General features: G+C 65.0%; 41 protein-coding genes (2 of these 41 cut by a window edge). 19 read left to right on the forward strand and 22 right to left on the reverse strand.

The window, feature by feature from the left end; genetic code table 11:
• Window positions 1-2,169 carry the 5' portion of a maltotransferase domain-containing protein gene (locus VEC01_RS11260; RefSeq protein ID WP_324900915.1) on the reverse strand. The gene continues 1,065 nt to the left of window position 1, outside the view, so the window shows 2,169 of its 3,234 coding nt (coding positions 1-2,169); it begins with the start codon at window positions 2,167-2,169; its stop codon lies beyond the left edge, outside the window.
• A gap of 36 nt (window positions 2,170-2,205) precedes the next feature.
• On the opposite strand from VEC01_RS11260, the gene VEC01_RS11265 reads away from it, so the two are divergent.
• Together VEC01_RS11265 and VEC01_RS11270 are read left to right on the forward strand one after the other, a co-directional pair.
• The gene (locus VEC01_RS11265) at window positions 2,206-2,445 is read left to right on the forward strand and encodes a hypothetical protein (protein WP_324900916.1); all 240 of its coding nucleotides are present in this window, start codon (window positions 2,206-2,208) and stop codon (window positions 2,443-2,445) included.
• Window positions 2,446-2,485: 40 nt separating this feature from the next.
• A complete protein-coding gene (locus VEC01_RS11270) occupies window positions 2,486-4,036 on the forward strand; it encodes an alpha-amylase family glycosyl hydrolase (RefSeq protein ID WP_324900917.1) in 1,551 nt (516 codons plus the stop codon).
• Between the two features lie 17 nt (window positions 4,037-4,053).
• Here the strand turns inward: VEC01_RS11270 and glgX are convergent, their stop codons facing one another.
• Window positions 4,054-6,162: a glycogen debranching protein GlgX gene (glgX, locus tag VEC01_RS11275; protein ID WP_324900918.1), complete on the reverse strand. Its 2,109-nt coding sequence runs from the start codon at window positions 6,160-6,162 to the stop codon at window positions 4,054-4,056.
• 120 nt (window positions 6,163-6,282) lie between these two features.
• The gene (glgA, locus tag VEC01_RS11280) at window positions 6,283-7,830 is read right to left on the reverse strand and encodes a glycogen synthase GlgA (protein WP_324900919.1); all 1,548 of its coding nucleotides are present in this window, start codon (window positions 7,828-7,830) and stop codon (window positions 6,283-6,285) included.
• Between the two features lie 270 nt (window positions 7,831-8,100).
• Between glgA and VEC01_RS11285 the strand changes: the two genes are divergently transcribed.
• A complete protein-coding gene (locus VEC01_RS11285) occupies window positions 8,101-8,448 on the forward strand; it encodes a copper-binding protein (RefSeq protein WP_324900920.1) in 348 nt (115 codons plus the stop codon).
• Window positions 8,449-8,560: 112 nt separating this feature from the next.
• Here the strand turns inward: VEC01_RS11285 and VEC01_RS11290 are convergent, their stop codons facing one another.
• The 10 genes from VEC01_RS11290 to VEC01_RS11335 all read right to left on the reverse strand — a co-directional run bounded on the left by VEC01_RS11290 (window position 8,561) and on the right by VEC01_RS11335 (window position 25,995).
• Window positions 8,561-10,237: an ATP-binding protein gene (locus VEC01_RS11290; protein WP_324900921.1), complete on the reverse strand. Its 1,677-nt coding sequence runs from the start codon at window positions 10,235-10,237 to the stop codon at window positions 8,561-8,563.
• 138 nt (window positions 10,238-10,375) lie between these two features.
• Window positions 10,376-11,557 (reverse strand): amino acid ABC transporter substrate-binding protein, encoded by a 1,182-nt coding sequence (locus tag VEC01_RS11295; protein ID WP_324900922.1) that lies wholly within the window; start codon window positions 11,555-11,557, stop codon window positions 10,376-10,378.
• A 116-nt stretch (window positions 11,558-11,673) separates the two neighbouring features.
• Window positions 11,674-12,870: an amino acid ABC transporter substrate-binding protein gene (locus tag VEC01_RS11300; RefSeq protein WP_324900923.1), complete on the reverse strand. Its 1,197-nt coding sequence runs from the start codon at window positions 12,868-12,870 to the stop codon at window positions 11,674-11,676.
• Between the two features lie 33 nt (window positions 12,871-12,903).
• A complete protein-coding gene (locus tag VEC01_RS11305) occupies window positions 12,904-14,577 on the reverse strand; it encodes an ATP-binding cassette domain-containing protein (protein WP_324900924.1) in 1,674 nt (557 codons plus the stop codon).
• Between the two features lie 6 nt (window positions 14,578-14,583).
• Window positions 14,584-15,552, reverse strand: a complete 969-nt coding sequence (locus VEC01_RS11310) for a branched-chain amino acid ABC transporter permease (RefSeq protein ID WP_324900925.1) — start codon at window positions 15,550-15,552, stop codon at window positions 14,584-14,586.
• 70 nt (window positions 15,553-15,622) lie between these two features.
• Entirely contained in the window at window positions 15,623-16,498 is an 876-nt protein-coding gene (locus tag VEC01_RS11315) for a branched-chain amino acid ABC transporter permease (protein WP_324900926.1), read from the reverse strand.
• 34 nt (window positions 16,499-16,532) lie between these two features.
• Window positions 16,533-17,735 carry an amino acid ABC transporter substrate-binding protein gene (locus VEC01_RS11320; RefSeq protein WP_324900927.1) on the reverse strand — a complete coding sequence of 401 codons (1,203 nt, stop codon included), beginning with the start codon at window positions 17,733-17,735 and terminating at the stop codon, window positions 16,533-16,535.
• A gap of 115 nt (window positions 17,736-17,850) precedes the next feature.
• The gene (locus VEC01_RS11325; protein ID WP_324900928.1) at window positions 17,851-19,218 is read right to left on the reverse strand and encodes an outer membrane beta-barrel protein; all 1,368 of its coding nucleotides are present in this window, start codon (window positions 19,216-19,218) and stop codon (window positions 17,851-17,853) included.
• 91 nt (window positions 19,219-19,309) lie between these two features.
• A complete protein-coding gene (locus VEC01_RS11330) occupies window positions 19,310-20,737 on the reverse strand; it encodes an ATP-binding protein (RefSeq protein ID WP_324900929.1) in 1,428 nt (475 codons plus the stop codon).
• The gene (locus VEC01_RS11335; RefSeq protein WP_324900930.1) at window positions 20,731-25,995 is read right to left on the reverse strand and encodes a trifunctional serine/threonine-protein kinase/ATP-binding protein/sensor histidine kinase; all 5,265 of its coding nucleotides are present in this window, start codon (window positions 25,993-25,995) and stop codon (window positions 20,731-20,733) included. The genes VEC01_RS11330 and VEC01_RS11335 overlap by 7 nt, the downstream gene beginning before the upstream one ends.
• Window positions 25,996-26,341: 346 nt before the next feature.
• On the opposite strand from VEC01_RS11335, the gene VEC01_RS11340 reads away from it, so the two are divergent.
• From VEC01_RS11340 to VEC01_RS11360, 5 genes are all read left to right on the forward strand, one after another.
• Window positions 26,342-28,099: an EAL domain-containing protein gene (locus VEC01_RS11340; protein ID WP_324900931.1), complete on the forward strand. Its 1,758-nt coding sequence runs from the start codon at window positions 26,342-26,344 to the stop codon at window positions 28,097-28,099.
• Window positions 28,096-28,425 (forward strand): hypothetical protein, encoded by a 330-nt coding sequence (locus VEC01_RS11345; RefSeq protein ID WP_324900932.1) that lies wholly within the window; start codon window positions 28,096-28,098, stop codon window positions 28,423-28,425. Before VEC01_RS11340 ends, VEC01_RS11345 begins: the two co-directional genes overlap by 4 nt.
• Window positions 28,422-29,276, forward strand: coding sequence for an HDOD domain-containing protein (locus VEC01_RS11350; RefSeq protein ID WP_324900933.1), 855 nt, complete (start codon window positions 28,422-28,424; stop codon window positions 29,274-29,276). Before VEC01_RS11345 ends, VEC01_RS11350 begins: the two co-directional genes overlap by 4 nt.
• Window positions 29,277-29,457: 181 nt before the next feature.
• Window positions 29,458-30,795, forward strand: coding sequence for an HD domain-containing phosphohydrolase (locus VEC01_RS11355; RefSeq protein ID WP_324900934.1), 1,338 nt, complete (start codon window positions 29,458-29,460; stop codon window positions 30,793-30,795).
• Window positions 30,792-31,325 carry a response regulator gene (locus VEC01_RS11360; RefSeq protein WP_324900935.1) on the forward strand — a complete coding sequence of 178 codons (534 nt, stop codon included), beginning with the start codon at window positions 30,792-30,794 and terminating at the stop codon, window positions 31,323-31,325. Before VEC01_RS11355 ends, VEC01_RS11360 begins: the two co-directional genes overlap by 4 nt.
• A gap of 185 nt (window positions 31,326-31,510) precedes the next feature.
• On the opposite strand, the gene VEC01_RS11365 is transcribed toward VEC01_RS11360, so the two are convergent.
• The 6 genes from VEC01_RS11365 to VEC01_RS11390 form a co-directional block, all read right to left on the reverse strand.
• Window positions 31,511-32,830 carry an ATP-binding protein gene (locus VEC01_RS11365; protein WP_324900936.1) on the reverse strand — a complete coding sequence of 440 codons (1,320 nt, stop codon included), beginning with the start codon at window positions 32,828-32,830 and terminating at the stop codon, window positions 31,511-31,513.
• 176 nt (window positions 32,831-33,006) lie between these two features.
• The gene (locus tag VEC01_RS11370) at window positions 33,007-36,144 is read right to left on the reverse strand and encodes an efflux RND transporter permease subunit (protein WP_324900937.1); all 3,138 of its coding nucleotides are present in this window, start codon (window positions 36,142-36,144) and stop codon (window positions 33,007-33,009) included.
• Window positions 36,145-36,156: 12 nt separating this feature from the next.
• Complete coding sequence (locus VEC01_RS11375) at window positions 36,157-37,791, reverse strand: efflux RND transporter periplasmic adaptor subunit (RefSeq protein ID WP_324900938.1); 1,635 nt, start codon at window positions 37,789-37,791, stop codon at window positions 36,157-36,159.
• Window positions 37,788-39,119 (reverse strand): TolC family protein, encoded by a 1,332-nt coding sequence (locus tag VEC01_RS11380; RefSeq protein WP_324900939.1) that lies wholly within the window; start codon window positions 39,117-39,119, stop codon window positions 37,788-37,790. Before VEC01_RS11380 ends, VEC01_RS11375 begins: the two co-directional genes overlap by 4 nt.
• Before the next feature lie 74 nt (window positions 39,120-39,193).
• A complete protein-coding gene (locus VEC01_RS11385) occupies window positions 39,194-39,625 on the reverse strand; it encodes a hypothetical protein (protein ID WP_324900940.1) in 432 nt (143 codons plus the stop codon).
• Between the two features lie 205 nt (window positions 39,626-39,830).
• Window positions 39,831-40,055 (reverse strand): hypothetical protein, encoded by a 225-nt coding sequence (locus tag VEC01_RS11390; protein WP_324900941.1) that lies wholly within the window; start codon window positions 40,053-40,055, stop codon window positions 39,831-39,833.
• Between the two features lie 337 nt (window positions 40,056-40,392).
• On the opposite strand from VEC01_RS11390, the gene VEC01_RS11395 reads away from it, so the two are divergent.
• Window positions 40,393-40,809, forward strand: coding sequence for a hypothetical protein (locus VEC01_RS11395; protein WP_324900942.1), 417 nt, complete (start codon window positions 40,393-40,395; stop codon window positions 40,807-40,809).
• Between the two features lie 6 nt (window positions 40,810-40,815).
• Here the strand turns inward: VEC01_RS11395 and VEC01_RS11400 are convergent, their stop codons facing one another.
• On the reverse strand, window positions 40,816-41,862 hold the full coding sequence (locus VEC01_RS11400) for an AraC family transcriptional regulator (RefSeq protein WP_324900943.1): 1,047 nt from the start codon (window positions 41,860-41,862) through the stop codon (window positions 40,816-40,818).
• Between the two features lie 124 nt (window positions 41,863-41,986).
• On the opposite strand from VEC01_RS11400, the gene VEC01_RS11405 reads away from it, so the two are divergent.
• The 5 genes from VEC01_RS11405 to VEC01_RS11425 all read left to right on the forward strand — a co-directional run bounded on the left by VEC01_RS11405 (window position 41,987) and on the right by VEC01_RS11425 (window position 47,927).
• The gene (locus tag VEC01_RS11405; RefSeq protein WP_324900968.1) at window positions 41,987-43,627 is read left to right on the forward strand and encodes an FAD-binding oxidoreductase; all 1,641 of its coding nucleotides are present in this window, start codon (window positions 41,987-41,989) and stop codon (window positions 43,625-43,627) included.
• Window positions 43,605-45,233 carry a glycerol-3-phosphate dehydrogenase/oxidase gene (locus VEC01_RS11410; protein WP_324900944.1) on the forward strand — a complete coding sequence of 543 codons (1,629 nt, stop codon included), beginning with the start codon at window positions 43,605-43,607 and terminating at the stop codon, window positions 45,231-45,233. Before VEC01_RS11405 ends, VEC01_RS11410 begins: the two co-directional genes overlap by 23 nt.
• A gap of 10 nt (window positions 45,234-45,243) precedes the next feature.
• Window positions 45,244-46,806: an FGGY-family carbohydrate kinase gene (locus tag VEC01_RS11415; protein ID WP_324900945.1), complete on the forward strand. Its 1,563-nt coding sequence runs from the start codon at window positions 45,244-45,246 to the stop codon at window positions 46,804-46,806.
• 132 nt (window positions 46,807-46,938) lie between these two features.
• Complete coding sequence (locus VEC01_RS11420) at window positions 46,939-47,472, forward strand: MarR family winged helix-turn-helix transcriptional regulator (RefSeq protein WP_324900946.1); 534 nt, start codon at window positions 46,939-46,941, stop codon at window positions 47,470-47,472.
• Window positions 47,473-47,474: 2 nt separating this feature from the next.
• Entirely contained in the window at window positions 47,475-47,927 is a 453-nt protein-coding gene (locus tag VEC01_RS11425; protein ID WP_324900947.1) for a hypothetical protein, read from the forward strand.
• Between the two features lie 41 nt (window positions 47,928-47,968).
• Here VEC01_RS11425 and VEC01_RS11430 read toward each other — a convergent pair whose 3' ends face one another.
• Both VEC01_RS11430 and VEC01_RS11435 read right to left on the reverse strand, forming a co-directional pair.
• Window positions 47,969-49,606, reverse strand: a complete 1,638-nt coding sequence (locus VEC01_RS11430; protein ID WP_324900948.1) for an acyl-CoA synthetase — start codon at window positions 49,604-49,606, stop codon at window positions 47,969-47,971.
• Between the two features lie 106 nt (window positions 49,607-49,712).
• Window positions 49,713-52,190: a penicillin-binding protein 1A gene (locus VEC01_RS11435; RefSeq protein ID WP_414691444.1), complete on the reverse strand. Its 2,478-nt coding sequence runs from the start codon at window positions 52,188-52,190 to the stop codon at window positions 49,713-49,715.
• Between the two features lie 519 nt (window positions 52,191-52,709).
• On the opposite strand from VEC01_RS11435, the gene VEC01_RS11440 reads away from it, so the two are divergent.
• The 5 genes from VEC01_RS11440 to VEC01_RS11460 form a co-directional block, all read left to right on the forward strand.
• Complete coding sequence (locus VEC01_RS11440) at window positions 52,710-53,888, forward strand: CBS domain-containing protein (RefSeq protein WP_324900950.1); 1,179 nt, start codon at window positions 52,710-52,712, stop codon at window positions 53,886-53,888.
• Window positions 53,889-53,894: 6 nt separating this feature from the next.
• Entirely contained in the window at window positions 53,895-55,127 is a 1,233-nt protein-coding gene (locus VEC01_RS11445; RefSeq protein WP_324900951.1) for an MFS transporter, read from the forward strand.
• Window positions 55,114-56,034: an aldo/keto reductase gene (locus VEC01_RS11450; RefSeq protein WP_414691445.1), complete on the forward strand. Its 921-nt coding sequence runs from the start codon at window positions 55,114-55,116 to the stop codon at window positions 56,032-56,034. Before VEC01_RS11445 ends, VEC01_RS11450 begins: the two co-directional genes overlap by 14 nt.
• 67 nt (window positions 56,035-56,101) lie before the next feature.
• A complete protein-coding gene (locus tag VEC01_RS11455) occupies window positions 56,102-56,713 on the forward strand; it encodes a hemerythrin domain-containing protein (protein WP_324900953.1) in 612 nt (203 codons plus the stop codon).
• 112 nt (window positions 56,714-56,825) lie between these two features.
• A protein-coding gene (locus tag VEC01_RS11460; protein ID WP_324900954.1) for a YihY/virulence factor BrkB family protein crosses the window boundary here: on the forward strand, window positions 56,826-57,671 show its 5' portion. Its footprint extends 21 nt past the window's final position; 846 of the gene's 867 nt are visible here — the first part of the coding sequence; the start codon lies at window positions 56,826-56,828; its stop codon lies beyond the right edge, outside the window.

A 57,671-nucleotide genomic window follows, 5' to 3' on the forward strand; every position in this document is an offset into this window, starting at 1 on the left:
CGCCAGTTCCAGCCCGTGCCTGGCCGCCTCGTCACGCAGGCGGCGGAAGTCGTCCAGCGTGCCGAGCTGCGGATGGATCGCATCATGTCCGCCCTCTTCCGAACCGATCGCGTAGGGGCTGCCGGGATCGTCCGGGCCCGGCGTCAGGCTGTTGTTGCGCCCCTTGCGGTGCTTGCGCCCGATCGGATGGATCGGCGGGAAGTACAGGGTATCGAAGCCCATCGCCTCGATCGCCGGCAGCCGCTTCTCCACGTCGGCGAAGCTGCCGTGCCGCTGCGGATCGCCGCTCTGCGAGCGCGGGAACAGTTCATACCAGCTCGAAAAACGTGCGGCGCGGCGCTCCACGTCGACGCGCATCACCGGTTCGCTGCGCACCGCGAACGGCCGGGCGTCGGCGGCGCGCATCGCTTCCAGCATCGGTTCGGACAGCAGCGCAGCGACCCGCTCGGCATCGCGCGCCGGTGCCTTCGCCTTGTCGCGCGTGGCTTTCAGGTTTTTCGCCAGCGACTTCAAGGTCGCCGCCTGCGGGATGTCGTGGTCGAGCGCATGCTGCAGCGCCGCTTCCACCAGCAGCCGCCCTTCTTCCAGTTCGACCGCCACATTCAGGCCGGCGCCGGTCTTCTTTTCCAGTTCGTCGCGGTAAGTGGAAAACACGTCCTTCCACGCCTCGATCACGAACAGGTAGCGGCCGAGGCGCGTGACCGGCAGCGCCGCCGCCCAGCGGTCGTTTTCCACCAGGTGCATGCGGACCTCGTGCCACTGCGCCTCATCCGCCGTGCGCCACAGGCAGGCGACCGCGATCTTGTCATGGCCGTCGGTAAACACGTCGGCCTCGATGCGCACGCATTCGCCCACCGTGCGCTTGACCGGGAACCGGCCGCCGTCCACGGAAGGCGACACCGCCTCGATCGCAATGCGCGGCGCCTTGGCAGCCGCCGTCACCGCCTGCTTGCCGCGCGCCGGCGGCAGCAGCACAGGCGGCAGGCGGCGCGCGGTATATAGCTGCAGCTCGGCCGGACCCAGCGCAAGCGCTCCCGCTGCCGCCGTTTCCTCGCCGCCGGGCCAGATCCGCTCATGCCGGATGAAACCGTCGGCGCGCTCCTGCAACTGGCTTTCACCCACCTGCGCGCCGTGCAGGACGTCGGCGTTCACCGCCGCCAGCAAAGCCTGGCGGGACGGCCCAGCGGTCTCGCGCAGCAGCACCGCGACCGGCGCATCGGCGCCGGAGAGCAGCCGGAACGGCCTGGCGTAACACGACGCGCCGAGGCTGCCGATAAACCCGTTGACGGCTGCGATCTCCTCCGACAGGTCGAACGGCGCCTCGCGCCGCACCGCATCCCAGTCCGGGTCGCCGCGCAGGCCGGCCGCGCCGTGCTCGAATCCCATCGGCACCAGGATTCCGTTGCCGCAGGCGGCGGCCAGCCGCAACGCGCGCAGGTAGATCTGGCGCCGCGCGGCCGCCTCTTCATTGCCGCTCATGCGCGCGACCACCGCTTCGTCGGTGCTCTCCGGGAAGGCGATCGGCGGCGCGACACGGAACAGCCAGTCCTGCTCTTCGGCGAACCAGCGCGACTTGTAGTCCCACCACGCGCCGGAGGAAAACGTCGCATCGAAGCCGCATGGCGCGAGCGCTTCGATCTGCGGCGCCGTGCTGCCCGGCGTCCATGCGAGAAAGCGCAGCGCGCCGTGCGCAGTCTTTACCCGCGAAATCAGCGCTTCCCAGAACGCCGGCGGCGCATCGCCCAGCCCCAGGCAGCGCACGCCGGCAACGCCTTCCGCGGCCAGCTCGACGATCCGCTGCGCGAGATGGCCGGCGACCGCCGCGGCGATGTCGGGATCGTCATGCCGCAATGCCCGCACCCCCTCCGGCCGCAGCGTGCGGCGCGGATCGGGCAGGTCGTCGTCGCGGCTTCGGCCGTGGAACCATTCCGGATGGCTTTCCACCAGCGAAGGCTCGGCGCCGACGCTGCGCACATCGAAATCGAGCAGCAGCTGCACGCCGTGCCGCGCACAGGCCTTCGCCAGCTGCCGCAGATCCGCCTGCGGCCGCTCCGGCAACAGCACATGATCGAAACCGAGTGCGGCACTGCGCGCCAGATGCTGTTCGAGTTCGGTGGAGTCCGGGGCCAGGCAATAGATCCTGGGCAGGTAAGGCGTTGTTGTTCGCATTGTGTTGAACCGGATACCTGGAAAGCTGGAAAGAAAATGTCGCCGGCCAACGCCGGCAAATCATTTTCAATAGAGCACCGATTCTCGAGTTTGTTCGCGAAAAGACATTCAGAAATCGCAAGCCTGCATCGCGAGCGATGCCAGCCTCGCCATTTTTTTGCACCGGAATGCGACAACCAGTTGCAGGAAGAAAACAAAAAGCCCGGTTCTTGTCGCCCCGATATTGCGAAATTCCCTTGGGCAACAGATATTGCCTATGGGCGTCGCGCTGCATGACGTTGCGGTTGCACGCGGCGCCGGGTTTTGTGAGGCAGTCATGATTATTTATCAGGTGTACCCGCGCAGTTTCAGCGATGCCAATGACGACGGCATCGGCGACCTGGCCGGGATCGAGCGCAAGCTCCCGTATATCAAGAGTCTCGGCGTCGACGCAGTCTGGATCAGCCCGTTCTTCAAGTCGCCGATGAAGGATTTCGGCTATGACGTGTCGGACTACCGCGCGGTCGATCCCATCTTCGGCACCATGGACGATTTCAGGAGCCTGATGCGGCGCGCGAAGTCGCTCGGCCTCGGCATCATCGTCGACATGGTGATCTCGCACACCTCCGAAGAACATGCGTGGTTCAAGCAGAGCCGCGCGCGCCAGGACGACAAGTCGGACTGGTACCTGTGGGCCGATCCGAAGCCGGACGGCAGCCCGCCCAACAACTGGGTGTCGGTGTTCGGCGGACCGGCCTGGCGCTGGGATGCGGAACGCCGCCAATACTATTTCCACTCCTTCCTCTCCAGCCAGCCCGACCTGAACATGCACAACCCCGCGGTGCAGGACGCGGTGCTGGCCGAAATGGATTACTGGCTCGACATGGGCGTGGCCGGTTTCCGCTTCGATGCCTGCAACCATATCTTCCAGGACCTGCAGTTGCGCAATAACCCGCCGCGCGAACATACCGGCGACGCGCTGCACCCCTACGGCTTCCAGGTCCACTTGTACGACCAGGGACGGCCGGAGATGCTGCCCTTCCTGGAAAGGATACGGAAACTGCTGGATGCCTACGGCGCGTTCAGCCTGGCCGAGGTCGGCGGCGTCGATCCGCTCAAGCTGATGGGCCAGTACACCCAGCCCGGCCGCCTGCATTCCGCCTACAGCTTTGCGCTGATGCGCCCGGACTACAGCGTCGACTATGTGCGCAAGGTGATTGCGACGCTGGAAGAACACCTGCATCCGGACAGCGCCGCCTGCTATGCGATGAGCAATCACGACAAGCCGCGCGTGGCCACGCGCTGGCAGTACGGGCGCGACCGCGACGAGGCGGCAAAGCTGCACTTTGCGCTGCTGCTGTGCATGCGCGGCGACATCTGCCTGTACCAGGGCGAAGAGCTCGGCCTGCCGCAGGCCGAGGTGCCGTTCGAACGCCTGCAGGATCCGTTCGGCATTTCCTTCTGGCCGAAATTCAAGGGCCGCGACGGCTGCCGCACGCCGATGCCGTGGACCGGCGCGGCGCATGGCGGCTTCAGCACAGCCGAGCCCTGGCTGCCGGTGGTGGACGAGCATATCGCGCTGAACGTGGAACGACAGGAAACCGAGGCGGATTCGATGCTGCGCTTCGCGCGCGAGATGATCGCGCTGCGCAAGAAGACGCCGGCCTTGAAAAATGGCTGCATCGCTTTCGTCGATGCGCCGGACGGCGTGCTCGCGTTCGTGCGCGATGTCAACGGCGAGCACGTGCTCTGCTTGTTCAACCTCGGCGATGCGCCGAAGAAGATCAGCGGCCTGACGTACGACCGCATGGCATTCGCACGGCACGCGCAGGCGGATGGAAACGCGCTGACGCTGGGCGTGTGCGGGTTCTGCCTGCTGCAAGGCTGAAAGCTTAGCTGACCAGGCTATCGCAGCGCCTTCGGCACGCGGTTGGCGAGCACGGCCACGCTGTGGCCCTGCACTTCAAGCGATTGCGTCGTCATTTCGCGCGGTCCCCCGTTGCCCACCGCACTGTCGATCAGCAGGTGCCATCTGCGCTCCGGGTACGGAAAGCGGAAGCTGATCGGGTCGTGCCCGCCGTTGACCAGCATCAGCACGATGTCGAGCCGTCCGTCGGCGCCAGCGCTCGCGCGCTGCACCGCCAGCGCGCGCGCCTCCGGATTCTGCCACGCCTCCGGCGACAGCTCTTCGCCGCGTTCGTCGAACCAGGCCATGTCGCGCACGCCCGGCTCCAGTTCTTCGCCATGCAGGAAGCGCTGCGACTGCAGCGCGGCGAAGCTGTGGCGGATGGCCAGCAGGCGGGAGACATAATCGGTCAGCGCCTGTCCCTCGGGCGACTGCGCCGCATTCCAGTCCACCCAGGACAATTCATTGTCCTGGCAGTACGCATTGTTGTTGCCGTGCTGGCTGCGCCCGAACTCGTCGCCGGCAAGCAGCATCGGCGTGCCCTGCGCCAGCGCGACCGTCGCCAGCAGCGCGCAGCGCACCCGGTTGCGCAGTTCGAGGATGGACGGGTCGTCGGTCGGCCCCTCCACGCCCCAGTTGTTGCTGTAGTTTTCCGAGTGGCCGTCGTTGTTGTTCTCGCCGTTGGCGTCGTTGTGCTTTTCGTTGTAGCTGACCACGTCCTGCAGCGTGAAGCCGTCGTGCGACGCGACATAATTGATCGACGCCCAGGGCTTGCGCCGGCGCTTGTTGAACAGGTCGGCCGAACCCGACAGCCGGGCGGCGAAATCCGCGCGCTGGCCGGAGTCGCCGCGCCAGAAGCGGCGCACGCCGTCGCGGAACTTGTCGTTCCATTCGGCAAAGCCCGGCGGATGGTTGCCGAGCTGGTAGCCGCCGGGACCGATGTCCCACGGCTCCGAGATCAGCTTCAGGCGTGACAGCACCGGGTCCTGCAGGATCGCGTCGAAGAAGCCAGAGCCGGGGTCGAAGCCGGTCCCCTCCCGTCCCAGCGTCGCGCCCAGGTCGAAGCGGAAACCGTCGATGTGGAAGGAATCGGCCCAGTAGCGCAGCGAATCCATCACCATCTGCAGCACGCGCGGATGCGAGACATTGAGCGTGTTGCCGCAGCCGGTCTCGTTGATGTAGTAGCGCTCGTTGCCGGGCACCAGCCGGAAATAGCTGGCATTGTCGAGGCCGCGGAAACTGATGGTCGGCCCCATCTCGTTGCCGCTGCCGGTATGGTTGTAGACCACGTCCAGGATCACTTCGATGCCTGCCGCATGCAGGCGGCGCACTGCCATGCGCATGTCGTTCAGACCGCCCTGCGACAGGTAGCCCGGCTCCGGCGCGAAGAACGTCAGCGGACTGTAGCCCCAGTAGTTGCGCAATCCTTTTTCCAGCAGGAAGCGATCCTGCAGGAAGGCGTTGACCGGCATCAGTTCCAGCGTGGTCACGCCGAGCTTGAGCAGGTGGTCGATGAAGCGCGGATTGGCCAGCGCCGCGAAGCTGCCGCGCAGGTCGGGCCGCAGGTCTTCGCGCAGGATGGAAATGCCGCGCACATGGGCCTCGTAGATCACCGTCTTCGACCACGGAATGACCGGCCGCCGGTCGTCGCCCCAGTTGAACAGGTCCTCGACCACCACCGACTTCGGCACCGCCGGCGCGCTGTCGCGCCGGTCGTAGCTGAGGTCGCCGCGGGCCGCGCCGAGGCGGTAGCCGAACAGCGCGTCCGACCAGCGCAGCGGCCCCGACAGCATGCGCGTATAAGGATCGATCAGCAGCTTGTGATGGTTGAAGCGATAGCCTCGCTGCGGATCGTAGGGACCATACGCGCGATAGCCGTAGAGCAAGCCGGGCGAGGCCTCCGGCAGGTAGCCGTGCCAGACTTCGTCGGTGCAGTCCGGCAGCGGCAGGCGGGCCACTTCCCTGCGTCCGGCCGCGTCGAAGATGCAAAGCTCGATTCTTTCCGCGTTGGCGGAAAAAACCGCAAAGTTCACGCCCTGGCCGTCATAGGTCGCGCCCAGCGGGAACGGGCGTCCGGGCTGCAGGCGGTCCGGGATTTCGAAGAACATGAGTCCGCTTTCGGGATATTTCCTATAGGAGATGGGAATCACGGTTGTGCAGCGAACATGCTTGTTCGTTACACAACACCTCCGTATTGAGTGTTTCAATCGGATAAAGTTGCATTCCGATTAAGCCGTCGCGCGCTTCGGCAGTTGCGTCGCGGCCGCGCCCGCCTCCTCCTGCGCCGGAGTGGCGGTGCTGGCGAACAAGGCCCGCACCGGCGCGTCGCACAGTTCGCCGTACACGCCGATGTACTCCAGCGCCGGCTCTGTCCAGGAAAAGTCCGCCGCCATCGCATTGCATTGCATCGCATGCCATGCACTCGGATTTTCGTACAGGTCGAACGCGCGGCTGACCGCCTTGGTCATCCCGGCGGCCTCCTCGCCGTCGAACAGGATGCCGCTTGCCCCTTCCGGCGGCGTGCCGGCGAGCCCGGCGTCCGCGACCGTGTCGATGATGCCGCCCACCCGCGACGCCACCGGGATCGTGCCGTAACGCATGGAATACAGCGGCGTCAGGCCAAAGGGTTCGAACCGGCTGCCGTGCAAAAGCATGTCCGCCCCGGCGTGCAGCGCGTGCGCGCGCCGCTCGTCATAACCGATATGCACCGCGACCCGGCCGGGAAACCGCGCGGCCAGTTGCAGGAAGCCGCGCTCGTAGGCAGGGTCGCCGCGCCCGAGCACCGCCACCTGCGCGCGCGGAAAGCGCTGCAGGACGTCGGGCAGCGAGATCTGCGCGACGTCGGCCATCTTCTGGTGCGTGATGCGGCTGCCCACCGCCAGCACCGGCGCGAACGGATCGGCCGGCAGGTCGAACAGCGTCTGCAGGCCGCGCTTGCAGGCCGTCTTGCCGCGCATGTCCTGGCGCGAAAACGGCTTCGCGATCAGCGGATCGTGTTCCGGGTCCCAGGTATCGGTATCGACGCCGTTACGGATGGCATGCAGGCAGTCGCGGCGCGCGGCGAGCAGGCCGTCCATGCCGTGGCCGAAGCGCGGCGTCAGGATTTCCGCCGCATAGCTGCGGCTGACGGTGGAGATGCGGCCGGCATGGCGGATGCCCGCCTTGAGAAAACTCAGCTTGCCCCAGTACTCGCAGCCGTCAGGCGTGAGCAGGTGCGCGGGTATCCCCAGGGATGCGCCGAGTTCCAGCGGGTAATTCCCCTGGAAGGCGAGGTTGTGGATGGTCAGCAGCGAGCCGACGCCGGCGATCCCCTGCTCACCCAGCAATGCCGGTATCAGGCCCGCATGCCAGTCGTTCGCATGCACCACATGGGGCGGCGCGAGCGATGTCCTGCCCGCGCATACCGCGACCGCGGCATGCGCCAGCGCGGCGAAACACTGCGGATTGTCGGCGTGCTCTTCGCCGTCGCCATCGACATAGGGATTGCCGGCACGGCGCTCGAAGCCCGCGGTGCGCAGCAGAACCACCGGCACTTCGCCGTCGGGAGTCGTCCCGTGCAGCAGCCGGCCGGCGCCGCCCGGCAGGTCGGCGACCACGCCGGCGTCCTGCAGCCCGGCGGCGGCGTCGAGCGCGGCCGGATAACCGGGGATCATGACGGCGGCGTCGACGCCGCGCCGTCGAAGGGCTCTGGCCAGGGAGGTGATGACATCGGCGAGACCGCCGGTTTTGATGAAGGGAACAGCTTCTGATGCAACGATGAGAACGCGTGCGCTCAATCTAAAGGCTCCGGATTCGAACGGGATAATCAGTGCCGTCACGATAAATCGGCCACGCTGTTGTCCTCCTGTCCAATATCAATTGTTCGCCCGCTTCAGCGCAAGCTGCCTGCATCACGCGCCATGCGCGCGGCCGCGCCTGTCCTGCGGGCGATAGCGGACCGCGGCGCGCACAGACGCTTTCCGCAGGGATATAATCACCGGGCCTGTCACCCGGCGGCCAGCGCCGCACAAAAGCGCGACCGCCCGCATTACGAAAAAGGAAAGCTCATGAATCCCTTGCATCATGTCGCCACCGCCCTCGCCCTCGGCGCCGCCCTCGCGCTGCCCGCATTCGCCAACCCCGCTCAGCACCACCACGGCTCGTCCCATGCGGGACATGCGGCGCCGTCCGCCGCGCTCGCGGATGGCGAAGTGAAGAAGGTGGACAAGGGCAGCGGCAGACTCACGATCAAGCACGGCCCGCTGCCGCGGCTCGAGATGTCCGGCATGACGATGGCATTCAAGGTCGCCGATGCGCGCATGCTCGACCAGGTCAAGGCCGGCGACAAGATCCGCTTCGACGCGGACAATATCAAGGGCGCATTGACGGTGACGAAGCTGGAACTCGTGCGCTGACGGCCACGTTCGCCGCCGCGGCGAGCTGCAGGCCATGCATGCCGGTGCCTTTTTTGCAGGAATGAACTTCTTGTAAAGGACAGTCCTGCCTTTGGCGGTCCTGCGGGCCGCCTCATGCCTGCTGCGTCACGCCCTCCGCCTGGTCCTGTGCTTCAACGGATGCCGGCCGCGCGAGCGGCAGTCGGAGACGGAACAAGGTGCCCCGTCCCACCTCGCTTTCCACGTCGATCGTCCCCTGATGCTTGCGCATGATGCCGTAGGCCAGCGACAAACCGAGGCCGGTTCCCTTTCCTATCGGCTTGGTCGTAAAAAACGGATCAAAGATCCGGTTGAGGTTTTCGGCCGGAATGCCGCAGCCGGTATCCTGGATGTCGATCCATGCCTCGTTGTCCTGCACGCGGGTGCGCAGCGTGATCGTGCCGTTTCTTTCGATCGCCTGCCCGGCATTGAGCAGAATATTCATGAACACCTGATTCAGTTCCGAAGGAAGGCATTCGACCTCCGGCAGACCGCCGTATTCCTTGACGATCCGCACCTTGTATTTCAGCTCGTTCCAGATGATGTTGAGGGTGGTGTCGATATTCCGCTCGAGGTTGGCATAATGCCAGTCGGCTTCGCCGACGCGGGAGAAATCCTTGAGGTCCTGGACGATCTTCGTCACGCGGCCGAGGCCGTCTTTCGACTCCTCCAGCAGCCCCGCGATGTCTTCCTTGATGAAATCGAGATCGATCTCCTTCCTCAGCGCGTCGATCCCTCCTGCCAGCTGAGGCGCGGCCTGGCGGAGAATTTCCTGATGTTCCTCATAGGCGCGGATCAGGCGCAACAGGTCGGTGATATATCCCTGCATCGTGCCCACGTTCGAGTTCACGAAGCCGATCGGATTGTTGATTTCATGCGCGACGCCGGCGGCCAGCTGGCCGATCGACGCCAGCTTTTCGGATTGCAGCAGCTGCTGATGGGTTTCTTCCAGCCGCTGATTGGTCTTCTTCAGCTCGTCGTTCGCTTTCGTGAGCTCGGTGGTGCGTTCCTGGACCAGCACCTCCAGATCGTCCCGGTAACGCTCTACCGCGGCATTCTTTTCACACACCGCGTCCATCATGGCGGAAATGGAATTGCTCAGGTATTCGAACTCGGCGATGCCCCGGTAGCTTGGCTGTTGATTGACTTTCAGGTCGCGGATGATGCGCATGATCGGTCTGCGCATGCTGACGGTCAGATGCAGCATGAACAGGAAGGCGGCGCCGATAAGCGTTCCCGCGCCGATCCAGATGCCGTGAGCCAGGTTCTGCATGAAGTTGTCATACGCGTGGCTGTCCTGCACGAGCGTAATGCGCCATTGCCACGGCTCGAACATGAAGGTGTACATGTAGTAGCGGTCTTTGCCGACGCCGAACTGGTGGACACTGTCCAGGCTCTTTTGAATCGCGTAATCGGGCGCTTGCGGCAGATCGCCGCTCGACGTCAGGATCTTCGTCGCGGCGTCGAAGACATCGATCCGCAAGCCATTGGTGCGCGCAAAGTCTTCAAAGGCAACCAGGGTATTGACCTTACGGTCGCGTACCGAAGCGGGATCGGCCGCCTTCCGGGTACGCTGCAGCTCATTCACGTTGCTGTCCACGATTTGCTGCACCGCATACGAACGCCAGCGCAGATTGTTTTCCGCCTGCTCGTGCGCAAAGCTGCTGGTCGCATAGACAATGAACAGATAGGTGGCGCTTCCCAGGACCAGTGTGAATGCCACGATCGGGAAAAAAACACGGAATGCAAGGCGTTGTCGGATTTGGATCATGCTGGTTCTGCGTTGCCCTGTCGCTCGCCGCTGCGTCACTGCCCCCTGCCCGCGCCCCAGTTCGCGCGGCGCGGATGAACCGTCATCCATCCCGCCATCCCGGCCGGCGACGGAACGGCGGCTTGTCCTTTCATCCGTTCAGCGATGGATGAGCAGCTCCGCCGTTTTCGCCTCCGGCGGCCAGACGATTTCACGCCGGCCGTCCTGCCACTGGAAAACTACCGGAAAACGTTTGTTGAGCATGCCGTCCGGACCGACGGAAAAACGACCGATGACCGTCGCCATGTCGAGGGAAGACAATGCCCTGCGCAAGGCCGACCGTTCGGTTGTCCCCGCCTTCAGGATCGCCGCTTCCAGCACCTGCCCCGCCGCATACGGCGCGGCAGCCTGCTGCGTGGGCGTTTCGCTGAAACGGGCCCGGTAATCGATCGCGAACTGCAGCGAGCGCGGGAACAGGTCTTCATTCGCTTCCCACAGGCTGGTGGAACAGGTCATGTTCGCGTCATTGCCTAACTGCTCCGCATACTTCTGCACGGAGCCGCCGGTGGCGGCGTAGTACGCCGCAGGCATCCATCCGATTTTCTTCAGCGCCCTTCTCATCTGTATCGCTTCTTCCAGATAGCCGGCCAGCACAACCGCCTGCGCGCCGGACTGCCGCGCCAGTTCCGCGGCGCGCAGGAAGTCGGGAGAATGCCTGGGTTCGACGATATTGGCGGCAACGGTGATGCCGTATTGCGGCGCCCATTTCCGGGCGCCGCTTGCCACGCTTGCCGGAAAAATGTCGTCCGTCGTGACGATCGCGACCTGGCTGATGCTGGCGTTCGCCAAAAGCGCAAGAAAACCGACCGCGAACCGGCCGGCGGCCGGCAGTATCCCGAAAATGTTCTTGTAGCCCTTGTTCCATATTTCTTCGGACGCGGCGCCGGTGACAACGATCGAATAGCCATGCCGTTCGACCACCGGCGCAACGGCCAGGGTAATCGGACTCGAGTACGGACTGAACAGCAGCTCGACCTTATCCTTCAGGATCAGCTCTTCATAGATTCTTTGCGCCGTCTGGGGCTCGCTTTTGTCATCCCGGACGATCAATTCGACCTTGCGCCCGAGGATCCCTCCGCGCTGGTTGACGTGCGCCTCCCATAATTGATAGCCATTCCGGTGAAGGCGCCCGAACTCGGAAAGGGAACCGGTCAGGGAAAGGGACAGGCCGATGCGAATCGGAAGCGCTTCCCCTTGCGCATGGAGCGGTGCCAACGCGATCGCAAGCACAACGAAAAGCCGCCGGAAAAGGTAAAGCAATACTTGCTCAAGCAGAATCATTCCTCGCCTCTCCGCCGGACTGCCCTGTCGAGCCCGGACCGCCCGCCATGTACACGCTGCATTGCCAAATGCGCCGCTTCGCCGCGCCCCAGGCGCCTGCCAAGGCGGCGCCGCCGTCAGTACTTGCCGAACTGGGGCGCTTTTGTTCGCGCTTCCGAAGGCCACATCAGTTCCGCCCTGCCCTGTTGCCACTGAAAAATCGCCGGAAAACGCTTGGTCTGGATGCCGGACGGCGCGACGGTGTACCGGCCGATGACGGTGTCCATGTCGAGCTCGAGCAGCACCTTGCGCAACCTGTCGCGGTTCGTTCCGCCGGCTTTCTGGATCGCGCGTTCCAGCACCTGCCCGCTCGCATACACGGCGGCCGCCTGCCAGGTCGGCTGGACGCCGAAACGGGCGGTGTAATCCTTCACGAATTGCGTCGACTCCGGGAACAGGTCGTCGCGCGGCTCCCACATGGTGGTCGAAAAGGTCCCGTTCGCTTCCTCTCCCAGCAGCTCGAGGTATTTCGGGTGGCTGCCGCCCACCGCGTTGTAAAACGCCTTCGGCGACCAGCCGGCCTTTTTCAGGCCCCTGCGCAACTGCAGCGCCTGCTCGAGGTAGTCGAGCTGCAGCACCGCCTCCGCGCCCGACTGGCGCGCCTTTATTGCGATCGCCTCGAAGTCCGTGGTCGCCTTCGGGACGCTGATGACCGTGGTCAGCACGATGTTGTATTGCGCCGCCCACTTCTTCACCCCCTCCCTTGCGCTCACCGACCAGGAGTCTTCCCCGGCGATCAGGGCCACCTTGTTGATGTTTGCATCGGACAGCATTGCCAGGAAGCCCACGGCGATACGCTGCGAAGGCAGCAACATGCCGAAAATATTCTTGTAACCCTTGCTCCAGATTTCCTCGGAAATCGCGGCATTGACGAGCGATGGATAGCCGTGTCTGTCAATGACCGGCGCGGCTGCCAGGGTCAGCGCGCTCGAGTATGGGGCGAACAGGAGGTCCACTTTTTCCTTCAGGATCAGGTCTTCGTAAATCTTCGCGGTCAGGCCGGGGTCGCCCTGGTCGTCCCGGATCAGCAGTTCGACCTTGCGCCCGAGGATGCCGCCGCGCTGATTGACCAGCGCTTGCCACAATTCATAGCCTGTCCGGTTCAGGCGCCCCGATGCCCCCGCCTGCCCGTCGCCTCCGGAGCCGCTCAGCGAGAGCGACATGCCGATCCGGATCGGCGGCGCTTCCGCGCGCGGCGCCGAAGCGACGACGGCGGCAAGAAGCGCAAGCAAGATGTTGCAGGACAGGCGGCGGATCGGGAGCGTAAACATCATCGTTTTTCCTCGCATTGATGCTGGCAGCTTCATTCAAATGACTTCACTGTTTTCTGTTGCTAAAGGCATGCCGCAACCCGCACCGCGGCCGCCGGCGCTGCTGCCCATGTACAGGTCCCGCAGCCGCACCTCGTCGCGCACCTGCGACGGACCGCCGGACAGAACGATGCGCCCGTGCTGGACAACATGGACGACATCCGCAAGTTCCATTGCCCGCTCCACATCCTGCTCGACGAGCAGCATGCCGAGTCCCGCTTGCCGAAGGCTTGCCAGCACCTCGTATAACCGGTCCACCATCGCCGGCGCCAGGCCCAGGCTGATTTCGTCGAATACAACCATCCTCGGCCGCCCCATCAGCGCGCGGCCAATGGCAAGCATCTGCTGCTGGCCATCGGACATCGCCGTGCCCGGGTGGCGGCGGCGCTCGCCCAGTATGGGAAAACTCCCGTAAACCGTCTCCAGGCGTTCCTGGCGGTCGGCCCGCGACACGCCTCGCGCGGCGACGAGGAGGTTTTCCTCGACGCTCAGTGCGGGAAATATGCGCCGCCCTTCCATGCATTGCGCGATGCCCATTGCGGTGATCGCGTGCGGACCGAGGCCGGTTATATCCTGCCGATCGAAAAGAACACGTCCGGAAACGGGGGGCAATGCGCCGGCAATGACCCGGCAAAGCGCGGTTTTTCCGGCGCCGTTGGCGCCAAGGATTGCCGTTACCCGGCCAGCCTGCGCGCTCAGGTTCACGTCGTGCAGCACGCCGGCCTGTCCGTAGCCGGCGCAGACATCCTTGAGCTCGAGCAGCACCGCCGGGGCCACGCCGGGCGGCGCAATGTCCCTTGCATCCACCAGTGCGGCCAGACCGCCGCGCCGCTGTCCGGGCTCGCGATGGCGGCTGCTGCTGCCGGGCGCGAACACCGGCGTCGCGGGCAGCTTCCTCCGGTTGCGCTGCGCGCCGGGGGCACCCAGGTAAATCGCCGCGACATCGTCGCTGGACAACACTTCTGCCGCCGGTCCCAGCGCGAACCGCTCGCCGAAATTCATTACCATCGCGGTGGAACAGCAGGCGCGCACCACCTCCTGGACATGTTCGACAATGATGATGCCGTCGATGTCGCGGGCGACGTCGCGGATAAGACCAATGAGCCCGTCGATTTCCATTGCGTCGAGCCCGCTCGCCACTTCGTCCAGCAACAGAAGGCGCGGCTTGAGCGCGAGCGCCCTTGCCAGCTCGAGGCGCTTGCGGCGGTATAGCGGCAGGTCGGCCGCCCTGGTGCGTGAAAAGTCCTGCAGCCCGGCCCTTTCCAGCAATGCCCCGAGCTGCTGCCTGATCCCGCCCCGGCGCGCAAAAGGCGTTTTCGCGTACAGCGGAACCAGAAGATTTTCTTCGACCGACATATTCAGGAACGGGCGAGGAACCTGGTAAGTGCGGCCGATACCGGAACGGGCGCGGGCCGCCGGGTCCATCCCCGTTACCTCCCGCCCGTTAAAGACGATCGTGCCTTCCGTGCAGCGTACGGCGCCGCTCAGGAGGGAAAGCAGGGTCGATTTGCCCGCGCCGTTGGGTCCGATCACGCCCAGTACCTGCCCGGCAGGAAGGCTGAAGTCCAGCTTGTTGACGGCGACGACGCCGCCATAGCGCTTGGTCAGACCGGTCACGCTCAGCAAGGGAGCCGTGCTTCCACTCTGCGCATCGTTGACGGGAATACTCATGATCACCTATTTCCTGCCTGGCGAGCCGGGCCGCGCGGCTTTACCGTGAATACCCGGAGCGCGCGCAACAGGTTCATCCGCGCCCTCCCCGAACCGCCGGCATGCCGCGCCATTCAGCAGGCCGGCAAGTCCTTGCGGCGCGTAGCGGATGACCACCATCAAAATGACGCCGGTAATGGCGAGATGGGCATTGGGATAGTCGGCAAGCCACTCGCCAAGCGCAACGATAAAGGATGTCCCCAGCAATGCGCCGCCTTTCCAGCCCATTCCGCCGATGAGCACGATGGAAAGAACTGCGATCGACCACGACATGCCGAACATGCCGTACGGCTCGATGGCGCCCAGCTTGACCGCCTGCAGCCCCCCGGCCGCGGCCATCAGCGCGCCCGCGGTCATGAAGGCCAGCAGCTTCACCAGAAAGGTGTTGACCCCGACCTGCGCGGCGGCCGTCTCGTCGTCGCGCACCGCTTTCAGCGTGACCGCGAGGCGCGACCCGAGGTAAAGCGAGAAGACGCCCGCCGTGCACGCACACAGCATCCACGCCCATGCATACAGGGTTTGCCCGTCCGGCGGATCCTGCGCTGCGATCCAGCCGGACGCGCCGCCGAAGTCGTTCGAATTGACCATGAACAGGCGCAGCGCCTCCGAAAACGCAAGCGTGCCGACGGTGAAGTAGAGTCCTCGCAGCCGGAACACCGCCGGCGCCATCAGGACCGCCAGCACGCTGCCGGAAAGCGCGGCGATCAGCAGCGATGGCAGGACCGGCAGCCCGGCGACATTCATGAGCCCGATCAGGACGTAGCCGCCGACGCCGAAGAAGGATGCGGTTCCCAGCGAAACCATGCCGCCGTACCCGGCAAGGAGGTTCCACGCCTCGGCAAGACTCAACAGCACGAGCAGGCGAAACCCGACTTCCAGCGCGTAGTCGCCCAGGAGGCCCGGCAGCATGACCGGCAGGCCGAGCACGCCCAGCACCAGGGCCGTCGCGAACGCCGGGCGGCGCAGCCATGCGTGAATCCGGCCGGGTGCCGCGTTCGTAGAGAGGTTACGCATGCTTTCGCCCCATCAGGCCCTGCGGGCACAGCCCGAGGATGATCAGCAGCACCAACAGCCCCACCAGATCGCGATAGCCGTCGCCGAAGGCGACGCCGCCAACGCTTTGCAATACGCCGAGAACAACGCCGCCGACCAGCGTTCCGAACACATTGCCGAGGCCGCCGAGCACGACGATCGCGAACGCATTCAACAGATATGCCGGCCCGCTGATCGGCGTGAAGCCGAAGATTGCCCCGGCGAGTACGCCGCCGAGGGCGGCGCAGGCAGCGCCCAGGGCAAGCGTCCAGCCGCGCACCCGTTCGACATCGACACCGACGATTTCTGCCGCCTCCGGATCGGCAGCGCTGGCGCGCAGGTCGCGGCCGAACTGGGTCGAGGTGATCAGGCAATGCGCCGCGAATATCACCAGGACCGAGATCAGGAACCCGACAAGATAGATCATGCCGAAACTGACCGGCCCCACCTCCACCGATTGCGCCGACGACGGCAGCTGAATCGACCTTGTGTCGGCCTGAAACAGCGTCAAGTACAGGTTTTGCAGCACGATCGACAGGGCGAACATCGTCATCATCGACGACTCGGGCGGTCCGCCGGCCAACGGCCGCAACAGGGTTCGCTGCAGCGCGAGCGCGATCGCCGCCATGATCGCGGCGATCAGCGGAAACGCGAGCATGGGATCGATATCGAACGGCTGCAGCACGAACAGCATCAGGTAGCCGCCGGCGACAACGAATTCGCCATGCGCCAGGTTGACCAGCCCCATCACGCCCAGCACGATGGACAGCCCGAGCGCGGCAAGCGCGAGCACCCCGCCAAGAAGCAATCCTGACACCAGGCTGTTGGCTGCGATATGCAAGGTTTCCATTTGATCACCGGGATGTCGTTGAGCGGCGCCGTCTTTACTTCGGCTGCAGGTAGGTGCCGGTCGCCACGCGCCTGGGCCAGATGATCACGGCCTTCCCGCCCTGCCATTGCGAAAGTGCTATCGGGAGTTTCGACGTGTTCGTCTCGTCAAACTTGACCGGTCCGACCACGTATGCCTTGTCTGTCCTGGAAATCGCCCGGTTGATCCGCTCGCGATCGAGCGATTGCGCCGCGCCGATGGCATCGATCAGGACGCTGGCGGCCGCGTTGGAATCGGCAATATGCTGGCTGACGGCGATGCCGGTGTCGCGCTCGAAGCGCCTGGCCAATTCCTGGGCGCCGGGATAGGCAAAGCTCGGGTCCCAGTACGCCCCCACCATCACGCCGTCGGACAGCGCGCCGGCCGCCCGCGCGAACTGTTCGGACTCCGCCCCTTTTTCCATCACCAGAACCTTGGGCTGATAGCCGGCCGCCGCCATTTGCTTCCTTAGCGAGATCGCTTGCGGCGCGGTCGCGTCGACCAATACGATCTGCGGCCGCTTGGTCCTGAGCTCGCTCACGATCGCCGTAAACTGCATGTTGTCGACCGGGAATTCCGCTTTTTGCTTCACTGCATAGCCTCCCGCCTGCGCGAGCCGCGGCCAGAGCGTTCCGCCCACCACTTTTCCGTCCGGGCCGTTATCGTGCAAAAGCGCGACCGACTTGTCGGTGTCGATGTTCAGCTCCTTCAACATCCGGAACGGCGCCTCCGCCAGTTCGGCTTCATCGAAGAAGATGTCCCATACATAAGTCCATTTTCTTACCGAGCGGAACGCGCCGAGCGGGTTGCAACCGGTGACCATCGGGACTTTCCTTCGCTCGGCCACCAGCGCGCCGGCATTCACGAGCGCGGGCGTGCAGGAGCCGAGCATGACCAGCGCGCGATCCTTGGAAATGAGGGTCTCGGTATTGCTGGCGGTGACGCTCGGGTCGGTTTTGTCGTCGCGCACGACGAGGCGGTAGCTGTACTTTTTTCCGTCGATCGTGACGCCGCCGCGCTTGTTCGCGTCGTCTATCGCCGCCTGATAGCCCCATTGCTGGTCCCGGCCGAATCCGGCGAGCGGCCCGCTCAACGGCAGCGACGCGCCAATCACGATTTCCTCCGCGTCCGCCGCCGGCGCGATTGCCGCCAGAGACATGCCGAAAGAGACACAGGTACACGAAAGAAGCTTGCGCAGGTTGAAGAAATGTCGATTCATAAGTTCCACCACGATTTCATCGAATCAGGTAATCACTGACAGCTCGCCGTCCCGGTGCGGGCAGCACGCCGGACCATGCCATGCGCGCGGGCGAGGCGCCTCGGGTTGCAGCCGCTCAGAACCGGATGACCATGTCGGCCGAGACCGTGGTCTGGTCGCTCGCCGTCCCCCTGCCAAAGGCCAGCACGGCGTTGTGCCGTGATTGCCAGTCGTACCGGATCTCGGGCCTGAAAGCCACGAACTTGTTCAGGTCGTACTGGAATCCAAGAGTTACGGCATTGAAGTTGCTGCGCACCGCGGTCAGCGGAAACAATCCGAAGCCGCCGCGCGCGCTGAAATGCTCGAGGCGCGCGCTATATCGCATTGAGGGAGAGGCCCGATAAGACAGGATGCCGTTCTTTCCGTTGTAGGAAGCGCCGCCGAAATTTGGCCCGGTCACGATGCTGACGGTATCCGCCTGGCCATCCCCCGCCTGCCGCCCGTAGACGATCTCGGCGGCAGCGCTCCAGCCATTCGCAAAATCGCGGCTGACACTGAGAGTATGGTGCTGGCGCCGCTGCCCGCGCGGCGACACGATCAGGGAGACCGGCGCTTGAACCGTCGTGCCGGGATCGTTTTGTTCATTTCCGGTGATGAACGCGTAATTCAGCGCGTCGCGCATGTCCTCGCTGCGCCAGCGCAATGCACCGAGAACCGATTTCGATCGATTGTTGTCCTGCCAGTTCTGCCAGCCGTTCACGACGCCGATCTCGCCCGCGAGCAAACCGGAGGCGCCCCGCGCCAGGTTCACGGACCATAGCAGTCCGGCCACCTGGCTGGGCTGCGAAACGAATGCGTAACTTCTCGAATAGAAGGCGTTCGGCGTCGGCCTGGTCTGCGGCGGGATTTCATAGCCGATGCCGGAACCGAAACGGCCGACGCTGAGAGCCATGCCTTTCCAGACCGGAAAATACGCCAGCAGATACAACTGGGGAACGGCAAGGAAGTTTTGCCTGTTCGCCGCAGCCAGGGACGGGTTGCTCGCACCCGGCTGATTGATGCCCCAGTCCTTATCGAACCCGAACATCGCCCCGGGCTGGCCGCTCCGCCCGTACATCAGCTCGGCCTGGAAGCCGAAGGAAGACGCGGTTGGCGTCGGCCCCGGCAGCGGGGTGATATGCGGGAGGATATTGGTCTTGATCGGCTTGCCGATGAAAAGCTTCAGGTCTTCCAGCTTGAACCCTTCGTCGCCCGGCGCCACTGGAAAATTGGAACCGCCGCCCGCGCTCGCGGCGGACGAGGAATTGTCGTTGCGGGCCAGGCCAAGCTGCATGTAGCCGTGCGCGCGGATGCCGTAGCTGTCCAGTGTTGCGTCTCCCAGTATCCGCCTGAACAGGTATCCTTCCGCCGGCTCCTCCGCAGGGAGCTGCGCCGCCTGCGCCGTTGTTGCGGCGAGTCCGCTTGCTGCAATCCACGCCAGCGTGGTCAATTTCGTGTACGACATGTGTTCCTCTCCCATCTGTTATTCAAATCCGCTGTCGTCCACGCCCGGGGCCCTTCGATGTGGCCCTTGCCGGCAAACGAACTGACGACGTCTATTCAATTTCCTTGGCCACCTGAACCGGCAAGGTCACCTTGAAAGTCGTTCCCTTTCCCGGCTCACTGCGCACGTCAAGTTGCCCCTTGTGCTTCTGGACGATGCCGTAACAGAGCGAAAGGCCGAGTCCCGTGCCTTTGCCGATCGGCTTGGTTGTAAAGAAGGGATCGAATATGCGCGGCAGGTTTTCCGGGCTGATGCCCGATCCGGTATCCTCCACTTCGATCCACACATGGCTGCCGTCGGCGCTGCCCGTGCGGATCGTGATGCGGCCGCGCTCCGGCCCCATAGCCTGCGCCGCGTTGACCACCAGGTTCATGATCACCTGGTTGATCTGCGACGGAAGGCATTCGATATCCGGGATGCTTCCATACTCCTTGACGACATCCGCCCGGTATTTAATTTCGCTGGCAACGATATTCAACGTGGAATCGATTCCCTGGTGCAGGTCGGCGTATTCCCACTCGCAGGCGGTGTCCGCGCGCGAAAAGTCCTTCAGATCCTGGACGATCTGCCGCACGCGGTCGACCCCGTCCTTCGATTGCTGCATCAGGACCGGAATGTCTTCCTTGAGGTAGTCGATTTCCAGCCTGGCGCGCAACTGCTTCAAACGGAACAGCGCCTCGGCGGCTGGCAGCGCGCCTTCCGCTTCCTCGTAGGCTTGCAGCATCTCGAACAGGCTGGTGAGATACTTGCCGAGCGTACCCAGGTTGGAAGAGATGTACCCGATCGGATTGTTGATCTCGTGCGCGACCCCGGCGGCTAGCTGGCCGATGGATGCCAGCTTTTCCGACTGGATCAACTGGCTTTCCAGGCGCTGGCGTTCGGCGATCTGATTTTGCAGCGCTTCGTTCGTTTTCTTGATCTCGCAGGTGCGTTCGCAGACGGCATCCTCGAGGAGGCTCATCTGCATCGCCGCCTTCTGCATCAGCTCCCACTTCGCGGTAAGCGCATTGGCGAGCTGGTAGACGGTGACGCTGTCGAAGGGCTTTTTCAGGATCAGCAGGCGATCGCTGATATCGAGCCGCTTCAATACCTCTTCCAGCGAGTAATCCGAATAGGCGGTACAGATGACGATCTGCAGACGCTCGTCTTCCTTCCAGATTCTTTCTATGGTTTCCACGCCATCCCAGCCCGGCGGCATTCTCATGTCCACGAAAGCCATCGCGTAGGGACGACCTTCCTTCAAGGACTCGCAGACCTTCGCCAGTCCCTCTTGCCCCTGGTAGGCGGAGTCGACCTCGAACGAAGGGATGACCAGGCCGGACCCTTTCGCCTCTTCGTCGCCGAAGAGCGCGGCCCCTGCCTCCACGAGTTCGGCCTGCGCCTGCGTGGCCTGGACAAGAATCTTGCGGAAGTCCTGATGGATCCCCGGCATGTCGTCGATGAGCAGTACCCGCCGGTTGCTCATTTCGTTGGCTAGCATAAGTCGTCCTCCCCCGCCTGCATCGGTAGCAAGAGCGTAAACACCGCTCCCTTGTCCGGTCCGTCGCTGTGCGCCGTCAGCATCCCGCCCATTTCCTTGGCCGCGATGACGCAGCTGTGCAGCCCGAATCCATGTCCGTCCTTGCGTGTAGTGAAGCCATGAGAAAAAATGCGCATCAGGTTCTCGGGTGAAATTCCTTCACCGTTATCCGCTACCCGGATGCGCAACTGGCGCTCCGGGGTTGCGTCCACCCGCAGGCTGATTTCGTGCGGCCGGTCGCTGATCCGTTCCATCGCATGCTTGGCATTGCTGACCAGGTTCACCAGGATTTGCAGCACGCGCGTCTTGTCCAGCCGCAGCGGCGGCAGGTCCGCGAACTCGCTCCTCACCTTGATCTGATGGCGCATGAATCGCTCCACGTTCATGCGCAATGCGTCTTCGACCAGGTCTTGCACGCGGACCGTCTCCATCACGACGCGGGCCGCGCTTGCGCTGCAGGCGTACGACTGCTGCATGGCCACGATCTCCTTGATGTGCGCGATGCTCTTCGTCAGCTGCTCGAGTTCGACGATGGTGCCTTCCTGTTCCGCGGCAAGAACGCTGGCCAGCTTGCGCAGGTAGTCCGGCAGCATCCTGCCCTTCCTGTCCGATGTAATGAAGTGGCCCAGGTCCGCGGCATGCTCGTCCAGCAGGCCCACGGCGCGCGACAGGCCCTTTACTTCCAGGGACCGCACCTTGCGGTTGATGATGTCCGCCGCAACGTTCACGCTGTTGAGGACGTTGCCGACGTTGTGCAGCACGTTGGTCGCGATTTCCGCCATGCCGGCCTGGCGGGCGGTGGACACCAGCTGGCTCTGCGCGGCGCGCAGTTCCCGGGTGCGCTCCTGCACGCGCTGTTCCAGGTTCTCATACAGCAGCGCGTTCTCCAGCGAAACGGCAAGCTGGCCGCCGATCAGGCTGATCGCGTCCAGGCGCTCGTCGGTGAACGCGCCGCGGCCGAGCCGGTTTTCGAGATACAGGATGGCGCGCGTCATTCCCTGGCTCAGAATCGGCACGACAAGTATCGAACAGCTCTCGAACTTGGAAAGATAAGGATCATGCGCAAAGCGATGGTCGCGCGCCGCATCGTCGATCAGGAGCAGTTCGCGGGTCCGTTCGACATAACGGAAAATGGCCATCGGCAGCAGCACCGGCGCCGCCGGATCGTTGACTGAAACAGGCGCAGCAGTCTCGTCTTCGGAGCGCAGGATGAACCAGTCCGCAGGCTCGTCGTACCAGATCACCAGCGAGACCGCCGTCGCGCCGGTCATTTCCGCCAGCAGCGTCACGACTTGCGTGCGCAGACGGGCCAGGCTGGTTTCGGAACTAAGGGCCTGCGAGGCGCGCAGGATGGAAAGCATGTCGACGGTGTCGATGGAAATGCCGTCGCGGTCGCGCGATGTTTCAGGATGCGCGTCGAAGCGCAGGAAGGCATAGGCCTGCCGGAGCGCTTGCGTTTTTCCATGCGCGCCCCATATCTCATAAGCGCGGCATGCCTCTTCGAGCAGTGCTTGTCCGATATGCTCCATTCCGCGGCCGAGAAAGAATAGGCCGGCGCGTTCGGCGATCAGTGCGTGATGGCCCGGCCGCGGGCGGGAAGCCGCTTCGCGCACCGCGCGGTCGAAAAACGCGACGCCCGCCATGTGGTCATCCGACGCCGCGGCGCGCTCGGCTTCGATCAGGCTGAGCAGATGCAGGAAATTTTCGGGCGCATCGGCGGCGCGGCAGGCCATCCAGTCGCGGCACCGGTCGAGTTCGTCCAGCAGCGCGGCGCGCTCGGCGGCAGCCGCGCCGCAAGCGCGTCGCGCAAGCGATATCCCCTTCAGGAGCTGCCAGATCGCAAGCAGATACGAGGCGCCGATGTAAGGCAAGGCGGGAACCGCGGCGTCGACGTGCCGGGACAACGATGCGTCGTCGCCGAATATGGCGGCGCTGTACGCGCGCAGGATATGAAAGATGGCCAGCGCCATCGGATTGGCGCCGAGCGTCGCCAGGTATTCTTCTTCATCGAAGTTTTGGTCAGCGAACGCGCCGGGCGCCGACGTCGCGCCGCGCAGCGCGCGAAGAAGTTGGCGATGGGCGAGGAACGCCCTTTCCGCGTGATGGTTGCAGGTGCGCGTGGCGAAGGCGATGCCGGCCTCGATTTCCGCCGCATAGACGTCCAGCGCAGGTGCGCAGTCAAGCAAGCCGACGATGGACGAGTAGTATGCGAGGCCGGCCACGTGCAGGTCTCCGCCGCGCACCAGGCTCTCGCGCGCCAGTTGCGACTGCGCGACGCCGATTTCCAGAGGTTCGAACCAGTGCGCGCCGAGTTCGGCGAAGAGAAACCGTGCAAACGATGTCTCCGGCTCGTAGCGGTACGTGCCGCCCACCGCCAGCGCATACTTGGCGGCGTTGTATCCGGTCCGAAAATCCTGCCGGAAAGCGGTGGTGAAATTGGGCGCGCCCGCGATGATCGGCAACATCGGCGCGCATACGCCGTTCTTTGCCCAGAGTTCCTGGCTGACGAGCACTAGCCAGGAGTTGATCAGCGGCTCATGGAAGAAGGCGGGCGCGACCATCCTTTCGATCAGCTTCGCCGTCAGCTGGACATGCAGGTCCGTGGTCTCGCGGGTCTGCGCCCCGATCTCCTGCACCCAGGTGAAGAATCCATCCAGACGCCGTTCGACGTCGGCGCCGAAATCGTCTTCAGGGACCGTCCAGCCCAGCCGCTTGAGCAGGCCCAGACCGAGCCGCACGGCTTCTCCCGGCATGCCGCGGCTTGCCAGGCTGCTGATCTGCACGCATGCCGCCTTGACGATCTCCAGCACGCCCGGATTGCGATGCTCGAGCGAGCGGTAGACCCGGTCGGCTTCTTCGAGCCGGCCCAGGCTGTAGAGCACCGCATGGTACTCGGTCTCGATTGCAATGGACAAGGGTCCGTCGTCTTCCGTTTGCAGCCTGGACAGAACGCCGAGCGCGGCGCACAGGAAGCGTTCGGCCACCACAGGATTGCTCAGCCTGCTGCTGGCAGCGGCATCGCGCAGCAGCCGGATTGCGAGGCGCGATTCGTCGTCGCTGCATACCTCGTCGATCGCCGGGAGATATTGCTCCGCCGCGAGATGCCGGCGGTCCGGCTTTTGCGCCAGTGCGCGCGCCAGCGCCAGGTGCAGCTGGCGCTTCCTGGCCAGGGGCAGGCGTCCGTAGGCGGCCTGTTGCACGCGGTCGTGCCGGAACCGCATCAGGTTTTCGATGCCCTGCTCGGTCACGAGCAGCCCGTCCTCGAGTATCGGGGCCAGCCGAGCTTCCATCGCCGCCGCGTCCTCCTCCGTCGCGTCCTGCAACAGGCCGACACTGAGCTCCCCTCCGAGGCACGCGATCACTTCGAGCAAGGCCTGCGATTCCTGCGGCAGGCGGTGGATGCGCACCGTCAGCAGATCGACCACGTCGCCGCGTCCGACGTAATGCCGGATCGCCGACGGATCCCATTTCCAGCCGGATTCGCCGGCGACCAGCACGCCGTCATGGCGCAACGCATTGACCAGTTCCACCGTGTCATAGGGATTGCCGCCGGTGCGCGCGCCGGTGACTTCCGCCAGCTTGTCCGCTTCGCCGGCATCGAGCCGCAGCATTTCCGCCAGCAGCGCGCTCAGGTCGGCTGGAGGAAGGTTATTCAGCTTCAGGCGCAGCGGTGCCGTCTCCATGCCTTCCCAGCGCTTGAGCATCGGCGCCAGGGGATGGGTTTCGTCAACCTCGACGTCACGGTAGACGCCCACCAGCAGCAAGCCATGCAGGTCATCATTCCTGAATACCCTGTCCACAAAGCCGATTGCGTTCAGGTCCGCCCATTGCAAGTCATCGACCACCATTACCAGCGGCCTTGCGGGCGATACGACGGCGCGCAGCAGCGCGAGCGCCGCCTCGCTCAGCCGCTGGCTCGCCTCGATCGGATCGCCGGCGTCGGTGTCGGGCTCGATACCCAGCAAGGCCGCGAATTCCGGGACCAGCGAGGCCAGCAACCTGCTGTTGTGCCCGAGCGATTGGAGGATGTGTTCGCGTTGCCTGGCAATCTCGCCTTGCGGTTCGGCCAGCAGCAACTGGCCGAGGGAGCGCATCGCTTGCGATACGGCGCCGCCAGCAACCGTCTCGAAGCGGTATTGGTCATATTTTCCCGAGACAAACCAGCCTCGCCTGGCGGTGACGACGGAACGCAGCTCCTTGATCAAGGCTGTCTTGCCGACCCCGGGCACGCCCGCCACCAGCACGCCGCGCGTTTCCCCGTGCATTGCGCGTTCAAAGACGCGAAGCAAGGTGGCGACCTCTACCTGCCGCCCGATGAGGCGCGAGGGTGGGGACAGGCGCAGCGGGAAATCATGCTCGCCCAACGGGAATGCTTCAACCTGGCCGGTAGCCAGCCGTTCGCGCAGGCGGTTCAGGTCATGCAGCAGGCCGTCGGCGCTCTGGTAACGCTTGTCCGGCTCCTTTTCGAGAAGCCGCATCACGATAGCGGAAAAAACAGGATGCAGCGACGGCGCCAGCGCCACCGGCGCCGGCGGCGTGCAGGCCAGATGGTGATGAATCAGGGAGAGCGGATCGTCCACTTCGAACGGCCGCCGACCGGTTGCCAGTTCATACAGCGTCGCGCCGAGCGAATAGAGGTCGGTACGCAGGTCGACCGCGCGCGCGGTACGGCCGGTCTGCTCCGGCGAGATGTACGCAAGCGTACCGAGGATCTGTCGATGATGGGTAAATGCGGGGTGTGCCTCGCTGACTGTCGCGGCGAGCCGGAAGTCGATCAAGACCGGCTCCCCGCTCGGCTTTACCAGGAGTATGTTGGCCGGATTGATGTTCTGGTGAATAACGCCGCAACGGTGGACCGCCGCGATTATTCGTACCAGCCTCGTTGCCAGGTCGAGCAACGCCGGCTGGTCCGGCGCCTGGCCGCGCAGCGTCTCGAGTAGCGGCAACGCGGCGACATCCTCCATCGCGATGACACTGCCATCGCATGCCTTCGCCACAAGCCGGGGTACACCGTCGATGCCGGCCAGGCGCTCCAGGATTTTTCTTTCATGCCGTACGCGCTCCCACGCATCCGTCCCGATCGGCTCCTTGCAAATGATGCTCCCCGGACCATCCGGCAAGTCGCGCCGGAAGATGCGGGTGTGCTTGCTCTGATGCAGAACCTGCATGCCGTGGACTCCAGGGGCCGGTGTCACCTCCTGCGCGGCGCCAAGATTCATCGAACCACTCCCCTGGTTGTTCTCGTTGGAAATTATTTTCTAGAGGTTCAGCATATTCGCTCGTTCTGCTTTTTCAAGCGAAACACGCGCGCAATTTTTCAAGCGAGCACGATTAAAAACCGCAACTCACAATGCCTTGAAAACCGCCTGATGCTTGCACCAATTCCACGCACACAACGCACCAAAAAGCAGCAGAAAGATATTTCTTGAAATGAAGAAATATTGCTCCTAGTCTGAAGGAACTCAACCACCTGCCCGGCTACTTTCGCCGCTGCTGTATGCACAGACACGACCCATTAAATCGACGATGGAACACACCGCATACTGATAACTCTTTCAGGTTGGCATGCCCGCGTTTGGCTTCGAGAATTGTGGCGCGGTCTCGAGTCTGGAGAACGCCCGTCTGAGTGAAGTGGAGCGCATCATCGTGGACCAGGATGTTCAAGCACAGCCAAGCACGACTGAGGGACAGGCGCGGGAAATCGCGGCGCCCGCGCCCTCGCCGTTCGAAGCCGAGTTGCGGCACGCGATTGGAAAAGAGCAGCTGTGTTTGTACTACCAGCCGCTGGCCGATCTGCGTACCGGAGAAATGGTCAGTGTAGAGGCCCTGGTGCGCTGGCAGCATCCGGAAGCCGGCCTGATTCCGCCCCTGGAATTCCTGCCGCAGGCGGAAGGCAGCGACCTGATCCATCTTATCGGCGACTGGGTCCTGCGCCGCGCATGCCGCGATCTGCGCACCTGGTCCGACAACGGCTTTCCCAACGTGCGCGTTGCAGTCAACATCTCGCTGTCCCAGTTCCGCGACCCGCAACTGTCGGCACGCGTCAGCGGCGCGCTGAGCGAAGCCGGCATCGACCCGTCCTGCCTGTCGCTGGAAATCATGGAACCGGTCCTGATGCAGGACCCCTCCGGGTCGGAAACGATATTGAGGCAATTGAAGGCGGTCGGTGTGTCGCTGGTGCTCGCCGGCTTTGGAACCGGATACTCCTCGCTCACCTGGCTCAAGCGCCTTCCCTTCGACCGCGTCAAGATCGAGCGCGCCTTCGTGCGCAGGGTGCTGTTCAATGCCGACGACGAAGCGATCGTCAAGGCGATCATCGCCATGGCGCACCACCTCGGCATCCGTGTGGTGGCAGTCGGCATAGAAACCGAGGCGCAGTGCGAATTCCTGCGACGCCACATGTGCGATGAGATTCAAGGCTTCTTCTATAGTCCGGCGGTCGCGCCCAAGGAAATCGAGGCAATGCTCGTCACCGGACGCCGCCTGCCGGACCATCTGCTTCGGCTGCAGAAAAAACACCGCACGCTTCTCCTGGTCGACGACGAAGAGAACATACTCGCCGCGCTGCGGCGCCTGCTCCGGCGCGACGGTTACGACATCCTGATCGCGAACGGCGGACAGGAAGCGCTCAAGCTGCTCGCGCAGAATGAAGTGGACGTCATCGTATCCGACCAGCGCATGCCCGGCATGACCGGGGTCGAATTCCTGCGCACCGCCAAAGGCATCTGTCCCAAAACCGTGCGCATCGTCCTGTCCGGCTATACCGAACTGCAGGCGGTCACCGATGCGGTGAATGAAGGCTCGATCTACAAATTCCTGACGAAGCCGTGGGACGACCAGCTGCTGCGCGAGCACATCGCGGAAGCGTTCCGGCACAAGGAAATGGCGGACGAAAATCAGAGGCTGGACCTTGAAGTACGCACCGCCGACCAGGAACTGGCGATGGCCAACCGGCATATGGAAGAGCTGCTGCGCCGCAAGCAGGAGGAGATCGCGCGCACGGAAGTCGGCCTGGATATCGTCCGCGAAATTCTTCGGCACGTCGCGGTGCCGGTGATCGGCGCGGACGAGAACCACATGATCGCCTTTGCCAACAACGCTGCCGAAGCCTTGCTGTCCGGATTCGGCAGCCTGCTGGGCAGCGATGCGCGGACAGTCCTGCCCGAACTGTTCGATTCCTCTTCCCAGCCGCAGGATGCGGGGCAGGCGCGCAGCGTGTGCCGCAAGGGCATCTGGTTCGAGGTGGCGCGTTCCCCGATGGGGGAAAAGTCGCGTTCCCGCGGAACGCTGTTTAGCCTGGTGAAATGCGAAAGCAAGTCATGATCAATTATCGCAATCAACTCCCCCTGGAACAGGCCACGCCTGGCATGACGCTGTCCGAACCCTTGTACGATGCGCGCGGCGAAGTCCTCCTGCCACAGGGAGCGACACTGACCGATGCGGTGCTGGCGGCGCTGGAACGGCGCGGCGTGACCGCGCTGCCCATCATGACCGGTAACGCGATGCCATTGTCGGAAGCGGAACTGGAGGCGCTGCGGCAACGGGCGCGCGAACGCATCGCATGCCTGTTCCGCCGCTGCGGCGCGCAGGGCGCAAGCGGCCTGCTGCAGCGTTACGTCATCAACCTCCGCATGGAGCAGCCGACATGACCGTTCTTACCATTGACGAAGTCATCGGCAAGGTCCACGACCTGCCCTCCCTGCCTGTCGTCGTCACGGAGATGCTGAATGCGATCGGAAAGGAAAACGTCGACGTCAAGACGCTCGCCGACAAGGTATCGCGCGACCAGGCGCTGACGGCGAAAACACTGCGTCTTGCGAATTCCTCGTTTTATGGCCTGCAGCACAAGATCACGACGATTCAACAAGCGATCGCGGTCATCGGCTTCCAGAGCGTCCGCACGCTCATCACCGCCGCCGCCGTGACCGGCAGTATTGCAATCGACGGCAAATCATCCTTCAACTTTCCCGCTTTCTGGCGCCATTCGCTCGCCACCGCGGTCTGCGCGAGGTCGCTTGCCCGCCACGTCCATGTCGACCCGGAATATGCCTTCATGGCCGGACTGCTGCACGACATCGGCAGGCTCGTGCTGGTGACCTGCTTTCTCGAGAAATACGAAAAGACGCTCGATTGCCGCAATCAAAGCGATTGCTACCTGTTCGAGGCGGAACAGAGCGTGCTCGGCGTAGACCATTCGATGGTCGGCAGCGCGCTTGCCCGGCACTGGAAGTTCCCGCTCGTGATGGAAAAGGCCGTCGCCAGCCATCACGAGCCGGACGCGCTCGAGACCGGCTCGCTGGCCGCCGTTGTGCACGTCGCGGATGCAATCGCGCACGCGCTCGACCTGTCGGAAGACCCGACGGACCTGGTGCCGCCGCTGTCCGACGCGGCCTGGGACAATCTCGGGCTGCCCGAAGCGCGGGTGATGGAAACACTGGGAGAGACGGAAATACAGTTCGAGGAGGCTTGCCAGGTGCTTGTCGGCGACACGGCCGGATGAGCCGGCCGGGATGCGTGGCGCAGAGGCCACTGGGGGGCGCGGATGGAGCGGAGTTTGGATTTGGTTGCGCGGAGATGGAATGGCAACAGGGTGGGTAATAAAATGGTAAAGGCGCGTCGCTTCCCATCGCCCCGCCGATTCGCCTCACCGGGATTGACCAGGGATAAGAAAGCACGCGGACATGAATGATCTTGCGGCAATGGAAGACCGGCTGACCGCGGCTGCGCAGCCGAGCATCCTCTTTGTGGATGACGAGCAGAACATCCTGTCGTCGCTGCGGCGGGTATTCCGCACCCAGGGCTACCAGGTATTGACGGCTGACAGCGGCGCCGCCGGCTTGCAGATTCTCGAGAGCGAACCGGTCGATCTGGTCATCTCCGACATGCGCATGCCGCAGATGGACGGCGCGCAGTTCCTTGAGCGGGTGCGCAAGCGCTGGCCGGAAACGATCCGCCTTCTGCTCACGGGGTATGCGGATGTCCAGTCCATCCTTGCCGCCATCAACCGCGGCGAGATTTACCGCTACATTACCAAGCCGTGGGACGATACCGACATCGTGCTCGTCGTCCGCCATGCGCTCGAACGCCGCGTGCTGGAGCAGGAAAAGCGCAGGCTCGAGCTGCTGACGCTGCAGCAGAACGAAGAACTGCGCGCGCTGAACGCCGGCCTCGAGGCGAAAGTCGAAGAGCGCACCACCGCGTTGCGCGCGGCGCACGACCGGCTGGTCGAAGCAAACAACAAGCTCAAGACGAGCTTTCTTACCTCGATCAAGGTGTTCTCGAGCGTGATTGAAATGCGGGGAGGCAAGCTGGCCGGACATTCCCGCCGCGTGGCCGACCTTGCGCGCAAGATTGCGATCAAGTTGGAACTGGACCAGCAGGAAGTGCAGGAAGTCTTCGTGGCCGCGCTGCTGCACGACATCGGCAAGATCGCGTTTTCCGACGATCTGCTGGCGCAGCCGGTGAACACGATGAACGGCGAACAGCTCGGGCAATACCGCAGGCATCCGCTGCGCGCGGAGCAATTGCTGATGCCGCTCGAAGACTTGCGCGGCGCCGCGCGCATCCTGCGCGCGCAGCTCGAACGCTTCGACGGGCAGGGTTTTCCGGACGGCCTGTCCGGCTTCAACATTCCGCTGGGCGCGCGCATCCTTGCGCTGGCGAGCGACTTCGACAACCTGCAGAACGGCGTGCTGCTGCAGCGCAGCCTGCGCGCCGACGAAGCGGTGGCCGCCGTCGTCCAGGCGCAGGGCACGCGTTACGATCCGCAGATCGTCGCCGTCTTCCAGGAAGTCATCAGCGGCAGGACGGCCGAGGTACAGCCTGAAGTCGCCATGCGCGCGCATGCCCTGCGTCCGGGCATGGTGCTGTCGCGCGACCTGATCACGCATGACGGTTTCCTGCTGCTGTCCGCGGAAAACCGGCTCGACGAACGCGTGATCCGGCAGATTCTCGATTTCGAGCAGTCGGTCGACCGCAAGCTGACCATTTACGTGCATGCGCCGGAACGGAGAACATGATGCGCCGCTTTCTCATTGTCGACGACGAACTGCGGGTGCTGCATGCGCTGCAGCGCACGCTGCGCCTGCATGCTGACGAAACAGACCTGGTCGCCGAACTCTTCACCGAACCGGACAAGGCGCTCGTGCGCTGCAGCGAAGTCGATTTCGATCTCGTCATTTCCGATTACCGCATGCCCGGCCTCGACGGCATCGCCTTCCTGCGCATGGTCAAGCAGATCCAGCCGGATGCGGTGCGCATCATGCTTTCGGCGTCCGCCGAGTTCGATACCATCGTACATGCGGTCAACGAAGCCGAAGTATTCCGCTATCTCCCGAAACCCTGGCTGGCGGAAGACGTCGCCGAAAGCATCCGGCTCGGGATCGCGCGGCGCGACAAGCTGCTCGAGGACAGGAAGCTGGCCGACGAAATCCGGCGCCAGCAGGACAAGGCGCTCGCGCAGACGCTCGAAAAGAAGCGGCTGGAAGCGCTGGAACCGGGCATCACGCGCGTGAACTGGGGAGAGGATGGCGCGGTGCACCTCGACTGACGCAATCGCCCTGACAGTGCATCTGGGATCGCCGTGCCGCGGGACTACCGGTCGGGCACGTAGGGTGGGTAGAGCGAAGCGAAACCCGCCATCCCCGCATCTGGGGCGAACGGTGGGCTTCGCTCGACCTTGGCGCTCCCCTATCCTATGGTCCTTTATAGACGGTCAGGATAGACAGCTTTGACTCACGCGCCATCCTCCGCCGGCACCGGCAACCGCACTGTGAAGCGCGTGCCCTTCCCGACTTCACTGGCGACATCGATCCTGCCGCCGTGCTTTTTCACGATGCTGTAGGACATCGATAAGCCGAGCCCGGCGCCGCTTCCGACCGGCTTGGTGGTGAAGAATGGTTCGAAGATCCGGTTCATGTTTTCCGGCGGAATGCCGCATCCGGTGTCGGTGATTTCAATCCATACCCACCCCGCCTGGTGGCCGGTGCGGATCCGGATGCCACCCTTTTCCCTGATCGCCTGCGCGGCGTTCATCAGCAGGCTCAGGAAAACCTGGTTCAGCTGCGATGCGAGGCAACGGATCTGCGGCAGCGCCGGATGGTATTCCTTGACGACCCTCGCCTTGTACCTGATTTCGTTGTCGACGATATGGAGCGTCGAATCCAGCCCGTGGTGCAGGTCGGCGATCTGCCAGTCGCTTTCGCCGACATGGGAAAAGTCCTTCAACGCCTGCACGATGTCCTTCACGCGCTTCAGTCCGTCGATCGACTCCCGGACCAGCGCGGGCGCATCCTCGTTCAGGAAGTCGAGGTCCGACTGTTGCCGCAATTGGCGGACCCGCGCTTCCAGATCGGGATCCGGCGCCCGGCACGCGAACGCCTGCTCATAACCGTCGACAGTCTGGAACAGCGTCTCGATATATTTGCCCAGCGTCGTCATGTTCGAGTTGACGAAGCCGATCGGATTGTTGATCTCGTGCGCGATCCCGGCGGCGAGCTGGCCGATCGACGCCATCTTTTCAGACTGCAGCAGCTGGTCGTGCGCCTCCTGCAATTTCCTGATCAGGCCCTGCTGCTCCTCCCCCTTTTTCTTGAGCGCTTCTTCCATCATCTTGCGGTCGGTGATGTCGGTCAGCGAGCCGATCACCTCGAGCGGATTTCCATGCGCGTCGCGGATCAGGCGCAAGGTGTCATGCATCCAGACGTAACGGCCGTCGCTGGCGCGAAACCGGTACTCGTAGGTACGCTGGCCGTCGACGAACACGCCGGCAAGGCTGGAAAAAATGGCTGGAATATCATCGGGATGAATGTGGTTGAACCAGAAATTCGGATCGGCCACCATGTCTTCAGGGCGATAGCCGAGCACGCGCTGCGCGTTTCCCGACACGAAAGTCATCTTGAAGTCGCCGGTCGGCACGCTGCTGTAGATGATGACGGGCGTGTTATCGACCAGATACTGCAGCCGGATGTTCGACGTGAGGGATTCGGGAGCCGGTGGCGCGACAGGCGGATGGCCGGCTGATGCATTGAACGCGTCGAACTCTTCAAATTCCATGCCGTTCCGCCCGATTGTTTCCAGTTGCGAGAGTATCGGAGTCAACCCAGGCATTGGCATTGCGCCGCGCGCCGCTCCGCTTTCATCATAGCGCCAATGGTTTCATTTTGCACCCCTCGCATGACCGCGGCGGACGGCCGCGCAACGTGTCCTTTTCCACGCCGCGCGCCGCCCGCTTATCCGCGCTCCAGCCCCCTCTTCAGGCGCCACTGCATCACCAGCGCATACAGTGCCGGAATCACGCCCAGCGTCAGCACCGTCGAGGAAATCATCCCGCCCACCATCGGCGCCGCGATCCGGCTCATCACTTCCGAGCCGGCGCCGGTGCTCCACAGGATGGGCAGCAGGCCGGCCATGATCGCCACCACCGTCATCATCTTCGGCCGCACCCGCTCCACCGCGCCTTCCATCACGGCTTCGTACAAGTCCGCCGCATCCGGCGCGCGTCCGGCAGCCGCGCACTTGCGCTTCGATTCCGTCCACGCATGGTCGAGGTAGATCAGCATCACTACTCCGGTTTCCGCGGCCACACCGGCCAGCGCGATGAAGCCGACCGCCACCGCCACCGACATGTTGTAGCCCAGCAGCCACATCAGCCAGACGCCGCCCACCAGCGCGAACGGCACCGACAGCATCACGATCAGCGTTTCCGTCAAGCGCCTGAAGTTGAGATAGAGCAGCAGGAAGATGATCAGCAGCGTCAGCGGCACCACCACTTTCATCTTGTCGACCGCGCGCTCCATCGCTTCGAACTGCCCGCTCCAGGTCGCGTAGTAACCCGGCGGGAACTTCACCTGCTCGTTGACCGCGCGCCGCGCGTCGGCCACGTAGCCGCCGATGTCGCGGTCGCGGATGTCGACATAGATGTAGGCCGACAGCAAGGCGTTCTCGGTGCGGATGCCGGGCGAGCCCTTGGCGATAGCGATGCGCGCCAGCTGCCCGAGCGGCACCATCGCGCCGTCCATCGTCGGCACCAGCACCTCGCGCGCGATCTGCTGGGGATCGCCGCGCAGGCCGCGCGGGTAGCGCACCGTCACGCCGAAGCGTTCCCGCCCCTCGACCGTGGTGGTCACCATGTCGCCGCCGAGGGCGGTGCCGATCACTTCCTGCACTTCGCCCACCGCCATGCCGTAGCGCGCGAGCTGCGCGCGGTCGGGCTCGATCTCGAGGTAGTAGCCGCCGGTGATGCGTTCGGCAAATGCCGAGGTCGTGCCCGGCACCTGCTTGACCACGGCCTCGATCTGGCGCGCGAGTTTTTCCATCTCTTCCAGGTCCTTGCCGAACACCTTGATGCCGATCGGCGTGCGGATGCCGGTCGACAGCATGTCGATGCGCGCCTTGATCGGCATCGTCCACGCATTCGACACGCCGGGAAACTGCAGCGCCTTGTCCATCTCGGCAATCAGCTTGTCCATGTTCATGCCGGACCGCCACGCCGATTCCGGCTTCAGGTTGATCACGGTTTCGAACATCTCGGTCGGCGCCGGGTCGGTCGCGGTATTGGCGCGCCCTGCCTTGCCGTACACCGACGCCACCTCCGGGAAGCTCTTGATGATCTTGTTCTGCGTCTGCATCAGCTCGGCGGCCTTGGTGATCGACATCCCGGGCAGGCTGGACGGCATGTAGAGCAGCGTGCCTTCGTTGAGCGTGGGCATGAATTCGCTGCCCAGGCGCGACGCCGGATAGAGCGTCGCCGCGAGCGCCGCCAGGGCAACCGCGATGGTCAGCTTTTTCCAGCGCATCACGCCTCGGATCAGCGGCCGGTAGGACCAGATCAGGAAGCGGTTCACCGGATTTTTCGCCTCCGGCATGATCCTGCCGCGAATGAACAGCATCATCAGCACCGGCACCAGCGTGATCGACAGCAGCGCCGCGCCCGCCATCGCGAAGGTCTTGGTGTAGGCCAGCGGCGAGAACAGCCTGCCTTCCTGCGATTCGAGCGTAAACACCGGCAGGAAGGACACCGTGATGATCAGGAGCGAGAAGAACAGCGACGGCCCGACTTCACGGCAGGCGGCCAGCATCGCGTCCGCCCGCTCGCGGTTCGTATGGTCCTCCTTCAGCCGCTCCAGGTGCTTGTGCGCGTTCTCGATCATCACGATCGCCGCGTCGACCATCGCGCCGATCGCGATCGCGATGCCACCCAGGCTCATCAGGTTGGAGTTCATGCCCAACAGCCGCATCGCGATGAAGGCCATCAGCACGCCGACCGGCAGCATCAGGATCGCCACCAGCGCGCTGCGCACATGCAGCAGGAACACGATGCAGACCAGCGCGACGATGATGCTTTCTTCCAGCAGCGTATGCTTGAGCGTCTCGATTGCGCGGTGGATCAGTTCCGAACGGTCGTACACCGCTTCGATGCTGACGCCCGCCGGCAGGCCGCTGCTGACCTCGGCGATCTTTTCCTTGAGGCTGCCGATGACTTCGAGCGCGTTCTGTCCGTAGCGCGCCATGGCGATGCCGGACACCACCTCGCCTTCGCCGTTCAGCTCGGCCAGGCCGCGCCGCTCGTCCGGCGCGAGCTCGACGCGCGCGATGTCGCGCACCAGCACCGGCGTGCCCTTCTCGCTCTTGACCACCAGGTTTTCCAGGTCGGCCGGCCCGCGCAGGTAGCCCTTGCCGCGCACCATGTACTCGGTTTCGGCCATCTCGACCACGCGCCCGCCGACGTCGCGGTTGGAGTCGCGGATCACCTGGCTCACCTTCGCCAGCGGGATGCCGTAGGCGCGCAGCCGCACCGGATCGACCGTCACCTGGTAGGTCTGCACGAAGCCGCCCACCGAGGCGACCTCGGCCACGCCCTGCGCCTTGGACAACTGGTAGCGCAGGTACCAGTCCTGCAGCGCGCGCAGCTCGGCCAGCGTCCGGTCCTTGGCCAGCACCGCGTACTGGTAGACCCAGCCGACGCCGGTCGCATCCGGGCCGATCTGCGGCGTGACGCCGCGCGGCATGCGGCCGGACGCGAAGTTCAGGTATTCCAGCACCCGCGAGCGCGCCCAGTAGATGTCGGTGCCGTCCTCGAAGATGATGTAGACGAAGGACGCGCCGAAAAAGGAAAAGCCGCGCACCACGCGCGACTTCGGCACCGACAGCATGGCGGTGGTGAGCGGATAGGTCACCTGGTCTTCCACCACCTGCGGCGCCTGGCCGGGGTATTCGGTGTAGACGATGACCTGCACGTCGGACAGGTCGGGCAGCGCGTCGACCGGCGTCTTCAGCACCGCCCACACGCCGGCGGCGATGATGAACAGCGTTGCGAGCAGCACCAGGAACACGTTCCTGCCCGACCATTCGATGATCTTGTTGAGCATGATGCCTTCCTGTCAGTGTCCGTCGTGCCGGTGCGCTTGCGCTGCCGGCTTCGGCGGCGCCGGAAGTGCCGCCGGAAGTGTCAGCGATACCGGCTGGAAGCCGGTGATCACCCATTCGCCCGGCTGGCGCTCGACGAATTCGAAGCGGATCGCCGCACCGGGTTTCAGTTCCTTCAACAGCGCGTCATTGGCGAGCTTGAATTCCATCGTCATGGACGGCCAGTTCAGGCTGGGCACCGGGCCATGCGCGATGCTGGCGGTGCCGGCCTTCGGATCGATCTCGTCGACCTTGCCCTCCGCCTTGTGGCCGACGCCGCCCGCCGCTGCCGGCGCGGCGCCCTGCGGCGCTGCGCCGAAGCCGCCGAGCGCTGCCTTCAGGTTGCTCTCCGCGTCGATCAGGAAGTTGGCGGCGACCACCACCTCCTCACCTTCGGCCACGCCTTCGAGCACCTCGACATAGTCGCTGCCGCGCGCGCCGAGCTTCACGTCGCGCGGTTCGAAACGCCCCTCGCCGGCCTGTACCAGCACCACGCGGCGGGTGCCGCTGTCGATCACCGCGGACGACGGCACCGCCACTACCTTCGTGCGCGCGCCGGCCGCCATTTCGACGTCGGCGAACATGCCGGGCTTGAGCAGCTGGCCGGGATTGGGCAGTTCGATGCGCACCTGGATCGAGCGGGTCGCCGCCTGCAGCGTCGGGTACACATAAGTGACCGCGCCTTCGAAAGACTTGCCGGGATAGGCGTTGATGTGGAGCGTCGCCTTCGCGCCCGGCTTGACCAGGCCGATATCCTGCTCGAACACGTCGGCCAGCACCCAGACCGAAGACAGGTCGGTGATCTGGTACAGCATCTCGCCCGGCATGAAGCGCATGCCTTGCAGCGCCTTCTTTTCGGTGATGATGCCGGAAACCGGCGAGCGCAGCGTGACGGTCCGCTTGACCTCGCCGGAGCGGGCCAGCGCGCGGATCTGCTCCTCCGGGATATCCCAGTTCTTCAGGCGCGCGAGGCTGGAGTCGGCCAGCTGCTGCATGCCGGCCCGGGTGTCGACGTCCGCATTGCGCAGCGTCTGCAGGCCTTGCGCCGCGATCGTGTACTCCCGTTGCGCCGACACCAGTTCCGGACTGTAGACTTCGAACAGCGGCTGCCCCTTGGCGACCGCCTGTCCGGTGGCGTTCACATGCAGGCGCTCCACGTAGCCCTCGAAGCGCGGCGCGACCGCTACCACGCGGCGCTCGTCGACTTCGATCCGCCCGGCGGCGCGCACTGCGCGGTCGAGCACCCGCAGGCTGGCTTTTTCGGTCCTGACGCCGAGCTTCTGCACCTTCTCGGTGCTCATGCGCACCTGGCCGGCGGACGCCGGCCCGGATTCCTCCTCGCCTTCATACACCGGAATGTAGTCCATCCCCATCGGATCCTTCTTCGGCACCGGCGACGTATCCGGCAAGCCCATCGGGTTGCGGTAATACAGGATCTTGCGCGCGCTTGTGCCGTCCTTCGTGCCGTCCTTCGTGCCGTCCTTCGTGCCGCTCCCGGCGCCGGCGGCAGCCGGCGGCGCGCCGGCATCCCGGTGGCCGAACCAGTAGCCGGCGCCGGCGGCGGCGAGTGCCAGCACCACGGCGCCGGCGATGCTTGCAGCGTGTTTCATAATTCTTCCCCCAGGAGTCGTTCGATGTCGGCCAGGCGCGTCTGCGCTTCGGCCTGCGCCTTGATGCGGCTTTGACGCGCCATGCGGATCTGGCGCTGCGTATCGAGCAAGGTCGCGAAATCGACCTTGCCGTTTTCATAACCGGCCAGTGCCGAGCGGTAAGCAAGTTCTGCCTGCGGCAGCAGGCTGTCGGCGATGATCGCCTCGTTGTGGCGCGCCGATTCCAAGCCCGCCAGGTTCTCGGCAAGCTCGGCGAGCACCTGGTTCGCCACCGCTTCGCGGCGCGCGCGGGCGGCGGCGAGCATCGCTTCGGCCTCCCTTTCCTGCGCGCGGCGCGCCGTTTGCTGCAGCGGGATGTTCATTTCAATCATCACTTCCCACTCCTTCACCGAGCTGCCGTACTGCATGGGCGCGATGCCGAGCGCGAGGTCGGGATAGCGGTTCCTGTAGGCAAGATCGCGGTTCTTTTCCGCCGCTTTCAGGCGCGACTCTTCCGCAAACAGCTGCGGGTTGCGCCCGCGCACCCTGTCCTCGAGCGCCGCATGATCCAGCTTCGCCGGCGCCGGCAGCGCGCGCAGCCGCTCCGGTTCGGCCAGCGGCGCATTGCCGGGCCGCGCGAGCAGCATGTTCAGGCGCGCGCGCACCATGCGCTTTTCGCTTTCCAGCGCCGCCAGTTCATGGCGCAGGTTGGCCTGCTCCACCTGCGCGCGGATCGCGTCCGACTGCACCGCCAGCCCGCCGGCGTAGCGCGACTGCGTAAGCCGCTCCAGCCGGGTCGCCAGGTCGAGGATTTCCCGGGTAAGCCTTTCGTTTTCATGGAGGGTGTAATACTGCGCATAAGCCGCCTTGATGCGGTTTGCCAGCTCGGCCCAGCTTGCGCCGGCGCGGCCCTGGGCGCTGTCGGCTTCCATCGTCGCGATCTCGCGCTGCAGCCCGCGCTTGCCGAACCAGGGCAGTTCCTGCATCAGCTGGTAGCGCGTGCGGCCGGCGCGCCCGGGCAGCAGCGTCGGGTTCTGCTCGCCCATCCGGGTGATGTCCTGCAATTCGACGCGCAGCTTCGGATCCGGCAGCGCGCCGGCGGAAGCCGCTTTCTGCGCGGCCGCCTCCGCTTCATGACGCATGGAAGCGTATTCGGGATTGTTCGCCCTGGCGAAATCGAGCAGGCTCTGCAGGCTGGCGCCGGGAAGCGGCTCGGCGCTGGCGAACGGCGCGACCGCCAGCGCGAACGCAGCGGCGCACCGGAGCAAGCGTTGCTGAACGGTCTGGTGATGGCCGGGACGCGGGCGCGCGCCCGGCTCCCGCGGTTGAAAAAGCGATGGAAATGACATGAAAACTCCAGACGGCATAAAGGGAACCGCCGGCGCAGCGTGCGCGGCGGCAGGGATTCATGCGGCCTGGGGTGTCAGAATCGGAAGCAGCAGTTCCGGATCGAGAGTGGCGGGGAAGAATCGCGCGCCAGCAAGGCAGTGCGCGCAGGCGGAGCGACCGGACGATACGCGAGGTTGACGTCGGCGACCGCGGGCACCAGCACGACCGCAACCGAAGGCGGCAGGTCCGGCGCGGGCTTGTTCAGAGACTGGTCGGCGACCTGGGTGGCGGAATAGCACAACGCCGGCGGCGCGTCGTCCTCGATCAGGCCGTCGCACTCCTCCATCCCTTCGTGGCTTGCCATCGCCTCATGCCCGGCCATCGCCATCGCCATTGTCGCGGCCTCATTCAGCTGCACGACGCGGCCCGGCGGACAGGCGTACGCCGCCGCGGCGAGCTGCATGAACAGCACGCTGATCAGCGCGAACAGCGCCGAAACAATACGCGAACGACGGGACAATTTCATTACGCTTGATTATACCCATTGCCCTTCCTGCTGACAGCAGGCGGGTGCCGGGGGATGGTTCGACAAAACCACCGCAGTGTACGCAAGCGTGTCCGGGAAGGTCATTGATCTGTGTCAACGCTGTCGGAATGACCGGAGGCACCACTCCACTGGTCACGTCGACACTCCTGGGCGCTGCGAGATCGAAAAGCAGGAATGGAAAAAGTCAGCGCGCCCTGGACAGGATGATCAGCCAGCGCCGCAGCAACAGCAGTTCGAGATGGCCGGGCTGGATGCCGGTGCTGCAATCGAGAATGGGATTGACTGCGTAGTAGCGCTTGCGGAAATCGCGGCAGACGAAGATCTCGCGGCGGCCGAAGCGCATCAGGAAAGACGTGGGCGCGTATTCAAGGCCGAACGGGGTGTCGAAGGAATTATGCAGGTGTGCCATCTTGTCAGTCCTCGCAGCGTTGTTGTTGGAGTCCTTACTTTAGCACAACAACTGTATAAATCAACAGTACTGTTCAAAATCCCAGCTTCTTGACTGATTGACATCCCGCCCTCTCCAGTTGTCGCAAGGAGTTGGCATCCGTTATTCAAGTAATGCTTCAACTTGTGCCCGGAACCGGCCGCAATGGGCGTGTCGCCCGCGCTCGCCGTATCGCCCTCCATTCATCCTTTCGGACGATTTCCGCGCGCCGGCTTTGTTCTTAGGATAAACGCACCAGGAGATATCAGATCGTCACAAGACGGCAGGCAATCCCATAAAAACTCTGGAGGAGACAAGCATGTCATTTGCATGGACACAGCTGCAGGCGGCCATCCGTGTGCTGGCCGGCACGACCGACCGACGCGACCGGCTCGCCGCCGCTTACGGCAGGCTGATCAAGCTCAAGCCGAAGGACCTTCCCGCGGAAGCGGCCGGCAGCTTTGCCTGCCTCACCGGCAGGATCGCCCGCTTCCCTGCAAAAAACGTCGCGCATGAAATCCGCAGCGAGGTGCAATCGCTGACCGACCAGGAGGTTGCGCACGCGATCCAGCAGATCATGGCGATGTACGATGCGGTGGCAGCCTACCAGCCGCGGCCGGCGGTGTGCGCAGCCGGCAGGCAGCGCCGCGCGGCCCCCGCCGTCGACTGGCCGGTTCCGGCGCTGCATCTGCTTGAACCGCAGCGTTTCGCGTCCGAACGCGAACCCCGGCGATAAGCTGCGTCAGGCCGGGGCGTTGAAACCATCGTCCCCGGTCCTTTCCCCGCGCCCCTGACGCTCCCGGTAGGCGCCCGGATTGAGTCCCGTCCATTCCTTGAACGCATGGCAGAACGAGCTTTGTTCCTGGTAGCCGAGCAGGAACGCGATCTCCGCCAGGCTCAGCCGTTCCTGCTTCAGGTAATCGAGCGCCAGTTCGCGCCGCGTCTGGTCCAGCACTTGCTGGAAGGTGACGCCCGCTTCCTTCAGCTTGCGTTGCAGCGTGCGCTGCGTGATCCGCATGTCTTCCGCAATCGTGCCCAGGCGTACCCGGTCCTGCGCCAGGTTGCGCACGATCGCTTCGCGCACCTGCGCCGCGACGCCGGTATCGGCCTGCGCACGCTGCTTTTCCCGCAGCAATTGCTCCGCATGCTGCTGCAGCACCGGATAGAGGCTGACGTCGGCGTTGCGCACCGGCCAGGACAACAGCGCGGCATCGAAGCGCGCCAGGTTGGCCGGCGCGCCGAAGCTGACCGCGTCGCCGAAGATGCGCTGGTGCTCGCTGCAATCCGCCGGCGCAGCGTGGGTGAAGGAGATGCGCGCCGGCGGCAGCGCCCTGCCCGCCAGCCAGGTCCCGACCACCTGGATGCCTGCGAATACGCTTTCCGAGAGATGCCGGCTGGCGCCGGGCAGCGCGCTGTCCCAGCGGTATTCGGCAACGGCGCCGTCGAGCCGCAACGCCGAGCGCCCGAGATCGTGGGCCAGGCCCTCGAAGCGCAGCGTCTGCTGCAGCGCCTGGCCGAAATCGCTGCAGCTCAGCAGGATCAGGCCGTACACGTTGTAGGTGCCGAGCTTCATGCATTCGCCGACATGCAGCCCGAAATGCGGGTCGTCCGCAAGTTGCGCCCCCGCATCGAGCAGGCGCACATAGACGGCCGCCGGCAGGCTTTCCGGCAGCGGCGACAGCGCCTGCGCCGGCAGGCCGGCCGCCTGCGCCAGCTGCTGCGGCGATACCCCGCGCAGCGCAGCGGCTTCCAGCACCGGCTGCGCATACGCGCCGGCGACGATGCCCATCGTTTGATCAATGCGTACGCTTTGCGGTATTGGCATATTCGGACAATTCGGTTGGCATGAACGCGCAATACAGCGGATTGCGCGATGGCTAAGCTGCCAAAGTATAAACAAAAGGAGCGGCATGGTGAGACGATGGAACGGATGGGGCGACGATACCGTCGAATTCGCCCTCAACGACGACGCCCTGGCATTCCTGCGCGAGCGCATCGGGCGCAGCGTGACGCCGGTGGACGCGACGCTGGAACAGGCGTGCCGCGCAATCCCGGCGAGCCGGCTGAAACCGCATGCGCTGATCGATACCACGCCGAGGCTGAGACTGACCTGCGGCCTCGGGCAAAGCATGCAGGACTGGCTGCGGCTGCGCTATGGCGAAACCGGTCCGCTGCCGGACGGCGTGGCCTTTCCCGAGAGCAGCGAACAGGTGCGGGAGCTGCTCGACTACGCCGCGCAGAACGAGGTGATCGTAATCCCCTATGGCGGCGGCACCAGCGTGGTCGGCCATCTGAGCGCGCCCGAGGACGAGCGTCCGGTACTGACAGTCAACCTGTCGCGCCTGTCTCGCCTGATCGATTTCAACCCGGAGGCGCAGCTTGCGACCTTCGGCGCCGGCATCGCCGGCCCCGACCTGGAAGCGCAGCTGCGCGCGCGCGGCTATACGCTCGGGCATTTTCCGCAATCCTTCGAATACTCGACGCTCGGCGGCTGGGTGGTGACCCGCTCTTCCGGCCAGCAGTCGCTGCGCTACGGCCGCATCGAGCAGCTGTTCGCCGGCGGCCGGATCGAAACGCCCAGCGGCAGCCTGCGCATTCCGACCTTCCCGGCATCGGCGGCAGGCACCGACCTGCGCGAAATCGTGCTCGGCTCCGAAGGGCGGCTCGGCATCCTGACCGAAGCGACGGTACGCATCACGCGCCTGCCCGAGAGCGAATCCTTCCATGCGGTGTTCTTCCCGGGCTGGATGGAAGCGGAAAGCGCGGTCCGGACCATCGCGCAGGCAAAGCTGCCGCTGTCGATGCTGCGCCTGTCCAATCCGGTCGAAACCCTGACCACGCTGACGCTGGCCGGGCACAAGACACTGATCGGCCTGCTCGAGCGCTACCTGCGGCTGCGCGGCTGCGGCCACAACAAGTGCCTGCTGCTGATGGGCGTCTCCGGCGCCAGGCCAGCGGCGCGCGCCGCGCTGGCCCACGCGCTGCGCCTCGCGCGCGCCCACGGCGGCGTGCATGCCGGCGAGGCGATCGGGCGCAAATGGAAAGCCAACCGCTTCCGCAATGTCTACCTGCGCAATTCCCTGTGGCGCCACGGCTACGCGGTCGACACGGTCGAAACCGCGGTCGAGTGGCCCAAGGTCTGGAACATGATGTCTTCCGTCGAGCAGGCCGCCGCCCGCGCGCTGGAACAGGAGGGCGAACGGCTGCACACCTATACCCACCTGTCGCATGTGTATGCGCAGGGCGCGAGCGTGTACACCACCTTCGTCTACCGGCTGTCCGGCGAATTCGGGCGCGATCTTGCGCGCTGGCGCAGGCTGAAGGCCGCGGTGAGCGAGGCGATCGTCGCCGCCGGCGGCACCATCAGCCACCAGCACGGGGTGGGCAGCGACCACGCGCCCTACCTCGCGGCGGAAAAGGGCGAACTCGGACTGGGCGCGATGCGCGAACTGTTCCGCCATTTCGATCCGCAGGGACTGATGAATCCCGGCAAGCTGGTCGCCGCGCAGGTTCACGAGGAGGCATGCAGCCATGTGGCGCGCAAACTGGCGTGAACGGCTGCCGGCGGAGCTGGCCGCGCTCGACTGGGATGTGGTCGTCATCGGCGGCGGCATCACGGGCGCCGGCATCCTGCTGGAAGCGGCGCGGCGCGGCCTGCGGGCGCTGCTGGTCGAGCAGCGCGACTTCGCCTGGGGCACCTCGAGCCGCTCCTCCAAGCTGGTGCACGGCGGGCTGCGCTACATCAAGGAAGGCAAGCTGCTGCTCACCCGCGATTCGGTGCGCGAGCGGCAGAACCTGCTGAAGGAAGCGCCGGGCCTGGTCGACCTGCAGGGTTTCGCGTTCGCCGATTACGCCGGCCGCAAGCCGGGGCGGCGGGTGTTTGCCGCCGGCCTGGCGCTGTATGACCTGATGGCGGGCATGCGCACGCGGCAATACCTGCGCGCCGACGACTTCCTGATGCTGGCGCCGCACATCCGGCGCGAACGCCTCAATGGCGGCATGTGTTATGCCGATGCGAAGACCGACGATGCGCGGCTGGTGCTGCGGGTGCTGCAGGAAGCGCTCGATGCGGGCGGCACCGCGGTGAACTACCTGGCGGCGCGGCGCGTGCTGCGCGCGGACGGCAAGGTGACCGGCGTCGAACTGGCGGACGGCGCCGGCGATGCGGTTTTCAGCGTGCGTGCGAAAGTCGTGATCAATGCCACCGGCGCCTGGGCGGACAAGCTGCGCCAGGATGCGCCGCAGGGAAAAAAACTGCGGCCGCTGCGCGGCAGCCACCTGGTGCTGCCGGCGTGGCGCCTGCCGGTGGCGCAGGCGGTCAGCCTGATGCATCCGGCCGACGGCCGCCCGGTGTTCATGTTCCCGTGGGAAGGCGTGACGCTGGTCGGCACCACCGACGTCGACCACGGCGCCAGCCTGCAGAACGAGGCATCGATCACGCCGCAGGAGTTCTCCTACCTGATGGCGGCGCTCGAGTTCCAGTTCCCGGAACTGGCGATCCGGCCGTCCGACGTGGTCGCCACCTATGCGGGCGTGCGGCCGGTGATCGACAGCGGCAAGGCCGACCCGTCCAGGGAAGGCCGCGATCATGCGGTATGGCTGGAGGACGGGCTGCTCACGGTCACCGGCGGCAAGCTGACCACCTTCCGCCTGATCGCGCTCGACGCGTTGAAGCATGCGGCGCCGCTGATTCCCGGCTGGCAGCCGGACTTGCGGCCGAAGGCGGTTTTCGCGCCCGCCGCGCCGCTGGCCGCCGGCGGCGGGCTCGGAGAGCTGGCACGCCGGCGTCTGCAGGGGCGTTACGGCCGGCATGCATTGCGCGTGCTGGAACAGGCGCGCGACGGCGAACTGGAGGCGATTCCCGGCACCGAGACCGTATGGGCGGAGTTGCGCTGGGCGGCGCGCTCGGAAGCGGTGCTGCACCTGGAAGACCTGCTGCTGCGCCGCACCCGGCTCGGCCTGCAGCTGCGCGAGGGGGGCGCCGCGCAGATGGAACGCATCCGCCGCATCTGCCAGCCGGAGCTCGGCTGGGACGACGCGCGCTGGGATGCCGAGCAGTCCGCCTACCTGGCACTATGGCAGCGCCACTATGGCCTGCCGCCGCTGCACCTGATACCCGACTGGCGCAAGAACGCCGCCCGGCCCGCGCGGCGGGGATGAGGAGAAGACCATGACAAGCGAATATCTTCTGGCGATCGACAACGGCACGCAGAGCGTGCGCGCGCTGCTGTTCGACCTGCATGGCCACATCGTCGCCAAGTCGCAGGTGCACCTGCAGGCGTATTTTTCCGACCAGCCCGGCTGGGCTGAGCATGGCGTGGAAGAGTACTGGCAGGCGCTGTGCACCGCCTGCCAGCGGCTCTGGGCGCAGTCTGGGGTGCCGAAATCGGCGGTCAAGGGCGTCGCGGTGACCACGCAGCGCGGCACCGTGGTCAACCTCGACCGCGACGGCAAGCCGCTGCGCCCGGCGATCGTCTGGCTGGACCAGCGCCGCACCGCCGACGTGCCGAAGATTCATCCCTTGTGGCGCATGGCGTTCAAGCTGGCGCGGGTGGAGAACACCGTGGATTTCTTCCTCGGCGAGGCCGAGGCGAACTGGATCAAGGCGCACCAGCCCGAGATCTGGAACAAGACCGACAAGTACCTGCTGCTGTCGGGTTACCTGAACTACCGTCTCGGCGGCGAATTCATCGACTCGATCGGCTCGCAGGTTGCCTATGTACCGTTCGATTACAAGGGCCTCAAGTGGGCCGGCGCCTTCGACTGGAAATGGCAGGGGATGCCGATCGAGCGGCGCATGCTGCCGGAGCTGGTGCCGCCCGGCACGGTGATCGGCAAGATCCAGGCGGACGCCGCCGAACAGACCGGCATTCCGGCCGGCACGCCATTGATCGCTGCCGCCGCCGACAAAGCCTGCGAAGTGATCGGCGCCGGCTGCCTGGAGCCGCACGTCGGCTGCCTTTCGTATGGCACGACCGCCACCATCAACACCACCAGCCGCAAGTACCTGGAGGTGACGCCCTTCATCCCGCCCTACCCGGCCGCGGTGCCCGGCGCCTACAGCACCGAGGTGCAGATTTTCCGCGGCTACTGGATGGTGAACTGGTTCAAGGAACAGTTCGGCGACCGGGAAAAAATGCTCGCCGCGGAACAGGGCGTGGCGCCGGAAGACCTGTTCGACGAACTGGTGAATGCGGTGCCGCCCGGATCAATGGGCCTGATGCTGCAGCCCTACTGGACGCCCGGCATCAAGCAGCCCGGCCCGGAAGCCAAGGGCGCGGTGATCGGGTTCGGCGACGTGCATAACCGCGCCCACCTGTACCGCGCGATCCTCGAAGGCCTGGCGTATGCGCTGCGTGAAGGCAAGGAGCGCATCGAGAAACGCAGCGGCGTGCCGATCACCGCGCTGCGCGTGTCCGGCGGCGGCTCGCAGAGCGACGCGGCGATGCAGCTGACCGCGGACATTTTCGGGCTGCCCACCGCCCGGCCGCATGTCTATGAAACCTCGGGACTGGGCGCGGCGATCAACGCCGCGGTCGGGCTGAAGCTGCATCGCGACTTCGGCAGCGCGATCGCGGCGATGACGCGGGTGGGCAAGGTATTCGAACCGCAGCCGCATCACCAGCAGACCTACGATGCGCTGTATTCGCGGGTGTACAAGAAGATGTATACGCGGCTGGTGCCGCTGTATCAGCAGATACAGGAAATCACCGGATATCCTCGCATGACGTGACGGTGCGCAGGCACCCGGCGTCGGGCGAAGTTCCCGCCGTCGCCCGCAAGCCGGAAATTACTTGCGTCGTATCAACTTTGCACCTGCTGCAACAATCGGCCGGACGCCATTCACAGACCTGAAAAATCAATCTTGACAACCGGTTTACAGCTTCGTAAACTGGTTGTCATATTCATTGTTGAAAGGCCTATCGAGATGCGCCTCCGCAGCCTTCCGGATTACGATCCCCTCACTGAAATCATGCTGGTTGTTTTCCAGCTGAATGGTCGCCTGCTGGAAAAAGGCGATCAGATGGTAGCGCCGCTGGGACTCTCCAGTGCCCGCTGGCAGGTACTCGGCGCCATCGCCCTTGCGGCCAAACCGATGACGATCCCCCAGATCGCCGAAATGATGGGCATCACGCGCCAGGGCGCGCTGAAGCAGCTGAACCGGCTCGAGGAGGACGACTTCGTCGAGCAGATGAAGAATCCGCGCCATGAACGTTCGCCTCTGTACACGCTGACCAGGAAAGGGGCGCAGGCGTACGCGCAGGCGGAAAAGCTGCAGGCGGCATGGGCGGCCAGCCTCGCGGAGCCGCTTTCCACGGACGACCTGCACGCCGCCCTGCGTACGCTCAGGGCGCTCTACGACCGCCTCGACCTCCCCGTTCCCGAGAAAGGACCGTAACCATGAAATCCGTCATCCACGCCGTCGCCGGCAGCCTCGCGCTGCTTCTTGTCGCCGCGTTCTTCACCGCGACCCTTGTCTCCGAGCTGTTCCTGGACCTGCCCGCGGTCGCCCAGGTCAAGCAGATGATCGTGTACGGAATTGCCTTGCTCGTGCCATGCATGGCCGTGGCCGGCGGTTCGGGATTCTCCCTTGCGAACGGACGCAAGGGTAATTTGACGGAGCAAAAGAAGCGACGCATGCGCATCATTGGCATGAACGGCCTCCTACTGCTCGCGCCGGCGGCGGTGTTCCTGCATTTGAAGGCATCTTCCGCCGAATTCGACGCCCTCTTCTATGCGGTACAGGCGGTGGAGCTGGTCGCCGGCCTCGCCCAGCTGATCATGCTAGGCCTCAACTTCCGTGACGGCCTGCGGCTGGCCGGCAGGACGCGCCGCGTGCTTGCCGCCTCGTGATTCCTGGGTTTGCGGGCAGCTCCTGCACGGCTGCCCGTGGCCTACTTCAGCGCATCTGCCGACTTCACCTGCTGCCTGAGCGCGAACTTCTGGATCTTGCCGGTCGATGTCTTCGGCACTTCGGCAAACACCACCGTCCGCGGCACCTTGAAGCCGGCCAGGTGCTGCTTGCAGTGCGCAATGATGTCTTCCGCCGTCACCTGCGCCCCGGGCTTGATTTCCACGAATGCGCACGGCGTCTCGCCCCATTTCGGGTCCGGCTTGGCCACCACCGCCGCCGCCATGATCGCCGGATGCCGGTACAGCACATCCTCCACCTCGATGCTCGAGATGTTCTCGCCGCCCGAAATGATGATGTCCTTGCTCCGGTCCTTGATCTTCACATACCCGTCCGGATTCTGCACCGCCAGGTCGCCGGTATGGAACCAGCCACCGGCAAACGCTTCCGCCGTCGCCTTCTCGTTCTTCAGGTAGCCTTTCATCGTGATGTTGCCGCGGAACATGATCTCGCCCATGGTCTCGCCGTCGGCCGGCACCGGCTGCATCGTCTGCGGATCCATCACCGTCACGCCCTGCTGCAGGTGGTAGCGCACTCCCTGCCGTGCATTCAGCCGGGCCCGCTCGCCGATGTCCAGCGCGTCCCACGCCTCGTGCTTGACGCATACCGCCGCCGGCCCGTACACCTCGGTCAGCCCGTACACATGGGTCAGGTCGAACCCCATTTTCTCCATGCCTTCGATCATCGCCGCCGGCGGCGCCGCCCCCGCCACCATCGCCTTGACCCGGTGACCGATGCCTTCCTTGAGCGCGTCGGGCGCGGCCAGCAGCAGGCTGTGCACGATCGGCGCGCCGCAGTAATGCGTGACCTTGTGCTCGCGGATCAATCCCAGGATCGCGGCCGCCTCCACCCGGCGCAGGCAGATATTGACGCCGGCGCGGGCGGCAATCGTCCACGGGAAGCACCAGCCGTTGCAGTGGAACATCGGCAGCGTCCACAGGTAGACCGGATGCTTTTCCATGTCCCATTCCAGCACATTGGACACCGCATTGAGCATGGCGCCGCGGTGGTGGTAGACCACGCCCTTCGGATTGCCGGTGGTGCCGGAGGTGTAGTTCAGGCAGATCGCCTGCCACTCATCGGCCGGCAGCTGCCAGTCATGGTTGCTGTCGCCGGTGGCCAGGAAGGATTCGTATTCGATGGTGCCGATGCGCTCGCCCGGGCCGTCGTACATCTCGTCGTCGGCATCGATCACCAGCGGCTTGCGCACCGACAGCGCCAGCGCCTTTTCCATGACGGCGGAAAATTCGCGGTCGACGATGACCGCCTTCGCTTCGCCATGGTCGAGCATGAATGCGATCGATTCGGCGTCGAGCCGGGTGTTGAGGGTATTGAGCACGGCGCCGCTCATCGGGATGCCGAAATGCGCTTCGACCATCGGCGGGGTGTTGGGCAGCATCACCGCCACCGTGTCGCCGCTGCCGATGCCGCTGCGCGCCAGCGCCGAGGCCAGCCGGCGGCAGCGCGCGTAGGTGTCGGCCCAGCTGCGGCGGATGGCGCCGTGGACCACCGCCAGCCGGTCCGGATAGACGGCGGCGGCGCGCTCGATGAGACTCAGCGGCGACAGCGCCACATGGTTGGCCGGGTTGCGGTCCAGGCCGGATTCGTAGATGTTCGGCATCGCATTCTCCAGTGTTGCGCTTCAGTTGCGCTACTTTAAAGAGGAAGACGCCCGTCCCGCTGTCATGTCGCCGACAATCGTATAAACGCTTGATCCGGCGCAAATCTCAGCCGCCGCCGCGATAGCTCATGTCCTCCTGGCGCTTGTCGCCCTGCGCGGGCGGAGGCGCCGCCGGACGGCCGCCGAACAGGCGGTCCCAGAAATTGCCGATTGCGTCGCCGCCAAGCGTGTGCACCGCGTTGTTGGCGGCGAATTCCTCATACATCCACTCGCCGTCGACCTGCACCAGTCCCGGCGGGACGGCGCGCTGCACCGGGCCGCGGCCGCGCAGCGCGGTACGCATGTAGTCGGTCCAGATCGGCAGCGCGACCGTCGCACCGAATTCCCGCCCGCCAAGCGAGCGCGGCTGGTCATAACCCATCCAGGCGACCGCCACGACATCGCCGCCATAGCCCGCGAACCAGCCGTCCACCGCATCGTTGGTGGTGCCGGTCTTGCCCGCCAGGTCGCGGCGGCCCAGCTTCTGGCTGGCGGCGAAACCGGTGCCGGAACTGACCACGTCGCGCAGCATGCTGTCCATGATGAACGCATTGCGCGCGTCGAGAACCCGGTTGTTTTCCTCGCCCGCAATTTGCGGCGTCACCTCGGTCAGCACATTGCCGCGCGCATCCACCACCTTCTGCACCAGGTAGGGCGCGACGTGGTAGCCGCCGTTGGCGAACACCGCGTAGGCGCCGGCCATCTGCACCGGCGTCACCGCGCCGGTGCCGAGCGTCATCGTCAGGTTGGCGGGATGCCTGCCGGGGTCAAAGCCGAAGCGGCCCAGGTATTCCTGCGCATAGCCGGGCGTGATCGCCTGCAGCAGGCGGATCGACACCATGTTCTTCGAACGCTTCAGGCCGGTGCGCATCGTGACCGGGCCGTCATAATTGCCGTCATCGTTCTGCGGGTCCCAGGCCGGCCCGCCGGTTTCGGCGGACGTCAGCGACAGCGGCGCATCCTGGACCAGGGTGCCGGGGAAGAAACCCTTTTCCAGGGCCGCCGAATAGATGAAGGGCTTGATGCTGGAGCCGGGCTGGCGCCAGGCCTGCGTCACATGGTCGAACTGGTTCAGGTTGAAGTCGAAGCCGCCGACCAGCGCGCGGAAGGAACCGTCGTTCGCATTCAGCGCAACGAAGGCGGCCGATACCTCCGGCAGCTGCGCGATCGCCCAGCGCTTCTTCGCGTCGCGCGTGACGCGGATCACCGAGCCCGGGCGGATCCTGTTCTTGCCCTTGCCGGACAGCGCCGCCGCCGCGAAGCGCAATCCCTCGCCGCTGACCTCGGCCACCTCGCCCGACCCGAGTTCGGCGCGCACCAGCTTCGACGTCGCCGACAGCACCACGCCTGCCCGCAGGTCGTCGCTGTCGGGGTGCCTGGCGAGGATGTCGTCGATCGCCTGCGCGCGGTCTTCGTCATCCTTCGGCAGCTCGACGAAGGCTTCCGGGCCGCGGTAGCCGTGCCGGCGGTCGTACTCCAGCACGCCGCGCCGCAGCGCTTCGTACGCCGCGTTCTGGTCGGCGCTGTTGAGCGTGGTGTAGACGGTGTAGCCGCGGGTGTAGATCTCGTCCTTGTATTTTTCATGCATGTACTGGCGCACGATCTCTGCCGCGTATTCCGCATGGGTCTGCATCTGGTAGCCCTTGCTGCGCACCTGCAGCTTTTCCTTCGCCGCCTGCTCGTACTGCGCCGGCGTGATATGGCCGAGCTCGCGCATGCGCGTCAGGATGTACTGCTGGCGCTGCTTCGCGCGGGTCGGATTGACGACCGGATTGGCGGTGGACGGCGCCTTGGGCAGGCCGGCGAGCATCGCCGCTTCCGCGATGGTCAGTTCCTGCACCGTCTTGCCGAAGTAGATGCGGGCGGCACTGCCAAAGCCGTAGGCGCGCTCGCCGAGGTAGATCTGGTTCATGTACAGCTCGAGGATCTGGTCCTTGGACAGCGCTTCCTCGATCTTGTACGACAGCGCGATTTCCTGGATCTTGCGCGAGTATTCCTTCTTGCGGCTCAGGTAGAAGTTGCGCGCGACCTGCATCGTGATGGTGGACGCGCCCTGCGAGCGGCTGTTCCCGATATTCATCAGCACCGCGCGCACGATGCCCTTGTAGTTCACGCCGCCGTGCTGGTAGAACTCCGCATCCTCGATCGCCAGCACCGCATCCTTCATCACCTCCGGCATGTCGCCGATCGGGACGAAATCGCGCCGCTCTTCGCCGAATTCGCCGATCAGTACCTGGTCGGCGGTATAGACGCGCAGCGGGATCTTGGGCTGGTAATCGGTCAGCGCATCGAGCGCCGGCAGGTTCGGCAGCACGATCAGGAAAACGTACGCGGCCAGCAGCGCCCCGCCCGCCGCCGCCAGCCCGGCCAGCGCCAGGATCAGCTGCAGCAGCCGGCCCTTCCAGGTCCAGCCCGACGACTTCGATCTGCCCGACGGTTTCCGTGCCACTGCGCGCGCTCCTTGTTCCATATGTAAAACGCAACTGTAACAGGCATTGTGCCGCCGGGGCCGTAAGCAGATGTAACACGGCCCCCGCGCTACCATGCCGGGAAGAACAGGGAAAAGGATGGCTGCCGCTGACGGCGGTTCAGTGGCGTTGCTGCTTCAGGAAGGAAATCGCCTTGTGCCCTGGCGCATGGCGTCCCGGACTTGCTCGTCGACATAAGCGCCCGGCGCGCAGGATGGCAGCGCGGTCGCCGATTTTTCCAGCCTGGTCACACATTGGCGGATCTGATCTTCCGCCGGGTTCGCTCAGGCAGCCGCGCGGGCGGTCCGGATGTCGCGACGCACTCCGCACATCTGCCCGGGGGTGTCGACGCATTGTTCCACTGGGAAAACCGTTCTCCGAGCTGGTCCGGTGTTGGCTCCTTTCCAGTGCCCGATGAGGAGGTGGTTGGGGTGCCGTCCTCCCCTTGCGTTCCGCGCGCCGGGATGAAAAAGGAACATGTAATTTGTACAGCCCCGGTGTAAAGACGCCGCATTGCCGCCTGCACCGAGGGCGATTTGCGCGGGTATTTCCATGGCAGGCATTTTGCTGCGGCTCTTGGTCCAAAGGCTGACAACATGTTTTCCACCCGCCCGCCGTTTCGCGACCGCCGCGATGCAGGTCGGCAGCTCGCCGCCGCCCTGGCCCATCTTGCGCAATCCGCGCCGCTGGTGCTCGCCTTGCCACGCGGCGGCGTCCCGGTCGCTTACGAAGTCGCGCGCGCGCTGAAAGCACCGCTCGACGTCTTCCTGGTACGGAAGATCGGCGCCCCGCAGTATCCCGAACTCGGCCTCGGCGCGGTCGCCGAAGGCCAGGAGTCGCACAGCGTGCTCAATCCGGAAACGGTCGAACAGGTGCGGCCTTCGGAAGATTACCTCGCGGCGGAGCAGCGGCGTCAGGTCGAGGAAATCGCGCGCCGCCGGCAGCGCTACCGGGGCGACCGGGAACCGCTCGCGCTGCGCGGCCGCACCGTGATCCTGGTCGATGACGGCGTTGCCACCGGCGGCACCATGAAAGCCGCGCTGCAGGCGGTCGCCGCCGCCAGGCCCGCGCGCCTGGTGTTCGCCGTGCCGGTCGCGCCGCCAGACACCGTGGCGGCCCTGCGGGAGCTGGCCGACGACGGCGTCTGCCTGTTCTCGCCGCCGGGCTTTCGCGCCGTCAGCCTGTATTACGCCGACTTCGATCAGACCGGCGACGACGAGGTCGTGCGCCTGCTGCACGACGCCTGGTCCGAAGCCGCCACCACCGCAGCCGTAAAGGAGCCCAGCATGCAAACGATTGCCGAGATCATGACCCGCGACCCCGTTGTCGTATCGCCGCAGGACACGCTGCAGCGCGCCGCCCAGCTGATGAAGGACCTGAACGTCGGTGCGCTGCCTGTTTGCAACGGCCAGAAACTGGTCGGCATGATTACCGACCGCGACATCACGATTCGGGCCAGCGCCGCGGGCCAGGCGCCGGACCAGGCCAGCGTCCAGGACGCGATGAGCGACGAGGTATTGTGGTGCTACGAAGACCAGACGGTCGGCGAAGTGCTGCAGCACATGGGCGACGCCCAGGTGCGCCGCATCCCGGTCATGAGCCGCGACAAGGACCTGGTGGGCATGGTGGCGCTCGGCGACATCGCCGCCCGCCATGATGCGGACACCGACGCCACGCTGGAAGAGATTTCGACACCGTCGGCCCCCGAGCGCCAGGGCGGCGAGGAAGTCCGCCTGCGCCGGCCGCCGTCGGACCAGGCCGACGGACGCTTCTGAGTGCGCATGAAGCAGGATGCGGCCCGCGCGGCGATGGTCCCGGGTGACCTGCCGCGCGTCGCCTGCGCCTTTGCCGGCTTTTTCCTGCTGCTGTGCAGCTATTACATCCTGCGCCCGGTGCGCGACGAGATGGCGGTACGCTTCGGCACCGGGAAACTGCAGTGGCTGTTCACCGCGACCTTCCTCTTCACGCTGCTGGTCGTGCCGCTGTTCGGATGGGCGGTGCGCACGCTGCCGCGCAGACGCGTGCTGCCGCTGGTGTATGGATTCCTTGCGGTCAACCTGGCCGGCTTCCAAGCTGTATTTTCGGGCGGCGCCACCCCGGCCGCGGCGGCCGCCTTCTTCGTCTGGCTGAGCGTCTTCAACCTGTTCATCGTGTCGCTGTTCTGGAGCCGCATGGGGGATTGCTTCACTTCGGAGGAGTCGCACCGGCTGTACGGCTACATCGCCGCCGGCGGCACCTGCGGCGCACTCGCCGGCCCGGCGACCACGGCCCTGCTTGCGCGCCAGCTGTCCGCCGCGGGGCTGATTGCCTTGTCGACAGCGCTGCTGGTGCTGGCGATGGCCTGCCTGCTGCCGTTGCGCGCGCATGGGCGTGCCGCCGATCAATCCGCGCGCCCGGTCGGCGGCTCCATCGTCGCCGGCATCCCGCTGGTTGCCGGCATGCCCGACCTGCGCGCGCTGGCGCTGCTGGTGCTTTGCTATACCGCGGTATCGACGACCCTGTACATGGAAATGGTGCGCGCGGTCGGCGCCGCTTTCGGGGCGGCCGGCGACCGTACCCGGTTCTTCGCAAGCGTCGATCTCGCCGTCAACCTGCTGGCGCTCGGCTTGCAACTGCTCGGCACGCGCCGCCTGGTGGTGCGCTTCGGGCTGCGGATCGCGTTGCCGCTGGTGCCGCTGCTGGTGGGCGCCGGCCTGGTGCTGCTGGGCATCTGGCCCGCCATCGCCGTCATCGCCTGCCTGCAGGTTGCGCATCGTGCCGGCGAGTATGCGCTCGGCAAACCCGGGCGCGAAATGATCTATACCGGCCTGGATGCGGAAAGCCGCTACAAGGCGAAGAATTTCATCGACACCGCGGTATACCGCGGCGGCGATGCGGCAAGCGCCTGGGGAATCGCTGCGCTGCGCAGCGCCGGCCTGGACGCGGTGTTCTTCGCTGCGCTGCCCGCCGCACTGGCCTGGGTCGCAACCGCCCGCAGACTGGGAGCAAGACATGACAGGAATCAATCGACGTGAAGCGCTGGGACTGCTCGCGGCCGCCGCCTTCTGCCGCGCCTATGCGCTGCCGGCCGCGCCGGCCGCAGCAACGCCGGCGGTCTTGATCAGCCGGCGCATCCCCGCCTCCGGCGAAATGCTGCCGGCAATCGGCCTGGGCACCTGGCAGACCTTCGATGTCGGCCCGGGGCGCGCCGAACGCGCACCGCTGGAAGAAGTCCTGGCCGAATTCGCGGCCCTGGGCGGACGCCTGATCGATTCCTCCCCGATGTACGGCCGTTCGGAGGAAGTTGTGGGCGAACTGGCGCAGGCGCTCGGCCTGCGCGGCAAGCTGTTCGTCGCCACCAAGGTCTGGACGCAGGGCCGCAGCGCCGGCATCCGGCAGATGGAGGATTCGATGCGCAAGCTGGGAGCCAGGCCGATCGACCTGATGCAGGTGCACAACCTGGTGGACGTGAAGACACACCTGGCCACGCTGCGCGAATGGAAACGCGCCGGCACGGTGCGCCATATCGGCATCACCCATTACACCGCCGGCAGCCACGACGACGTGGCGCGCGTGCTGGCGTCCGAGGCGGTCGACTTCGTGCAGATCAATTACTCCGCCGCCGAGCCAGAGGCGGCACGCCGGCTGCTGCCGCTGGCGCAGGACCGGGGCGTTGCCGTGATCGTCAACCGCCCGTTCGGCGGCGGCGACCTGGTGCGCCGCCTGCGAAACCGGCCGCTGCCGGATTGGGCGGCGGAGATCGACTGCACGAGCTGGGCGCAACTGCTGCTGAAGTTCGTGATTGCCCATCCCGCCGTCACCTGCGCGATCCCTGCAACGTCGAAGGTCGCCCATCTGCGCGACAACATGCAGGCCGGGCGCGGGCGCCTGCCCGACGAGAAACAGCGCGCCCAGATTGCCGCGGCCGCAACCGGCGGGTAAAGCGGGTACGGTGTTTGCTCGATGGTGCATTCGTCCGAAGCGCCAACCGCCAACAAAGGAGGATGCCATGATGAATTCCATCAGGAATACCCTGACCAACACCCTGACGCCCACAATCACCAACATGATCCGCATGGACCACACCGCGGTGCTGGAAACTTTCCATCAGTACGAGATCGACAGCAATCCGCAAACCAAGAAGGCGCTGGTGAACACCGTCTGCCTCGCATTGGAAATCCATGCGCAGCTCGAGGAGGAAATCTTTTATCCGGCAATGCGGGTGGTGTCCTCGGAAAAATCGGTCGTCGAGAAGAGCGTGCCGGAACACAATGAAATGCGCCGCCTGATCGCGCTGCTGCGTTCGATGGACGCCACCAACCCGGTCTACGACCAGACCTTCATGGAGCTGATGCGCAACGTCCTGCACCACGTCGCCGACGAGGAAACGACACTCCTGCCGGAAGCCGAACAGATGCTTGCCGGCCGTCTCGGCGAACTCGGCGCGGAAATGACCAAGCGCCGCATGCAGCTGATGGCCCCGCGCGCCGGCGAACTCGCGGCGAACACCATGCGCAACTTCCCGACCAGTTCCATGCTGGTCGCGGCGGGCGCGGTGATCGCTGGCACTTATCTTGCAAAGCGGGCGTTCTCGGGGCCGGGGTACGGGCGCAGCCACTGATGCCCGCCGGTAGCCTGGCAACATCACGTCTGGTATCGAAGCAGGGGCGGAATCCATTCCGCCCTGCTTCTTTCTATGTGCTCATTATGGGAGACGGCGAATGCGGATATACATGATGGGTTTGCACGGAATGAAACCGTTCAAGCTGGTCAAGGACGCGGTCAAGGATTTCCTGGACGATGACATGACGACTTATGCATCGGCGCTCGCGTACCAGGTGTTTTTTTCACTGTTTCCGTTCATCATCTTCCTGATCGCGCTGCTCGGCTTCCTGAACATGTCCAGCTTTTTCGACTGGGTACGCCAGCATGCCGAGCTCATGCTGCCGCCGGCGGCGGCGGAACCGGTGAACAAGGTCATCAGCGACCTGCAGCAGCAAAAAGGCGGGCTGATGTCGATCGGGGTGATTATCGCGCTATGGTCGGCGTCATCGGCGGTGCGCGCGACGATGAACGCCCTCAATGTCGCCTACGACGTGAAGGAAGGCCGGCCCGCATGGAAGCTCTATCCGCTGTCCATCGTATATACCATCGGCATCGCCGCGATGCTGGTTGCGGCCGGCCTGCTGCTCACGGTCGGACCGCAGGCGATGGAATGGCTGGCGAACCAGGTCGGCTTCGGCCAGTTCTTCGTCACGCTGTGGGCATGGCTGCGCTGGCCGGTGGCGTTTCTGCTGCTGACGCTGGCGGTCGCGGTCATCTATTACGTTGCCCCGGACGTCGAGCAGGATTTCAGCTTCATCACGCCGGGCGCGCTGCTGGCGGTGATCGTCTGGATCGCGGCCTCGCTCGGCTTCAACTATTACGTCAGCAATTTCGCGGACTACAACGCCACCTACGGCAGCATCGGCGCGATCATCATCCTGCTGCTGTATTTCTTCATCTCGGCGGCGGTCCTGCTGTTTGGCGCGGAAATCAACGCGGTCATCGAGCATTATTCACCCGAAGGAAAGAGCCAC

This window comes from Noviherbaspirillum sp. (genome assembly GCF_035627455.1).
In the GTDB taxonomy this organism is placed as follows: Bacteria; Pseudomonadota; Gammaproteobacteria; order Burkholderiales; family Burkholderiaceae_D; genus Noviherbaspirillum.

Bases quoted from the DNA above. Each gene is read 5' to 3' on its own strand.
- VEC01_RS11300 (WP_324900923.1), bottom strand. From the start codon at position 12,870: ATGATGTTTACGCTCCCGATCCGCCGCCTGTCCTGCAACATCTTGCTT.
- glgX (WP_324900918.1), bottom strand. From the start codon at position 6,162: ATGTTCTTCGAAATCCCGGACCGCCTGCAGCCCGGACGCCCGTTCCCG.
- VEC01_RS11320 (WP_324900927.1), bottom strand. From the start codon at position 17,735: ATGAATCGACATTTCTTCAACCTGCGCAAGCTTCTTTCGTGTACCTGT.
- VEC01_RS11330 (WP_324900929.1), bottom strand. From the start codon at position 20,737: ATGCTAGCCAACGAAATGAGCAACCGGCGGGTACTGCTCATCGACGAC.
- VEC01_RS11410 (WP_324900944.1), top strand. From the start codon at position 43,605: ATGTGGCGCGCAAACTGGCGTGAACGGCTGCCGGCGGAGCTGGCCGCG.
- VEC01_RS11445 (WP_324900951.1), top strand. From the start codon at position 53,895: ATGAAGCAGGATGCGGCCCGCGCGGCGATGGTCCCGGGTGACCTGCCG.
- VEC01_RS11325 (WP_324900928.1), bottom strand. From the start codon at position 19,218: ATGTCGTACACGAAATTGACCACGCTGGCGTGGATTGCAGCAAGCGGA.
- VEC01_RS11365 (WP_324900936.1), bottom strand. From the start codon at position 32,830: ATGGAATTTGAAGAGTTCGACGCGTTCAATGCATCAGCCGGCCATCCG.
- VEC01_RS11375 (WP_324900938.1), bottom strand. From the start codon at position 37,791: ATGAAACACGCTGCAAGCATCGCCGGCGCCGTGGTGCTGGCACTCGCC.
- VEC01_RS11295 (WP_324900922.1), bottom strand. From the start codon at position 11,557: ATGATTCTGCTTGAGCAAGTATTGCTTTACCTTTTCCGGCGGCTTTTC.
- VEC01_RS11415 (WP_324900945.1), top strand. From the start codon at position 45,244: ATGACAAGCGAATATCTTCTGGCGATCGACAACGGCACGCAGAGCGTG.
- VEC01_RS11455 (WP_324900953.1), top strand. From the start codon at position 56,102: ATGATGAATTCCATCAGGAATACCCTGACCAACACCCTGACGCCCACA.
- VEC01_RS11340 (WP_324900931.1), top strand. From the start codon at position 26,342: ATGCCCGCGTTTGGCTTCGAGAATTGTGGCGCGGTCTCGAGTCTGGAG.
- VEC01_RS11350 (WP_324900933.1), top strand. From the start codon at position 28,422: ATGACCGTTCTTACCATTGACGAAGTCATCGGCAAGGTCCACGACCTG.
- VEC01_RS11345 (WP_324900932.1), top strand. From the start codon at position 28,096: ATGATCAATTATCGCAATCAACTCCCCCTGGAACAGGCCACGCCTGGC.
- VEC01_RS11440 (WP_324900950.1), top strand. From the start codon at position 52,710: ATGTTTTCCACCCGCCCGCCGTTTCGCGACCGCCGCGATGCAGGTCGG.
- VEC01_RS11335 (WP_324900930.1), bottom strand. From the start codon at position 25,995: ATGAATCTTGGCGCCGCGCAGGAGGTGACACCGGCCCCTGGAGTCCAC.
- VEC01_RS11385 (WP_324900940.1), bottom strand. From the start codon at position 39,625: ATGAAATTGTCCCGTCGTTCGCGTATTGTTTCGGCGCTGTTCGCGCTG.
- VEC01_RS11380 (WP_324900939.1), bottom strand. From the start codon at position 39,119: ATGTCATTTCCATCGCTTTTTCAACCGCGGGAGCCGGGCGCGCGCCCG.
- VEC01_RS11425 (WP_324900947.1), top strand. From the start codon at position 47,475: ATGAAATCCGTCATCCACGCCGTCGCCGGCAGCCTCGCGCTGCTTCTT.
- VEC01_RS11360 (WP_324900935.1), top strand. From the start codon at position 30,792: ATGATGCGCCGCTTTCTCATTGTCGACGACGAACTGCGGGTGCTGCAT.
- VEC01_RS11290 (WP_324900921.1), bottom strand. From the start codon at position 10,237: ATGATCCAAATCCGACAACGCCTTGCATTCCGTGTTTTTTTCCCGATC.
- VEC01_RS11285 (WP_324900920.1), top strand. From the start codon at position 8,101: ATGAATCCCTTGCATCATGTCGCCACCGCCCTCGCCCTCGGCGCCGCC.
- VEC01_RS11395 (WP_324900942.1), top strand. From the start codon at position 40,393: ATGTCATTTGCATGGACACAGCTGCAGGCGGCCATCCGTGTGCTGGCC.
- VEC01_RS11305 (WP_324900924.1), bottom strand. From the start codon at position 14,577: ATGAGTATTCCCGTCAACGATGCGCAGAGTGGAAGCACGGCTCCCTTG.
- VEC01_RS11270 (WP_324900917.1), top strand. From the start codon at position 2,486: ATGATTATTTATCAGGTGTACCCGCGCAGTTTCAGCGATGCCAATGAC.
- VEC01_RS11435 (WP_414691444.1), bottom strand. From the start codon at position 52,190: ATGGTAGCGCGGGGGCCGTGTTACATCTGCTTACGGCCCCGGCGGCAC.
- VEC01_RS11315 (WP_324900926.1), bottom strand. From the start codon at position 16,498: ATGGAAACCTTGCATATCGCAGCCAACAGCCTGGTGTCAGGATTGCTT.
- VEC01_RS11400 (WP_324900943.1), bottom strand. From the start codon at position 41,862: ATGGGCATCGTCGCCGGCGCGTATGCGCAGCCGGTGCTGGAAGCCGCT.
- VEC01_RS11370 (WP_324900937.1), bottom strand. From the start codon at position 36,144: ATGCTCAACAAGATCATCGAATGGTCGGGCAGGAACGTGTTCCTGGTG.
- VEC01_RS11265 (WP_324900916.1), top strand. From the start codon at position 2,206: ATGTCGCCGGCCAACGCCGGCAAATCATTTTCAATAGAGCACCGATTC.
- VEC01_RS11390 (WP_324900941.1), bottom strand. From the start codon at position 40,055: ATGGCACACCTGCATAATTCCTTCGACACCCCGTTCGGCCTTGAATAC.
- VEC01_RS11355 (WP_324900934.1), top strand. From the start codon at position 29,458: ATGAATGATCTTGCGGCAATGGAAGACCGGCTGACCGCGGCTGCGCAG.
- VEC01_RS11430 (WP_324900948.1), bottom strand. From the start codon at position 49,606: ATGCCGAACATCTACGAATCCGGCCTGGACCGCAACCCGGCCAACCAT.